Source organism: Pseudomonas sp. 18175 (assembly GCF_050432925.1).
Lineage (GTDB): Bacteria > Pseudomonadota > Gammaproteobacteria > Pseudomonadales > Pseudomonadaceae > Aquipseudomonas.
This window is the reverse complement of the sequence record NZ_JBKFTO010000017.1, coordinates 57,672-114,143: the sequence shown is the minus strand read 5'-3', so window position 1 is coordinate 114,143 and position 56,472 is coordinate 57,672. Positions and strand designations below refer to the sequence as shown.

General features: G+C 59.6%; 52 protein-coding genes (2 of these 52 running past the window's edge). 17 read left to right on the top strand and 35 right to left on the bottom strand.

Translation table 11 applies throughout. The features are described from left to right. Window positions 1-542, top strand: the end of a protein-coding gene (zwf, locus tag ACLD1Y_RS22040) for a glucose-6-phosphate dehydrogenase (protein WP_429479924.1). The gene continues 982 nt to the left of window position 1, outside the view; the window shows 542 of its 1,524 coding nt (coding positions 983-1,524); its start codon lies beyond the left edge, outside the window; its stop codon occupies window positions 540-542. Further along, window positions 539-1,363: an HAD family hydrolase gene (locus tag ACLD1Y_RS22035; protein ID WP_429479923.1), complete on the top strand. Its 825-nt coding sequence runs from the start codon at window positions 539-541 to the stop codon at window positions 1,361-1,363. Before zwf ends, ACLD1Y_RS22035 begins: the two co-directional genes overlap by 4 nt. Before the next feature lie 66 nt (window positions 1,364-1,429). Here the strand turns inward: ACLD1Y_RS22035 and ACLD1Y_RS22030 are convergent, their stop codons facing one another. Further along, window positions 1,430-1,690, bottom strand: coding sequence for a hypothetical protein (locus ACLD1Y_RS22030; RefSeq protein ID WP_429479922.1), 261 nt, complete (start codon window positions 1,688-1,690; stop codon window positions 1,430-1,432). 343 nt (window positions 1,691-2,033) lie between these two features. Between ACLD1Y_RS22030 and ACLD1Y_RS22025 the strand changes: the two genes are divergently transcribed. Then, window positions 2,034-3,359: a sigma 54-interacting transcriptional regulator gene (locus ACLD1Y_RS22025; protein ID WP_429479921.1), complete on the top strand. Its 1,326-nt coding sequence runs from the start codon at window positions 2,034-2,036 to the stop codon at window positions 3,357-3,359. Window positions 3,360-3,591: 232 nt separating this feature from the next. Here ACLD1Y_RS22025 and ACLD1Y_RS22020 read toward each other — a convergent pair whose 3' ends face one another. From ACLD1Y_RS22020 to ACLD1Y_RS21990, 7 genes are all read right to left on the bottom strand, one after another. Then, on the bottom strand, window positions 3,592-4,896 hold the full coding sequence (locus ACLD1Y_RS22020; RefSeq protein ID WP_429479920.1) for a hypothetical protein: 1,305 nt from the start codon (window positions 4,894-4,896) through the stop codon (window positions 3,592-3,594). Between the two features lie 50 nt (window positions 4,897-4,946). After that, on the bottom strand, window positions 4,947-5,693 hold the full coding sequence (locus tag ACLD1Y_RS22015; RefSeq protein ID WP_429479919.1) for a hypothetical protein: 747 nt from the start codon (window positions 5,691-5,693) through the stop codon (window positions 4,947-4,949). A 41-nt stretch (window positions 5,694-5,734) separates the two neighbouring features. Further along, window positions 5,735-6,412 carry a C39 family peptidase gene (locus ACLD1Y_RS22010; RefSeq protein ID WP_429479918.1) on the bottom strand — a complete coding sequence of 226 codons (678 nt, stop codon included), beginning with the start codon at window positions 6,410-6,412 and terminating at the stop codon, window positions 5,735-5,737. Between the two features lie 63 nt (window positions 6,413-6,475). Further along, the gene (locus tag ACLD1Y_RS22005) at window positions 6,476-7,192 is read right to left on the bottom strand and encodes a heme utilization protein (protein WP_429479917.1); all 717 of its coding nucleotides are present in this window, start codon (window positions 7,190-7,192) and stop codon (window positions 6,476-6,478) included. A 68-nt stretch (window positions 7,193-7,260) separates the two neighbouring features. Continuing rightward, complete coding sequence (locus ACLD1Y_RS22000) at window positions 7,261-7,827, bottom strand: adhesin (protein WP_429479916.1); 567 nt, start codon at window positions 7,825-7,827, stop codon at window positions 7,261-7,263. Between the two features lies 1 nt (window position 7,828). Further along, complete coding sequence (locus ACLD1Y_RS21995; RefSeq protein WP_429479915.1) at window positions 7,829-8,278, bottom strand: hypothetical protein; 450 nt, start codon at window positions 8,276-8,278, stop codon at window positions 7,829-7,831. Window positions 8,279-8,606: 328 nt separating this feature from the next. Beyond that, entirely contained in the window at window positions 8,607-9,602 is a 996-nt protein-coding gene (locus tag ACLD1Y_RS21990; RefSeq protein ID WP_429479914.1) for a FecR family protein, read from the bottom strand. A gap of 142 nt (window positions 9,603-9,744) precedes the next feature. Here ACLD1Y_RS21990 and ACLD1Y_RS21985 point away from each other — a divergent pair, with 142 nt between their 5' ends. Next, the gene (locus ACLD1Y_RS21985) at window positions 9,745-10,014 is read left to right on the top strand and encodes a PepSY domain-containing protein (RefSeq protein WP_429479913.1); all 270 of its coding nucleotides are present in this window, start codon (window positions 9,745-9,747) and stop codon (window positions 10,012-10,014) included. 20 nt (window positions 10,015-10,034) lie between these two features. Here the strand turns inward: ACLD1Y_RS21985 and ACLD1Y_RS21980 are convergent, their stop codons facing one another. Then, window positions 10,035-15,161 (bottom strand): dermonecrotic toxin domain-containing protein, encoded by a 5,127-nt coding sequence (locus ACLD1Y_RS21980; protein ID WP_429479912.1) that lies wholly within the window; start codon window positions 15,159-15,161, stop codon window positions 10,035-10,037. Between the two features lie 196 nt (window positions 15,162-15,357). Between ACLD1Y_RS21980 and ACLD1Y_RS21975 the strand changes: the two genes are divergently transcribed. After that, window positions 15,358-16,395, top strand: coding sequence for an Ldh family oxidoreductase (locus ACLD1Y_RS21975; RefSeq protein ID WP_429479911.1), 1,038 nt, complete (start codon window positions 15,358-15,360; stop codon window positions 16,393-16,395). A 33-nt stretch (window positions 16,396-16,428) separates the two neighbouring features. Here the strand turns inward: ACLD1Y_RS21975 and ACLD1Y_RS21970 are convergent, their stop codons facing one another. Then, a complete protein-coding gene (locus tag ACLD1Y_RS21970; protein ID WP_010172915.1) occupies window positions 16,429-16,749 on the bottom strand; it encodes a DUF883 family protein in 321 nt (106 codons plus the stop codon). A gap of 163 nt (window positions 16,750-16,912) precedes the next feature. Here ACLD1Y_RS21970 and ACLD1Y_RS21965 point away from each other — a divergent pair, with 163 nt between their 5' ends. Continuing rightward, window positions 16,913-17,167, top strand: coding sequence for a hypothetical protein (locus ACLD1Y_RS21965; RefSeq protein ID WP_003190904.1), 255 nt, complete (start codon window positions 16,913-16,915; stop codon window positions 17,165-17,167). On the opposite strand, the gene ACLD1Y_RS21960 is transcribed toward ACLD1Y_RS21965, so the two are convergent. After that, window positions 17,160-18,053: a LysR substrate-binding domain-containing protein gene (locus ACLD1Y_RS21960; protein WP_429479910.1), complete on the bottom strand. Its 894-nt coding sequence runs from the start codon at window positions 18,051-18,053 to the stop codon at window positions 17,160-17,162. The genes ACLD1Y_RS21965 and ACLD1Y_RS21960 overlap by 8 nt on opposite strands. 82 nt (window positions 18,054-18,135) lie before the next feature. On the opposite strand from ACLD1Y_RS21960, the gene ACLD1Y_RS21955 reads away from it, so the two are divergent. Beyond that, window positions 18,136-19,062 carry a carbon-nitrogen hydrolase family protein gene (locus tag ACLD1Y_RS21955; protein WP_429479909.1) on the top strand — a complete coding sequence of 309 codons (927 nt, stop codon included), beginning with the start codon at window positions 18,136-18,138 and terminating at the stop codon, window positions 19,060-19,062. A gap of 110 nt (window positions 19,063-19,172) precedes the next feature. On the opposite strand, the gene ACLD1Y_RS21950 is transcribed toward ACLD1Y_RS21955, so the two are convergent. From ACLD1Y_RS21950 to ACLD1Y_RS21940, 3 genes are read right to left on the bottom strand one after another with little or no spacing between them, the layout of a single operon-like run. Then, the gene (locus ACLD1Y_RS21950; protein WP_429479908.1) at window positions 19,173-19,724 is read right to left on the bottom strand and encodes a GNAT family N-acetyltransferase; all 552 of its coding nucleotides are present in this window, start codon (window positions 19,722-19,724) and stop codon (window positions 19,173-19,175) included. Between the two features lie 5 nt (window positions 19,725-19,729). After that, window positions 19,730-20,191, bottom strand: a complete 462-nt coding sequence (locus tag ACLD1Y_RS21945) for an LEA type 2 family protein (protein WP_429479907.1) — start codon at window positions 20,189-20,191, stop codon at window positions 19,730-19,732. A 13-nt stretch (window positions 20,192-20,204) separates the two neighbouring features. Beyond that, window positions 20,205-21,632: a nucleobase:cation symporter-2 family protein gene (locus ACLD1Y_RS21940; RefSeq protein WP_429479906.1), complete on the bottom strand. Its 1,428-nt coding sequence runs from the start codon at window positions 21,630-21,632 to the stop codon at window positions 20,205-20,207. A 234-nt stretch (window positions 21,633-21,866) separates the two neighbouring features. On the opposite strand from ACLD1Y_RS21940, the gene ACLD1Y_RS21935 reads away from it, so the two are divergent. Beyond that, complete coding sequence (locus ACLD1Y_RS21935; RefSeq protein ID WP_429479905.1) at window positions 21,867-23,492, top strand: methyl-accepting chemotaxis protein; 1,626 nt, start codon at window positions 21,867-21,869, stop codon at window positions 23,490-23,492. 7 nt (window positions 23,493-23,499) lie between these two features. Here ACLD1Y_RS21935 and ACLD1Y_RS21930 read toward each other — a convergent pair whose 3' ends face one another. The 6 genes from ACLD1Y_RS21930 to ACLD1Y_RS21905 form a co-directional block, all read right to left on the bottom strand. After that, window positions 23,500-23,871 (bottom strand): hypothetical protein, encoded by a 372-nt coding sequence (locus tag ACLD1Y_RS21930; RefSeq protein WP_429479904.1) that lies wholly within the window; start codon window positions 23,869-23,871, stop codon window positions 23,500-23,502. A 114-nt stretch (window positions 23,872-23,985) separates the two neighbouring features. Then, window positions 23,986-24,963: a 2-hydroxyacid dehydrogenase gene (locus ACLD1Y_RS21925; protein WP_429479902.1), complete on the bottom strand. Its 978-nt coding sequence runs from the start codon at window positions 24,961-24,963 to the stop codon at window positions 23,986-23,988. Beyond that, entirely contained in the window at window positions 24,960-26,252 is a 1,293-nt protein-coding gene (locus ACLD1Y_RS21920) for an MFS transporter (RefSeq protein WP_429479901.1), read from the bottom strand. The genes ACLD1Y_RS21925 and ACLD1Y_RS21920 overlap by 4 nt, the downstream gene beginning before the upstream one ends. Window positions 26,253-26,297: 45 nt before the next feature. Next, window positions 26,298-27,239, bottom strand: coding sequence for a sugar kinase (locus ACLD1Y_RS21915; RefSeq protein WP_429479900.1), 942 nt, complete (start codon window positions 27,237-27,239; stop codon window positions 26,298-26,300). Continuing rightward, on the bottom strand, window positions 27,232-28,014 hold the full coding sequence (locus tag ACLD1Y_RS21910; protein ID WP_429479899.1) for a sugar phosphate isomerase/epimerase family protein: 783 nt from the start codon (window positions 28,012-28,014) through the stop codon (window positions 27,232-27,234). Before ACLD1Y_RS21910 ends, ACLD1Y_RS21915 begins: the two co-directional genes overlap by 8 nt. A 113-nt stretch (window positions 28,015-28,127) precedes the next feature. Continuing rightward, window positions 28,128-29,174 (bottom strand): LacI family DNA-binding transcriptional regulator, encoded by a 1,047-nt coding sequence (locus ACLD1Y_RS21905; RefSeq protein WP_429479898.1) that lies wholly within the window; start codon window positions 29,172-29,174, stop codon window positions 28,128-28,130. Window positions 29,175-29,469: 295 nt separating this feature from the next. On the opposite strand from ACLD1Y_RS21905, the gene ACLD1Y_RS21900 reads away from it, so the two are divergent. From ACLD1Y_RS21900 to ACLD1Y_RS21890, 3 genes are all read left to right on the top strand, one after another. Beyond that, a complete protein-coding gene (locus ACLD1Y_RS21900) occupies window positions 29,470-31,353 on the top strand; it encodes a hypothetical protein (protein ID WP_429479897.1) in 1,884 nt (627 codons plus the stop codon). Between the two features lie 142 nt (window positions 31,354-31,495). Next, on the top strand, window positions 31,496-33,478 hold the full coding sequence (locus tag ACLD1Y_RS21895) for a hypothetical protein (protein WP_429479896.1): 1,983 nt from the start codon (window positions 31,496-31,498) through the stop codon (window positions 33,476-33,478). Between the two features lie 252 nt (window positions 33,479-33,730). Continuing rightward, window positions 33,731-35,998, top strand: coding sequence for an autotransporter outer membrane beta-barrel domain-containing protein (locus tag ACLD1Y_RS21890; RefSeq protein ID WP_429479895.1), 2,268 nt, complete (start codon window positions 33,731-33,733; stop codon window positions 35,996-35,998). A gap of 77 nt (window positions 35,999-36,075) precedes the next feature. Here ACLD1Y_RS21890 and ACLD1Y_RS21885 read toward each other — a convergent pair whose 3' ends face one another. From ACLD1Y_RS21885 to ACLD1Y_RS21865, 5 genes are all read right to left on the bottom strand, one after another. Continuing rightward, window positions 36,076-36,591: a hypothetical protein gene (locus ACLD1Y_RS21885; protein ID WP_429479894.1), complete on the bottom strand. Its 516-nt coding sequence runs from the start codon at window positions 36,589-36,591 to the stop codon at window positions 36,076-36,078. Between the two features lie 93 nt (window positions 36,592-36,684). Further along, entirely contained in the window at window positions 36,685-37,482 is a 798-nt protein-coding gene (locus ACLD1Y_RS21880) for a hypothetical protein (protein ID WP_429479893.1), read from the bottom strand. A gap of 153 nt (window positions 37,483-37,635) precedes the next feature. Next, on the bottom strand, window positions 37,636-38,277 hold the full coding sequence (locus tag ACLD1Y_RS21875) for a DUF1345 domain-containing protein (protein WP_429479892.1): 642 nt from the start codon (window positions 38,275-38,277) through the stop codon (window positions 37,636-37,638). A 167-nt stretch (window positions 38,278-38,444) separates the two neighbouring features. Then, complete coding sequence (locus ACLD1Y_RS21870) at window positions 38,445-41,537, bottom strand: multidrug efflux RND transporter permease subunit (RefSeq protein ID WP_429479891.1); 3,093 nt, start codon at window positions 41,535-41,537, stop codon at window positions 38,445-38,447. A gap of 6 nt (window positions 41,538-41,543) precedes the next feature. Further along, window positions 41,544-42,668, bottom strand: a complete 1,125-nt coding sequence (locus tag ACLD1Y_RS21865) for an efflux RND transporter periplasmic adaptor subunit (RefSeq protein ID WP_429479890.1) — start codon at window positions 42,666-42,668, stop codon at window positions 41,544-41,546. A gap of 339 nt (window positions 42,669-43,007) precedes the next feature. Between ACLD1Y_RS21865 and ACLD1Y_RS21860 the strand changes: the two genes are divergently transcribed. Then, window positions 43,008-43,709: a response regulator gene (locus tag ACLD1Y_RS21860; protein ID WP_429479889.1), complete on the top strand. Its 702-nt coding sequence runs from the start codon at window positions 43,008-43,010 to the stop codon at window positions 43,707-43,709. A 3-nt stretch (window positions 43,710-43,712) separates the two neighbouring features. Next, a complete protein-coding gene (locus ACLD1Y_RS21855) occupies window positions 43,713-45,014 on the top strand; it encodes an ATP-binding protein (protein WP_429479888.1) in 1,302 nt (433 codons plus the stop codon). On the opposite strand, the gene ACLD1Y_RS21850 is transcribed toward ACLD1Y_RS21855, so the two are convergent. The 3 genes from ACLD1Y_RS21850 to ACLD1Y_RS21840 are packed head-to-tail and all read right to left on the bottom strand — an operon-like array spanning window position 45,015 to window position 46,755. Continuing rightward, window positions 45,015-45,683, bottom strand: coding sequence for an anti-sigma factor (locus ACLD1Y_RS21850; RefSeq protein ID WP_429479887.1), 669 nt, complete (start codon window positions 45,681-45,683; stop codon window positions 45,015-45,017). It abuts the gene before it with no gap. Further along, complete coding sequence (locus ACLD1Y_RS21845) at window positions 45,680-46,198, bottom strand: sigma-70 family RNA polymerase sigma factor (RefSeq protein WP_429479886.1); 519 nt, start codon at window positions 46,196-46,198, stop codon at window positions 45,680-45,682. Before ACLD1Y_RS21845 ends, ACLD1Y_RS21850 begins: the two co-directional genes overlap by 4 nt. 41 nt (window positions 46,199-46,239) lie before the next feature. Beyond that, the gene (locus ACLD1Y_RS21840) at window positions 46,240-46,755 is read right to left on the bottom strand and encodes a DUF3455 domain-containing protein (RefSeq protein WP_429479885.1); all 516 of its coding nucleotides are present in this window, start codon (window positions 46,753-46,755) and stop codon (window positions 46,240-46,242) included. Window positions 46,756-46,948: 193 nt separating this feature from the next. On the opposite strand from ACLD1Y_RS21840, the gene ACLD1Y_RS21835 reads away from it, so the two are divergent. Beyond that, window positions 46,949-47,734, top strand: coding sequence for a sulfite exporter TauE/SafE family protein (locus tag ACLD1Y_RS21835; RefSeq protein WP_429479884.1), 786 nt, complete (start codon window positions 46,949-46,951; stop codon window positions 47,732-47,734). A gap of 126 nt (window positions 47,735-47,860) precedes the next feature. On the opposite strand, the gene ACLD1Y_RS21830 is transcribed toward ACLD1Y_RS21835, so the two are convergent. After that, window positions 47,861-49,099 (bottom strand): acyl-CoA dehydrogenase family protein, encoded by a 1,239-nt coding sequence (locus tag ACLD1Y_RS21830; RefSeq protein ID WP_429479883.1) that lies wholly within the window; start codon window positions 49,097-49,099, stop codon window positions 47,861-47,863. Between the two features lie 255 nt (window positions 49,100-49,354). On the opposite strand from ACLD1Y_RS21830, the gene sfnG reads away from it, so the two are divergent. Then, window positions 49,355-50,440, top strand: a complete 1,086-nt coding sequence (gene sfnG, locus ACLD1Y_RS21825) for a dimethylsulfone monooxygenase SfnG (RefSeq protein ID WP_429479882.1) — start codon at window positions 49,355-49,357, stop codon at window positions 50,438-50,440. Window positions 50,441-50,607: 167 nt separating this feature from the next. Here sfnG and map read toward each other — a convergent pair whose 3' ends face one another. Both map and ACLD1Y_RS21815 read right to left on the bottom strand, forming a co-directional pair. Then, a complete protein-coding gene (map, locus tag ACLD1Y_RS21820; protein ID WP_429479881.1) occupies window positions 50,608-51,363 on the bottom strand; it encodes a type I methionyl aminopeptidase in 756 nt (251 codons plus the stop codon). Continuing rightward, a complete protein-coding gene (locus ACLD1Y_RS21815; protein WP_017135045.1) occupies window positions 51,363-51,563 on the bottom strand; it encodes a ParD-like family protein in 201 nt (66 codons plus the stop codon). The genes map and ACLD1Y_RS21815 overlap by 1 nt, the downstream gene beginning before the upstream one ends. 252 nt (window positions 51,564-51,815) lie before the next feature. Between ACLD1Y_RS21815 and ilvA the strand changes: the two genes are divergently transcribed. Both ilvA and ACLD1Y_RS21805 read left to right on the top strand, forming a co-directional pair. Then, window positions 51,816-52,826: a threonine ammonia-lyase, biosynthetic gene (ilvA, locus tag ACLD1Y_RS21810; protein ID WP_429479880.1), complete on the top strand. Its 1,011-nt coding sequence runs from the start codon at window positions 51,816-51,818 to the stop codon at window positions 52,824-52,826. A 218-nt stretch (window positions 52,827-53,044) separates the two neighbouring features. Next, window positions 53,045-53,314 carry a DUF1652 domain-containing protein gene (locus tag ACLD1Y_RS21805; protein ID WP_429479879.1) on the top strand — a complete coding sequence of 90 codons (270 nt, stop codon included), beginning with the start codon at window positions 53,045-53,047 and terminating at the stop codon, window positions 53,312-53,314. On the opposite strand, the gene ACLD1Y_RS21800 is transcribed toward ACLD1Y_RS21805, so the two are convergent. From ACLD1Y_RS21800 to xylB, 4 genes are all read right to left on the bottom strand, one after another. Continuing rightward, window positions 53,311-53,709, bottom strand: a complete 399-nt coding sequence (locus ACLD1Y_RS21800; RefSeq protein WP_429479878.1) for a hypothetical protein — start codon at window positions 53,707-53,709, stop codon at window positions 53,311-53,313. The genes ACLD1Y_RS21805 and ACLD1Y_RS21800 overlap by 4 nt on opposite strands. 81 nt (window positions 53,710-53,790) lie before the next feature. After that, window positions 53,791-54,045 (bottom strand): DUF2790 domain-containing protein, encoded by a 255-nt coding sequence (locus ACLD1Y_RS21795; RefSeq protein ID WP_429479877.1) that lies wholly within the window; start codon window positions 54,043-54,045, stop codon window positions 53,791-53,793. A gap of 170 nt (window positions 54,046-54,215) precedes the next feature. Then, entirely contained in the window at window positions 54,216-55,154 is a 939-nt protein-coding gene (locus tag ACLD1Y_RS21790) for a carbohydrate kinase family protein (RefSeq protein ID WP_429479876.1), read from the bottom strand. Window positions 55,155-55,166: 12 nt separating this feature from the next. Beyond that, a protein-coding gene (gene xylB, locus ACLD1Y_RS21785) for a xylulokinase (RefSeq protein ID WP_429479875.1) crosses the window boundary here: on the bottom strand, window positions 55,167-56,472 show its 3' portion. The gene runs 176 nt beyond the window's last position; the window shows 1,306 of its 1,482 coding nt (coding positions 177-1,482); its start codon lies off the right edge, out of view — the gene reads right to left on this strand; its stop codon occupies window positions 55,167-55,169.

The following is a 56,472-nucleotide window of genomic DNA, read 5'->3' as shown; positions in this document are numbered from 1 at the left end:
CCGACAGCAGCACCGAGACTTTTGTTGCCCTCAAGGTGATGATCGACAACTGGCGTTGGGTCGGCGTGCCGTTCTACCTGCGCACCGGCAAGCGCATGAGCGTGCGCGACACTGAGATCGTCATCTGTTTCAAACCGGCTCCTTACGCGCAGTTCCGTGACACCGAGGTCGATGAGCTCAAGCCCACCTACCTGAAGATCCAGATCCAGCCCAATGAAGGCATGTGGTTCGACCTGCTGGCGAAAAAGCCTGGGCCGACCCTGGACATGGCCAACATTCAGCTGGGTTTTGCCTACAAGGACTTCTTCGAAATGCAGCCATCGACTGGGTACGAAACCCTGATCTATGACTGCATGACCGGAGACCAGACCCTGTTCCAGCGCGCCGACAACATCGAGAACGGCTGGCGTGCGGTGCAGCCGTTCCTGGATGCGTGGAAAGAAGATGACGGTATCCAGGCCTACAAGGCCGGTGAAGATGGCCCGGCGGCTGCCGATGCCTTGCTGGCCCGTGATGGCCGCACGTGGCACTCCCTCGGATGAGTGACGCAGCGATCCATCCCATCCGTTTTATCCTCAGTGACGTGGACGGCACCTTGCTGCATCCGGATCACCGCCTGAGCCAACGCACCGCCGATGCCGTGCGCGCCTTGCGTGACAGCGGGGTGTTTTTCAGCCTGGCCAGCGGGCGTCCACCCAAGGCCATGCTGCACCTGATCGAAACCTTTGGTATCGATGTGCCGGTGGCTGGCTTCAATGGCGGCACGCTGATCAATCCGGATGGCAGCATCCTGGTTGCCCATCATTTGCCAGCAGAGGCGGCGTTGGTGACCCTAGCGCTGTTCTCGGCCGAACCGGATGTGGAAGTCTGGGTGTTTGCCGACGGTGATTGGCTGCGCCGTGACCCGCCGGGGCCGATGGTGCAGCGTGAGGCCGATGGCCTGGGTTATGGGCCGATTGTGGTGGAGAGTTTTGAACCGTACCTGGATCGGGTCGACAAAATCGTCGCCGCCAGTAACAACACCCAATTGCTGGTGGAGCTGGAGGCGCAGTTGCAGCCCAAGGTCCAGGGCCTGGCCCAGGTCTCACGCTCGCAGCCGGTGTACCTGGACGTCACCGCCATGCTGGCCAACAAGGGTGAAGCCCTGAAGACGCTGGCGGCGCACCTTGGCGTGCCGCTGGAGCAAACCGCTGCGATAGGGGACGGCGGCAATGACCCGGCAATGTTTCAAGTGGCGGGGTTGTCCATTGCGATGGGGCAGGCGGAAGAAACCGTCAAGCGCCAGGCCAGTGTGGTCACTGGCAGCAATGTCGAAGAGGGTGCCGCCGAAGCTATTGAGCGGTTTATTCTCACGAAGCGATAAGCAATATTTGCTCTAACACTGAACTTGCGCCCCTTTAATACAATGGGCGCAAGTTACTGTGTTGGCTTACTTTGGCATTGCCCAGGATTGTAATTGGTAGCCGCCTTTATCGAGCTCGGCGCGGGCTTGCAACAACAAGTCTTCCAATTGTGCCGGGTCGGTATAGGCACTCGACGACAGCTGTTTGCTGCCGATGCGGGTATTGGTGCGGTCGATGACGCTCAGGCTGAGGGCGCCATTGCCGTCATGCCAGGCCACGCACTGAAAGGGCTGGAAGGCACGGTCTGCGATCAAAAGAGCTTCGTTGATGCGGAGCGGGGCGTTCATGTCGGGTTCTCTCTCATTGCCCATTCAAGTGAGTGCCGGCGGTTGGGCTGACCGTGCGGCGGGTTACTTGTACTGATGCACGATGACTGGGTACGGGTCACATGTTAGAGCAACATTTTTTAACTTGGCTTGATTAACGTCATGTAAGCGGCTGTTTTGAAAGCCGAATGAACGTTTCGCGCACGGGCAACTTATTTGCCGCAAACGCTGGAAAGTGGCTTTTTGCCCACACTTATAGCGAAACGGTACAAGCGCGGCGTCAAGATGTTGCTAGTGTTAGCGCCAGGCGTCACAAACCGTTGTTTCTAAATAACTTTAACAATTTTGACGCCAAGGAATAGTCATGATTGTTACACCTGTCCAGCGCCGCTTGCTTGTGGTCGACCCTTGTGACGACTGCCATAGGCTATTGCCCGGTTTGCGCACCGCCGGATGGGAGGTAGACAGCTGTGCCCTCGAATCGGTGGGTGACCGCTCCTGTGACGTTGGCCTGCTGCGGTTGCAGCCCTTTCACCTGGAGCGCCCCGAAGCAGTCAAGGAGCTGATCGGCCGCAGCGGCACCGAGTGGATCGCCGTGCTCAGCCCGGACGTACTGCGCTTGCAGAACGTGGGTGACTTCGTCTGCGAGTGGTTTTTCGACTTCCACACCTTGCCCTTCGACGTGGCCCGCGTGCAGGTCACCCTGGGCCGTGCCTTTGGCATGGCGCGGTTGCGGGGTAAAGGCAGTACGCCGGTGGATGAACCGGAGCACGAACTGCTGGGAGACAGCCGGCCGATCCGCGAACTGCGCAAATTATTGTCCAAGCTGGCTCCGACCGAATCCCCGGTGTTGATCCGTGGCGACAGCGGCACCGGTAAAGAACTGGTGGCCCAGACCCTGCACCGCAAGTCCCAGCGCCATGCCAAGCCTTTTGTGGCGATCAACTGCGGGGCGATCCCGGAACATTTGATCCAGTCCGAACTGTTTGGCCATGAAAAGGGCGCGTTTACCGGCGCCCATCAGCGCAAGGTCGGGCGCATCGAGGCCGCCAACGGCGGCACGCTGTTCCTCGACGAAATCGGTGACCTGCCGATGGAGCTGCAAGCCAACCTGCTGCGCTTCCTGCAAGAAAAACAGATCGAACGTGTTGGTGGCAGCCAGCCAATCCCGGTGGATGTGCGGGTACTGGCCGCCACCCACGTTGACCTGGAAGCGGCGGTGGCGAAGGGCACCTTCCGTGAAGATTTGTACTACCGGCTCAATGTCCTGCAAGTGGTGACCGCACCATTACGCGACCGCCATGGTGACGTGGCGCTGCTGGCCAACCACTTTTCGCGCTTTTACAGCCAGGAAACCGGCCGCCGTCCGCGCAGTTTCAGCGAGGACGCCCTGGTTGCCATGGGACAACACCCGTGGCCGGGCAACGTGCGCGAACTGGCCAACCGGGTGCGACGGGGATTGGTGCTGGCCGAAGGGCGCCAGATTGAAGCCGTTGATCTGGGACTTGTAGGCGCACAGGCAATTTCGCCGCCGATGGCTACACTGGAAGACTACAAGCACCGTGCCGAACGCCAGGCACTGTGTGATGTGCTCAACCGGCACAGCGACAACCTGAGTGTCGCGGCCCGCGTGCTGGGGGTTTCCCGGCCGACGTTCTACCGGTTGCTGCACAAACACCAGATCCGCTAGGGCGGGTAAACCGAAAAGCCCCGCAACGACCCTTATCGTTGCGGGGCTTTTCCTTTGTAGCTGTGGTTGTAGTGAGCGGGCTTGCCCCGCGCTGGGTGGCGAAGCCGCCCCAATAAGGCCGCCGTGGTGTTTCAGGAAGACCGAGGTGCCTGGATTTAGGGCGGCTTCGCCACCCAGCGCGGGGCAAGCCCGCTCACTACAGTAATCCCATTCACCATAAAACCGGCTCTGATCAGAAGTAATACGGGAATTTCAGGCTGAACGTGAAGTCCGGCGCATCATCCGTCATACCAATGGCCAGGTTCGGCACGATCGTCAGGTTCGGCGTGGCCGCAATGGTCATGCCGACGTTGAAGTAACCGGCGTTGGCGTCGCTGGACACCACCGATTGCCAATCCCCACCGTCAGGCTTGAGCTTGCTCTTGCGTTGCACCAGGTCGGATACCGAGAACGACATACTCATTTTCTCGTTGAGCGCAAAGGCTACGCCCACGCCAATCTGGAAGCTGTCGCCCAGGCTGACCTTGCCGCCGACCTTCTGATTGGCGTTGGAGCTGATGTCGTCAAACGAGTCTTCGAAGTTGTGGGTGTAGGACAGCGAGCCGAACAGCACCGCCGGGTCGAAGGTTTTGACCAGGGAAATTCCCGGGGTAACCGACCACACGCCGTTGCCCGTCGGCAGGCTTTCCGGTACGAACAAGCTGTCGTTGTTCGGCGACTCGATCAGCTTGATGCCGTAGGGTTCCTTGCCCGTTGGGGCCTTCACGCGCACAGAAACCACCGCGTCGGGCAGGGTGTCGGTTTCGTCGAGGAACTTGTAGGCAATACCGAAGTTGACGTCGCCAATGGTCGGGTCGCGGGTCACCGAGGCTTCCGACGTTGTCGTGCCGCTGTTGCCAGCGCCGCCCGATTGATAGGTCGATTCGCGGTAGACCACCGGCACGTTGATGTCGAACTGCCAACGATTATCGAGGTTGTAGCGTCCGGTGAGGTCCAGGGTCCAGTTATCCGCCTTGATTCGGTCCAGGTTGATATTGCCCAGGAAGATCGAGTCCAGTGCAAGGAACCCATTGAGCGTCAGCTGGCGCGCGTCATAGCGTGAATAGGTAATACCAGTTTCAAAGCTGAACTTGCCATCGCCGAAAAAGCCGCTGGCCTCGTTGTACAGGTTGCTGACGCTTTGTGCTGGCGCCGAGTCGTCTTTAAGGCTTTGCCCATACGAGCTGCCACCACCGGCACCGCCTGATGCGGCGGCAGCGCCCACACCTGGCGCGCCGGCCACGGTGGTGCCTTTGTTGAAGTCGGCGGGGGACTTCGCCAAGCGTTTTGGCGCGGGTGTTGCTGGCTGATCTTCCACTTGCCTGACTCTTTGTTCCAATACCGCCAGTGCTTTTTGTTGCACTTCGTAGCGTTGCTTGAGCTCCAAAAGTTCCTGTTTCAGCGTCTCAATGTCGGCGTCCGGCGCGGCATACAGCATGGTTGCCGGCAGGAGCGTACTCAAACAAACCACGGCACGTAACGATAAAGATCGATGCATGAAGTAAGCCGTCCCTTTTTTAATGCGTAAGTGTCGAGGCTCAGCGTAGTTCAATAACCGGCGGTGCGTAGGCCCTTGAGTTGATCCAGGTTGAGACTGCGGGTGATGTTGTTCAGGTTGTTATTGCCCATCACCACATTGATCTGGGTGAGGTTGGTAATTGCATTCAGATCGCCAGTGATCAGCGTGCTCTGGTTGACGTTGCCGCCGCCGATTTGCTGGAGCACGCTGCCTTGGTTGTTTGCAGCGAGGACGGCCATTTGCAACCCGCCATTCTTGGCCGAGACGCTGACCTGGCCAGCACCGCTATCGCCGGTGATTGTCTCGCCTGCCACCAGTGCCTTGCCTGACTGCACAATGTTCGCGGCCGCCAAGCCATTGCGGGTCACATTGATATCGACGCCATTGTTGGCGGTATTGCCGTCGCCCGCTGCGCGCACGCTCTGGGTCACGCCCTGGCCACTGCCTAGGCCACTACCGCCGACTACGGTGCCGGTGCCAGTGTTCGGTGTGCTGCCAGTACCAGTCGTGCTAGTGGTGGTGACATAGAATTGCGGGGTAACAGTGGAGGAGTTGATTTGCATGTTGGCACTGCCGGTGATGCTGTCACCTGCGGAGTTAGTCCAGGTGGTACTCATGACAATGCCAAAACTGATAATCCGCCCAGGCATCACATATCGCCCGCGCAGATCCGCCATTTCCGAATCCTTGAGTTCGATAGGCTTGAACGCCGATGACGCGTAAGCGGGCATTGAGGCTGCCAGGCACATGACCGTCAGCCAACGGTAAGTGTTCATCATCTGCTCCTGGAGCGTCCTGCCCCTTATTGCGCTTCTTGCTAGAAGAAGTCGCTTTGAATGAAACCGAAGTCCATCAGTTCGCTGTCGCGCACCGGGGTGAACTCGTTCAACTGGTTCTTGGCGGTCAGCGGTGTAGGCGGAGAGAGCAGGGCGTTGGTCTTGTCGTAGCCCTCACCCAATACGGCGAATACGATGCCATTCCAGCCCTTGACGAAGTCGTCCTTCGAGTAGCGCTTGTGGCCGAGTACGGGATCGCCGATGTACACCCAGTCCTTGTCCGCACGCTGCAGGACAACGAAGTGCTTGTAGCCGCGGATTTCCAGTAGCACCACAACGGGTACTTTCACGGTAACCAGCACGTCTTGCGTGATCCGGTAGCCCCTGGCTCGCATGCCAATGCTTTCCAGATAGCGCTTCATGTCGAGCATCGAGAAGCCTTGGGTTCTCACCAGGTCTTGGTCTGCATTGACCAGCATGCCCTTGATGACGTGGTCTTCGTCCACGTCCATCCAGTAAGCCTGACGCAGGATGGTCGCCAGTGCGGCGGCGCCGCAGCTGAAATCGGTTTTTTGTTCCACCAGGTTGGCAAACTTGCGCTCGCGGATGCTCTCGACATTTTTGTAGATCAACCCACCACCAGGCATGACCACGGCCATTTGCCCTGCCCAGGTCGGGCCGGTGAGTGCTAACAGAAGAAGGGAGGCAACGAGGCGCATGATCGTATGACCTGTTGGACACTGGAATGAAAAAAGGACCTTGTTGCCAAGGCCCTTTCTGGATCAGAAGCGAGTGATTGCTGTGTTGTTCTGACCTTGGTTGTTGCCGCCTGCGGAAACGTTGGAAGCCCCGATACCCGAGAAGTTGGTGAACGAGTTGTTGGTGCTGGCGTTGTTGGTAACCGGAGTGGTTTTCCAGCCGTGGCCGCTGCTGAGGTTGAGGGTCAGGTTGCCGGTGACTTCTTGCACGGCGTTGATGGTGGCTGCGCCGCCTTTGCCTTCGCCAGCGTTGATTGCCACGCTGTTGCTGCCTTGGTTAGAGGTGCCAGCAGCTACGTTCGACTGGCCGATACCCGAGAAGTCTTTGAAGCTGTCGTTGACCGACGCGTTGTTTTTGGTGCCACTGTTGATCACCAGGTTGCCGTAGTTGGCTTGAGCCGAGCTAACAGTGGCGAAGACGAAGTCTGCATCGCCAGCGGTGATGGCTACGTCGTTTTTGCCTTGGTTGTTGTCACCGGCTGCGGTGTTGCTGCCCGCAATCCCGGAGTAGTTTTTGAACGAATCGTTGACCGACCCGTTGTTTTTGGTTTTGTCGTTGAGCACCACGTTGCCGTGGTTGCTTTGGCCGTCGTTAACAGTTGCAGCAGAGGAGGTTGGAGCGGCAGGAGGGTTGTTAGGCTGTTGTGGGCCTTGACCTCCACCTTGACCAGCATGTGCAGCAACAGCCATGAGCGCAGCGAGAGCGAAAGCCAGTGGTTTGAGGGCCATTGTAGTTTTCATGGTGTATCTCCTTGCTTCTATTTAGTTGGTTAAGTGTTGGTACGGTCTAGCTATCCGACTCAGCTCCATCAGTTGAGTCGTAAGTTCAGGGTGTTAGCCACTCGGTTCCCCACCCCGGCGCTCTGGGTGACCTGTACCACTCCACGGCTGCCGGTGAAGGCCTGGTCGCTGGTAACGACCTGGCGGCTGCCAGTGGTAGGGGTCACCCCTGAGTCTGTTGCAAGCACAACGTTTTGTTGCGACATGACGCTGTCATCGATGCTTTGCGGGCCTGTGTTGATGTTGATGCGCACGGCATTGATTGATTGGTTCTGGGCCCCGGCCGACTGATTGACGCTCAGTACGCCGTTGCCGTTGCTGAAGGAGTTGCCCTGGATTGACGCCTTGGCGTTAAGGGAGCGGTCGGCGGGAGCGCCACTGATTTGCTGGTTTACCGAGATGTTCGCCTGGGCGTTGTGGCCAACGGCGATGGCGACGTTGTTGCTCAATTGTTGCTGGTCGCCGGAGGCCTGGTTGATCGTGACCACGCCGTTGTATTGCTTGCCGGAGTTCGTAATGGTTGCGTCGTTGGTGCTGCTGTCGGCCATCGCCGCCCCGCAACCGAGCAGTGCAAGAAGCATCCAGGAATGGTTCATCTCAACGCCCCCCTACCATGCTGCCGATATTGTTCAGAGGCGCCAGACCGCTTGAGACCGCGCCGTTAATCGTGCCGGAAAGACTGCTGCCACCGCTGTGACCGGCTGCGCTGCCTGTACCCAAGCCGATGCCGCTGCCGTTGTTATCGAAACCTGGAAGGCTGCCGCCTGGAAGAACGGTACGGGTGATGCTGGCGCCACTACTGATCCCGGCAATATCGTGGTCGTTGAGCTCAATGCTCGTTGCACGGTAGATCTGCCCGGCTGGGTTGGCGTTCGCGGTAGTGGGATTTGGATCAGAGCCAGCTGTGCGGCCATACATGTGCCCACGAACAGCGCGGTCAATCACAATCACACCGTCACCTGCCGCAAGCACTGGAAGGCTCACGCTGGTACTCAGTACGCAGCTGATCAGGAGGAGGCTCAATGAACCTTGAGTGTGAGTGACCACGGCAATATTCCTTATTCGTAACGCTGACCCTAAACAGCGTTGAAGGGGATAGAGCAGAAGCCGTGCCGCTTTTGATTAGTCGTTGCTATTCAAAGGGTTAGCGAAATTTCGGGGCAAAGTGATGGCCGCCCTGTATCAGCCATGAGACAACGCCCAGCGAACGCCTGCCTGCCCAGCCACTGCGCAACCGCTTCACCTGGCTGTATCAGCGCTGTAACACCTGTCATGACAAAACGATGAACGCGCTCACCATGGGCCGTGCAGGGCAGGGGGCTGTAAAAAAAATGGACACTGCAGGCGTAAAAAAGCCCGCAATCGCGGGCTTGGCTCAGCCTTTAGGCGTTTTACGCGGGATGGCGTTGAGTACCGGGTTGCCGTCCTGGTTCTGGGTCAGGTAGACCGGCAGTACCTTGGGCAGGGAAGGGACAAGGTTGGAGACCTCGTTGATGTTGTAGATCCCGCCAATGCGAATCGCCCCGGTACTGGCGTCTGCCAGCATCACCGGTTTGTTCAGGTAGCGGTTGATCAGTGGCAGCGCATCCGCCAGAGCCAGGTTGTCGAGGATCAGCTTGCCCTGGCGCCAGGCCAGGGCGGTGTCGTTGGGGTTGATGGTGCGCACCCGGGGCGTGGCATCGCCCTGTTGATAGCTGGCCTGCATGCCCGGGGTCAGCGGCACGCTGCCGTGGACCTTGTCGCTGGAGATCTGCACTGAGCCTTCCAGCAGCATCACCCGCACCTGGTCTTCATACTTCCACACATTGAACTGCGTGCCGGTGACCCGTACCTGGCCTTCTCCGGCCCGTACGATAAACGGGTGGGTGCTGTCGTGGGTGACTTTGAAGAAGGCTTCGCCCTTTTTCAGCGTGACGCGGCGCTGGTCCTTGTAGTTGCTGTAGACCAGTTCGGTGCCCAGGTTCAGTTCCACCTGGCTGCCATCACCCAAGGTGACCTGACGCAAGCCACTGCTGGCGTCATAGCGCTCATAGCTGTTTGGCAACCAGCCGGCTTCCCAGCCGGTAAAAGCGGCCAGTGGCAACGCAACCAGGCTGATGGCCGCCGCTACGGCGTACGTGCGCAAGCGGCTGCGCGGTGTAAACGGTACAACGACAGCGACGGGTTCGGGGCGTGGCAGGTGGTCGGCAACGTCCCAGATTTCGAGCATCGCCGCGTATTCAAAGGCGTGCAGCGGATGGGCGTCGTGCCATTGTTCAAAAGCCTGGCGCTCGGCAGCGGTGCAGTCGTGCGCGTGCAAACGCATGCACCAATGCGCAGCGGCGTCGGTGATGGCGTCATATTCGGCTTCTGAAAGAGACTTTTCTGTCATTTAAACGTCCTGATTTCCCGCATTCTAACCTCCCGAGGCAGGTGGCGAGAACAGCCATCATGGCGATTGCACATCAATTGGAACTTATTCTCGTTTGGGCGCCTCCTAATCATTCAGGACATTCCCAAAATGGAGAACGAACATGCTGAAGAAAACCTTAGTCGCCCTGTGTGCAACCTCCGCTCTGCTCAGCGCCGGCGCCGCACTGGCCGACAGGCCGGGCGCCGGTTGGATCACCATCGAGAAGGCGATTGAAGTCGCCAAGACCAAGGCCGGTTACGTCGAGGTGTACGCCGCCGAGGCCGATGACAAAGGATACTGGGAAGTCAAGGGCCGCAAGGCCGATGGCACGGTATACGAAGCGCGCATCGACGGCGCCTCGGGCAACGTGCTGCGTGACCAGAAGGACTGATACGCCCACCGGGGGCTTGCTCAAGCCCCCGGATCCAGCACCCTTCCCACATGGGTGATCAAATACGTCACCGAGTCTGCGTTAGCCAGAATGACGTCAAGCCTGCGATCCGGGTTTGTCAGAAACGTGTTGCGGGCGTCGTTCAGCGTGTTGGTGCCGGTAAGGCGCAGCACCAGGTTATGCGCAGCGGTCGTTCCCGGAGCACCGAGGCTGACCCAGTTGCGTGATTGGGAATCCCAGGTGGTGAACAGCTCGGTGTAGGTTGTTACGGCCGACAGTGCCGTCGACTGCAAGTCCGACAGCAGCGTGTAATCACTGGTCGCCACATTTATCAGGTCGACAAACGGGCGCATGCTGTCCAGGTAGGCGATGTCCTCAGTAGCGCAAACCATGTGGCTGACTTCATGGATCAACGTTGCCGCACGTGCATGGTCGTCAATGTCAAACGGCGCATTGAGCACAATCCCGTGTGGGTACAGGCGCGGGTTAAAGAAGTTTTCCACCAGGAAGATGGTCTGTTCGATGTCGTTAGGCAGCGTGAAGGCAAAGCCGTTGTCGGGTACGTGGTTGGTGCCGAATACAAATCGCGTTGAGTTGGGGGAGGTGAGCGTTGGGTCTGTCAGCCCCCGCATGACTTCGTCGACGCGGGCGGTGATTTTGTGCAGTTGCGCCGGGGTAAAGGTCACGATGGAAAATATCTCGGTGAGCAGGGTATGGGTCCTCGGGTTGAGGGCGGCGTCCCGTGTGAACAGCGCCAGGTTTCGTGCGCATTGGTTGGTGTAATACATCGCGATGTAGAGTGCGGAGTCGATGAACTCGTCCCACTGTGGGTTCAGCGCCCGAATGGCGGGCCTGCCCTGGGCTTCGATGTTGATCGTCGCCCGTACAACACTCGTGACGCGCGGACGGCTCCTGTAATTGGAAAAGCCTTGGCCGAACCTCGGTTCACGCACGCTAAGGTCCAACACCCATTGCCCTTGCGCATTGCGTTCCACGTAGGGGCCAAGCTCACGGGCCAACGTGACGCGCCAGTGGTTTCCGGATTTTTCCACCGGGTAAACCCTGCCCGCCATTGGCACGTAGGTCAGGCGGCTGACCGAGTGCTTGTAAACGTGAGTGTTTGGATCTTGCTGCAAGTCTGCCAACGCCACCGTAAAGTCTTCAAAGCGGCGCATCCGCGTGCGCAGCGGGTCTGTGATGTCGTGGGTTTCAATCGTGGTCGCAGCAACCGACACATCCGGCTGCGTTGGCTCAGGCAGGGTTTGGGGGGCCAGCAGCTCATCGAGTTGCTTGCGCACCGATGCCAGCGTCGCCAGGCCCTGAATAAACTTACGTAAACCCTGGCTAAAGCGCTGTTGCTGCAAGTCCTCGGCAGACGCCTGGAACAGCTTGAAGCTACGCCACACCACCAACGGGTACTTGAGCTTGCCCGCGATAAACTGCAACGCCATGGGAATGCCATTGCGTAACAGGCTGGTGATGCCATCCCACTGGTCCTTGCCTTCTCGCTCGAACTGGCAGGCGAGCATTTTCAGCAGCAGCAGGGTGTTGTCGTGGAACAGCGGCGGCAGGATGTTGCCGCGGATCGGGTTTGACGCCAGGCGCATATCGGAGTCTTTGGGCTGCGGGGGGCGCAACAGGTTGCGGTAGGTCGCCTGCTCGGGCTCGCCCAGTTGGCGGATGATCCAATCCTGTAACGGCCCAGGGCGGTTGATCTCGCTGCACAGGTCCTGTTCGCTGGCATATTCCGTGAGCACACGCAGCGGGCTGTAGGGCGCATACAGCACCAAAGGCCCGGTTGCCTTGGCCTGGGGGCCAATCAGGTACACACCGAGCACTTTGGCGGCTTTCGCGCCTTGGGTTGCTATCAATTCCAATGGGCGAATCATCGCGCTGGCCCCGCTGACCTGTTCCCGTGCGATGGCGTCGGGCATATCGAAGATTTGCTGGATAAACCCCCACGCGGCTTCGCTCAGGCGTTCTTCGAGCTTTTCCTCATGGGCATGACGCAGTAGTTGCCAGGGCAGTTGCTGGCAAAACAGCTTGCGGCGCTGGCGTGCATCATCGGTGTCGGCAGTCAGGTGCGTGTTGAGCAGGGAGCGGTAGGTTGCGGCGATGTCCAGCTGGCGCACGAGTTGCACCACTGCGGCACCGTCGAATGTATCGGGCAGGGGCGTTTCGGTGCGTGAGCTGGGTTTAAGGCTGTCGGCATTCAGGTCGGGCAAGTGGCGCAGGGCAAAATCCGTGAGGCTCTGGGTATGCCCGTTGAGCACAATGCGCGCGGGTATCAGCACATCGTCGGGGTCCAGGTCCAGCCCTGGGTAGCGCGCCTCAAGCAAAGTGCGCAGGCGCTTGGCCACGTGCGCGCGCAGCGGCGGCAGGCTGTGCAGGTAATCGCGCTCATCCGACACGCTCAGGCGGTACTGTTCCAGCAGCTCGGCGTGCAGCAATTGTTCGTGGGGCGACGCCATCCCCAGCCATACCGGCAATGCTTGCTGATGAATCATGGCTTGGGCGATGGTGGCCGCCCGGTCGAGGTTGGACGGCGATTCCCGCTGCATTTCGTGGTCCAGGCAATCCTGCAACTGCTTGGGGCCCAGCGGCGTGTTCAGCCAGAATTCAAGGTTGTCCACCAGGTGTTCGACGTAGCTGTGTTGGCGGTTGTCGAGCATATGCCCATCGATCCGTTGCAAGGGCCCCAAACCCAACGTCGTGTGGGGTATTCGTTGACGCAGAGGCAGGTTTTGCAGGAGCGCCAGGCGCCGGTCAGGCTGTGCCAGGCGCAGCTCCAGTTGCTTGCGCAAGGCATCGACGGATTCAAAAGGCTCATGGCCACGTTGGGGCGTCCACAGCAGCGCCTGGCCCGAGTGGTTGGGATCGATACCACCACGCTCGGTGAGCACCCAGCAGTTGGCCAGGTGCAGCAGTTGATCGCCTTGAGTCAGGCTGAGGCTGTAGGCATCCGGCAGAAACCCATTGAGCCCGTGGCGCTTGAGGCGGGTCATGCTGTCGGGCCGCAGCACGGTATCGAGGATGGCGTGCTGGGACGGGGTCAGGGTTTTGTTCAGCAGGCGCAGCTCTGCTTCACTGCGCAGGCCCAGCAGCAGGGCGCTGCCCAGTGTTTCGCGGTGATCTTCCAGGAATTGGCGCGGCAGTTCGCGAACGTTGTGGTTGGCCACTTCCACCATCACCAGCGCAACGATGGCGTTGACGGTCGAGCTGGTCAGGTTGTTCCAACGCAACGCCGCACCTTCCCGGCGGCTGGCGTAGAACCCCATGTGCGGCGTATTGCCCAACGGGCCAGCGACCCGTGCCAGACGTTCCATGAAATGGTCCACCAGTGCCACCGATTGCACCGGTAGGCGTTCCTCACGTTGCTGCGCCTCGGTGGCGTAGGTGTTGATGTGGATATCACTGGCATCCACATCCAGCTGGTATTTGCGCAACTGGGCATTGAGTGCACGCAGCACTACGCCGCGCAAGGTCGGATGTTGACGGCGCTGCTCGGCGGCTGCCGCTTGCGCCGCTTGCAGGGTTTGCAGCTGTTGCTTGGCGCGTTCGGCCTGCACGGTCGACGGCCGGCCGTTGCCGCTGCTGACCGGGTGCAGGCTCCAGCGTCCGCCCGTGTCGAGTGACAACAGGCGGCTGTCGAGCATGTGGCGAATGTCCAGGGCGCAGTCGAGCAGGGCCGCCAGGTCGACCAGGCCGTCACTGCGTCGAAACAGCCCGAGGGCATGCTCCATATTGTTCAATTGCTTGGCGGCGATGTCCTCGACCATCCCGCCGAAGACGCTGCCGGCCACCGGCAGGCCGCTGACCTGCACGGCCTCCATGGCGATATAAGTGCTGCGTTCTTCAAGCGACAGGAAGTTCAGCAGCTCGTCCTGATGCCCGGCGGCCTTGAGCATGCTCAGCAAGGTGTCATTCAGGTCGGCAAGGTCTTCGAGCACCTGCAAACCACGCGACTGGGTATAGAGGTAGGCATGTTTGTCGCTGATCAACAGGGTTGCGGCCAGCTCCACATAGTGCTGGTAGGGCGCGTGAATGCTGACTTTCTCGATACGCAATGACGGGTGCCATGCGCTGCGCGCCTGCGGGTCAGGCAGGAAGAGGGCGAGCAGGTGCTGGTTTTCTTGCGCCGACACAATGCCGTACTGGTGCTTGAACAGCAGGTCGGCGCGCAACGTATCGCTCATCATCTGGGTAAACAGGTCCAGGCGCGAGCGGCCGTCGCCGATGTCTTCGTTCCACCAGGTTTGTAGCAGGCTGCCCAGCAGTTTGGAGAGGATGCCCGCGGTGTGTTGCACCAGGCTTTCCCATTTTTGCAGGTCTTTGGCGCGTTTGGCGTCGCTGAGGTGCCCGGTGATGTAGCGCGGGTGGGTGAAGGTGCGTGTCTGGCCGGCTGGCCATTGCTGTTTGATGTAGTACTGCAACAACACGTCCCCCAGCGGCGCGGAACTGATCCAGTGAGGCGGGTGGCCGCCAGGGCCGTTGTCGGCGGCCATGAAACTGTTGACCCGTGTGTCGCGTTGATCGAGGTTGGGGAAATAAGCGCGCCCCATGATGCTCAGCACCTTATCGAGCAACGCGGACAAGGTGGGCGTCTGGCGCAATTGGGTCAGCATAAGCTGCCGGTTGAGCATCAGGCTGGCTTCGATGGTGGCTTCCTGATCTTCGAATACCGCGCCGAGTACGGCGGTGGTCTGGACATTGAACGCGGTGCTCTCGGTAAACGCTTTGCGTTGATCTATGGATAAAAAACGAACTAAATCAATTGATTGAGTTTTATTGTTCAAGCGATTTGTAATGGTTTTAATTGCCTCCGCACGGTCTTCGAACACCTCGATGCCGCCGTACGGGGTGTAGAGCAACGCTTTGTTTTCATCCGGGCTTGAGCTCATCAGGAAAGTACCGGCCAACGGTAAAGTGCGTTGGGGGGCAAGCTCCAGGATGAATTTCTCGACCACCATGGGGTGATTGCGCAAGGTTTTATCCTGACGTGCCTGGTCGGTGGCGTAATACACGGCGTTTAACCAATCCAGGTCCTTGACGGTCAGGCCCAGGGTTCGTTCGCGCTCAGTGGGGGTTTTTCTGCGTGCCGGGCGCACGAACTCCTGGAAAAAATACGGGGGGTCTACGTGTGCCATCCATTGCGCTCCTTCAAGGCCGTTGTGTGGTGGACAGCGTAGGCAGGGAGGGGGCGTTGCCAGCGGTAGATAACTGCTGCAAAAAAAGCGACGTGCTGGCACGCGACGATTGACAGCAGGCGCCGGGCGCGTTGTTTAATCACAGGCTTGAGTCACCCGTCTTGTTGCCCCTTCCAATCATAATTCGGAGCTTCAGATGTCTACGCCGTCCAAGGTCGTTGAAGGTTCCAGTGTCTGCATACGCTTCAGTGCGCTAATGGCGTTGCTGCAGCAGGTGTTTGTACGCCATGGCACGTCGCCGGAAGTGGCGGCGATCCTCGCCCACAACTGCACCAGCGCCGAGCGCGATGGCGCCCATAGCCATGGCATTTTCCGTATTCCCGGTTACATCAGCACCCTGGCCAGCGGCTGGGTGAATGGGCGCGCGGTGCCGCACGTGAGCGATGTGGCCTCCGGGTTCGTGCGGGTAGATGCCGGCAACGGTTTCGCCCAGCCGGCCCTGGAAGCTGCACGCCCGCTGTTGGTGGAAAAAGCCCGCAGCGCCGGTATCGCGTTGCTGGCGATCCATAACTCCCATCACTTTGCGGCGCTGTGGCCGGATGTCGAGCCATTTGCCGAGCAAGGCCTGGTGGCGTTGAGCGTGGTCAACAGCATGACGTGCGTGGTACCCCACGGCGCCGACCGCCCATTGTTCGGCACCAACCCCATCGCCTTTGCCGCGCCGCGCGCCGATGGCTTGCCGATTGTGTTTGACCTGGCCACCAGCGCCATCGCCCATGGCGACGTGCAGATCGCGGCGCGCAAGGGCGAGCGCCTGCCGCCGGGCATGGGCGTCGATAGCCTGGGCCAGCCCACGCAAGACCCCAAAGCCATCCTGGAGGGCGGCGCGTTGCTGCCGTTTGGCGGGCACAAGGGTTCGGCGCTGTCGATGATGGTTGAGTTGCTCGCAGCGGCGTTGACCGGTGGCAATTTTTCATTCGAATTCGACTGGTCTGACCATCCCGGTGCGCGTACGCCCTGGACCGGGCAACTGCTGATCCTCATCGACCCGAGCAAAACCAGCGGCCAGGCGTTCGCCGAGCGCAGCCAGGAGTTGGTGCGGCAGATGCATGCGGCGGGGTTGCGGCGGTTACCGGGAGACCGGCGACATCGCGCACGGGCGAAGGCCGAACAGGAAGGGATAGTGGTGGATGCTGACGAGTTGCAGCACTTGCGCGACCTGGCAAACGCCTGAAAAAGGCTGCGCACGGGGCGCAGCCATGTGTACTCAGTTGCGACGGCCCAGCAGCAGGCCGACCACCAGGCCAAAGCCTGCGGAAATCGCTACGGTCTGCCACGGGTGGCCACCGATATAGGTTTCGGTGGCATCCACCACCGGCTTGCTGCGTTCGCGCACGTTGGACACCGAGTCCAGGGCCTGCTTGAGCTTGATGGCGACCTGTTCGCGCAGGGTCTCGCCTTCTTCGCCCACCAGGGAGGCGCTGCTTTTAAGCAGTTTGTCCGACTCTTCAATCAACGCCGTCAGTTCACTGAAGGCTTGATCCTTGATTTGTTCTTCGACGGCTTGGGCGGCAGATTTGCGGGCCATTGGGTAACTCCTTGCAGGTGAATGTGACAGTGAACAATGGAGTGGCGGGCGTCGGCAAAAGTTGCAGTTTTTTTGCTGGTGACTGGTTTTGAGCGAAATCCGAAACAGGAAAATTCGACCTACAGTGTAAGATGTCGCCTATTTGTGCAGCAGGTAATTCAACATGAGCTTCAATCTGGCCAACAAGACCCTCGCCGAACGCGCCGAGCTGGAAGATGAAAAGTCCCGGCTCTACGACCTGTGGCAAACCAACTTGGGCAAGGCCAAGGGCGAAGCCGCCCGTTTGTTCGGCGAGCGCGCCAAGCGCAAAGGCAAGTGGGCCGAGTGGGTGCGTGCAGAACTCGACGGCATGTCGCCGCCGGAGTTCTCCAACATGGTGCGCAGTGAGGTCAACAAGTTGATGGCCGCCGCTAAGTAAAGCTCGCCACAATCGCTTCACGCACTTTGAGCAGCAGCGGGTCGAGTTGCGCTTGGGTGCGCCAGCCCAACTCCACCGGGTAGCGTGGCAGCGCCAGGGGGCAGGGCAACACCTGCAGGCCGGTCAGCGCAGCAATGGCTTGCGCGGCATGGCCGGGAATGGTCGCCACCGCCTGGCTGCCCTTGAGCAAATAGGGCAGTGCGGCAAAGTGGCTGGTGGACGCGCACACCTGGCGGCTTAGCCCTTGCGCTGCCAAACCTTCATCGGTAATCCCGATAAACCCGCCGGATGACACCAGCACATGCTCGCGGGTGACGAATTCGTCCAGGCTGATGGTTGTCTGGTCCGAGTCCAAAAGGCAGCGGTAATCACCTTCTCCCAAGACTTGACGACTTAGCCTGCCTTGAGCGAAACCCCCGGCAGTAATCGCCAGGTCCAGGCTGCGGTCGAGCAGGGCGCCCGCGACAATCTGGCTGTGGGTCTGTCGGAAAATCACCCGCAGCTTCGGCGCACGCCGGGCGATTTCGTCCATCAGTCGCCGGCCATAGGCAATCTCGAAATCATCCGATAACCCCAGTACCACCGAGCGGCCCTGGTACTGCTGGTTGTCCGGATTGACCATCGCCAGGCTTTGTCGGCAGCGCTCCAACGCCTCGCTGATCACCGGTTTCAACTGGTTGGCGCGTAAGGTCGGCGCCAACCCACGGCCGGTGCGTACAAACAACTGATCGCCGTACACCTCACGCAGGCGCCGCAGCCCCGCGCTGATGGCCGATTGAGTCACTCCCAGGCGCAACGCTGCGCGGCTGGCGCTGGATTCATCGTGCAGCGCTTCAAAGGTTTTGAGCAGGTTGAGATCGACCTGGGCGATATTTGTTTGGCTCATATCATTCAGCAGTGAAGTGGGCTTTATTCATGATCGAGGCTGGCTGGAGAATGGGCAACCCCATTTTTTCGGAGTCATCGTGATGCCTGTTTCTACTGTGGCAGCCCTGCAAATCGGTTCCTTGCCAGGCGGCAAGGCTGAGACCCTGGCGCAAATCCTCGGCTATGAAGATGAAATAGCCCGCAGCGGCGCGCAATTGGTGGTGATGCCCGAGGCATTGCTCGGTGGCTATCCCAAAGGTGAAGGCTTCGGCACGCAATTGGGTTACCGCCTGCCGGAAGGTCGCGAGGCATTCGCCCGTTATTTTGCCAATGCCATCGATGTGCCCGGCGCCGAGACCGACGCATTGGCGGGTCTGTCAGCGCGCACCGGCGCGAGCTTGGTACTGGGTGTGATCGAGCGCAGTGGCAACACCTTGTACTGCACCGTGCTGTATTTCGAACCGGTAGGCGGCCTGGTCGCCAAACACCGCAAATTGATGCCCACCGGCACTGAGCGGCTGATCTGGGGCAAGGGCGATGGTTCGACCTTGCCGGTGATTAACGCCGCCGTAGGACGTATCGGTGGCGCAGTGTGTTGGGAAAACATGATGCCGCTGCTGCGTACCGCCATGTACGCCAAGGGTGTGGAAGTGTGGTGCGCGCCCACGGTGGATGAGCGCGAGATGTGGCAGGTGAGCATGCGTCATGTGGCCCATGAAGGCCGCTGCTTTGTGGTGAGCGCATGCCAGGTGCAGGCATCACCGGCAGAGCTGGGGCAGGAGATTGCCAATTGGCCGGCAGAGCGGCCGTTGATCGCCGGGGGCAGTGTGATTGTCGGACCGATGGGCGACATTCTGGCGGGGCCCTTGGTGGGAGAGGCGGGGTTGTTGACCGCGCAGATCAATACCGATGACCTGGTGCGGGCACGGTATGACTATGACGTGGTGGGGCACTATGCCCGGCCGGATGTGTTTGAGTTGGTGGTGGATGAGCGGGAAAAGCCGGGCGTGCGCTATATCACTGATTAAGCAAGGTCAAAAATGTGGGAGCGGGCTTGCTCGCGAATGCGGTGGTTCAGTTATAGATGTGTTGACTGACACACCGCATTCGCGAGCAAGCCCGCTCCCACATTAGATTTTCATTGGGTGGGGGATTTGGTTTTCAGCCACTCTGCGCGGGTCATCTCCCAAATATCCCGTGGGAAGGTGCCTTCAACGAACTGGCCTTCATCGGTCCTGATCAGGCGCATCCCCTCACGCTCGGAAATCCGCCGCGATCCCAGGTTGGGGGCCGCTTTTGGCACCCGCAGTAACGGGCGCTCCAGCACGCCAAACCAATAGTCGGTCACCGCTGCACTGGCCTCGCCCATCAAGCCTTGCCCTTGCCACTGCGGTCCGAGCCAAAAGCCACGGTTGTTGTCCCGTTCATTCATCAAGCTGACATTGCCGATCAACTGCTGCGGCGCGCTTTTCAAGCGGATCGACCAGTGCCATTCCTCGCCACGGGCCATGGCGGGCAGGGCAACGTGTTGCAGATAGTCGAGGGCACCGTCGGCCGGGTAGGGCCAGGGCACGAGGGCGTTAAGGTAACGCACCACTTCCCAATGCGGGAACTGCTGCTGGATACCCTCGGCATCGTCCAGGGTCAGTGGGCGCAGGATCAGTCGCTCGGTGTATAGCGTCGGTTGCATGGCGTTCACCAAGTTGCCGTGTTCGGTAGGTCCAGGGTGCCACGGTCGACAAAGCGCATCGTGCCAAATAGGCCACCCGCCAGTTTGCCCCGCAGCACGTAGGGCAGGTTGTTCAGGCTTTGGGTCTGGCTCAGGCCCAAGGTCTGACGCAACACAGAGAACGCCGAAACACTCACCGGCACCATCAGCACCGTCTCGGAAAAGCGTGGGATGCTTCCGGACTGATCACTCACCCCCGACGCCAACGGCCGGCCATTCACCTCCAGGTCCAGGGCCACGCCGTTATAGTCGATCGCCGTTTCATTGGGGTTCTGCACCCGCAACTTCACGGCGAAGCGCACTTCAAGGTCCTGGCTTTGCAGTGGCTCAATGCCCACCACATTGATAGTCACCGGGTCACGGTTGGGGAACAGCGCGCAGGCGCTCAAGGTCAGCAGCAGAAACGATAGAACCATGAGCTTGCGCATATAAAAGGTGCTCCTATTTCGTGATGTCCGGGTCCTGCATCACTTTGAGGGTAGAGGACTCCGGATCAAATTCATCTTCTTCCAGCTCTATGAACTCTTCGGGCAGGAAAATGTTCAGCAAGATCGCACAGAACGCGCCCACGGTGATCGGCGATTCGAAGATGTTGTGCAGGGCCTTGGGCAAATCGCGCAGTACTTCCGGCACGGCCGCGACGCCCAGGCCCATGCCGAGGGAGATCGCCACGATCAGCACATTGCGTCGGTGCAGCCCGGCTTCGGCGAGGATCTTGATGCCCGCCACGGCCACGGTGCCGAACATGATCAAGGTGGCGCCGCCCAGTACTGGCTTAGGCATCAGTTGCAGCACCGCGCCGATCATCGGGAACAGCCCCAGCAGCACCAGCAGGCCGGCGATGAAGTACGCCACGTAACGGCTGGCCACGCCGGTGAGTTGGATCACGCCGTTGTTCTGCGCGAAGGTCACCATCGGCAAGCTGTTGAACGTCGCAGCCATCGCCGAGTTGAGGCCGTCGGCCAACAGGCCCGACTTGATGCGCTTGATATACAGCGGGCCCTTGACCGGCTGTTGGGAAATCATCGAATTGGCCGTCAAGTCACCGGCCGCCTCCAACGGTGAAATCAGGAAGATCACCGCCACCGGGATAAACGCCACCCAGTCGAACGAAAACCCGTACTTGAACGGCACCGGCACGCTGACCAGCGGCACCTGGGGCAACGCCGCCAGGTCCACACGGCCCATCATCCAGGCCACGATAAAGCCCAAGGTCAGGCCGATCACAATCGAACCCAGGCGCAGGAACGGGTTGCTGAAGCGGTTGAGCACCACAATGGTCAGCAGCACCAGCGCCGCCAGGCCCATGTTGCCAGCTGCGCCGAGGTCTTTGGCGCCAAAGCCACCGGCCATGTCGGTGACTGCCACCTTGATCAGCGACAAGCCCATCAGGGTGATGATTGTGCCGGTGACCACGGGGGTGATCAGCTTACGCAGCTTGCCGATGAACTGGCTGAGCACCACTTCGATAAACGCCGCGAAAAAGCAGATGCCGAAGATCGTCGAGAGGATCTCATCGGTGCCGCCGCCCCGGGCCTTGACCATGAACCCCGCGCTGAGAATCACGCTGATAAACGAAAAGCTGGTGCCCTGCAGGCACAACAGCCCCGAACCGATAGGGCCGAACTTGCGCGCCTGCACAAAGGTGCCCAGGCCCGACACGAACAGCGCCATGCTCACCAGGTACGGCACTTCGCTTTCCAGGCCGAGCACACCGCCGACGATCAACGTTGGGGTGATGATCCCGACAAAACTGGCCAGCACGTGTTGCAACGCAGCAAAAATGGCGGCGGTGAAGTGCGGGCGATCTTCCAGGCCGTAGATAAGGTCGGATTTATAGCGGGGGCGGGGGGCTTGAGCGTCAGACAAAATGCGGGCTCGATAGGGAAAAGGGGCGCGCAGGATGCCAGAAAGTGCCGGCTGTCAGAAGTGTGTAAAAATATTTCGAAACATCCTGCATTAAAACCACAGGCCTGCCGATAGCCTGGAAAGGCCCACACACCAATCACAACAGTGGTGCCCCAAGGTCAGAGCGGTGCGTTACCGCCGCCTGATCGTGTCGCGGCAGGGACGCTCGCCAACACTACTTCTCGAGAGCCGTCTATGTCCCTTCGTAATCTGAATATTGCCCCTCGCGCTTTTCTCGGTTTTGCGTTCATTGCGTTGCTTGTGGTTTTCCTGGGGGTGTTTGCGGTCAACCGCATGACGACGATCCGCCAGGCCTCGTTGGACATGGGCTCAAATCAGTTACCCAGTGTGAAGTACCTTGGCAACATGACTGAGAACGTGTTGCGCCTGCGCATTCTCTCGTTCCGTATCTTGATCAACCGCGAGCCCGCGTCCCTGGAAGAAGCCAAGACCCGCGTTGCCTTCCTGATCGACAAGGTCAAGCAGGCACAGAGTGCTTACGCGGTGATGCCAGCCGGTGCCGAAGAGAAGGCCTTGTACAAGACCTTTGCCGCGACCCTCGACAGCTACTTCACCGCTCAATCAGAAATGATGGCCTTGTCCCAACAAAACAAAGTCGAGGAGATGCGCAGCCTTATCAATACCCGCATCAAGGATGGCACCGACCTGATGGGGGAGCAGTTGAACAAGCTGATCGCCATCAACAGCGCCGATGCCGAGCAGGCCGGGCGAGACGCCGAGGGCAGCTACCAGCAGGCAGTTACCGGGATCATTGTGGTAGCCGTGGTCGCGGCCCTGATGACCGTACTCCTGGCCTGGCTGCTCACCCGTAGCATTGTCACGCCACTGCGCAAAGCTGTGGAAGTGGCCGAGACCATTGCCGCTGGCAACCTGAGCAAAGTCATTGAGGACGATGGCAAGGATGAGCCAGCGCGCCTTCTGAGCGCCCTGGCCGCCATGCAAGCCAACCTGCGCCAGACCATCCAGCACATCGCCGGTTCCGCCACACAGTTGGCCTCCGCCGCCGAGGAACTGAGCGCAGTTACCGAGGAGGCCTCCAAAGGCCTGCAGCAACAGAACAATGAAATTGACCAGGCGGCCACGGCGGTCAACGAGATGACCGCAGCGGTGGAAGAAGTGGCGCGCAATGCGGTGTCCACCTCTGAGGCATCCAGCCAGTCCAACCAGGCGGCGCGCGAAGGCCGCGACCGTGTGGTGGAAACCGTCGGCGCCATCCAGACCATGACTCAGGACGTGCAGAACACGGCGGTGCTGATCGAAGGCCTGGCCACTCAGGGGCGTGACATTGGCAAGGTGTTGGACGTGATCCGTGCGATTGCCGAACAGACCAATCTGTTGGCGCTCAACGCCGCCATCGAAGCCGCCCGTGCCGGTGAAGCCGGGCGTGGTTTTGCCGTGGTGGCCGACGAAGTACGGGCGCTTGCCCACCGCACTGCGCAGTCGACCCAGGAGATCGAAAAAATGGTCGCCGGCATCCAGAACGGCACCGGTGAAGCGGTGCAATCGATGCAGCAAAGCAATCAGCGCACACAAAACACCCTGGAAATGGCCCGAGCCGCCGGTGTGGCGCTGGAGCAGATCACCCAGTCCATCAGCCTGATCAACGAACGCAACCTGGTGATCGCCAGCGCGTCAGAAGAACAGGCCCAGGTCTCCCGCGAAGTGGACCGCAACCTGGTGAATATCCGCGACCTGGCCACCCAGTCGGCGGCGGGTGCCAACCAGACCAGCGCGGCCAGCCATGAGCTGTCGCGTTTGGCGGTGGATTTGAACGGGATGGTGGCCAGGTTTGTAATCTGAACCTCATTCAGACCAACAGCAGTCTGAAAAGCGTGGCATAAGAACTCGGCCCATCTGGGATGTTTTTTTTGAGGATGAGGTAAGACGCCGCATGCACACCATTTGAGAGCCTGTGCAGTTTGGCTCCGGCGACCGGGACCTTCGTGTCCCCGGTCGCTCGGGTGACCTTTTGGGATTCTGCAGGGGATGCCCCGGGGCCTCCGAGCATAAGCAGGATTACATCACCTTCCTCTTGTCCAGCGTACTGCTCAACGGTGAAGGTTAGTTTGTTTTTATGCGCGTCCAAATACTCCTGGGTGACTCCCTCTGGGCCTATGTCTTCAGGAAGCAATGGCCTGGCATGCAATTTCGCGTCTTCTTCAGAATGAGATTTCTGCATTTTAATTGACTCCCGGATACATCGGTGCGTTGCGGCCTCCGGTTGCTCAGAGACCTGAGAGTTCATTTAAACGCGGTGCTTGCGGTGTGAATACTGTCAGAGTTAACAGGTGTTTCAGCGCTGCCAGGCTTGCTGGTTAACCAGGTTCTGCGGCTTTTTCCCCTTCAAAGCCTGTAGCAGGTTGTCCACCGCACACCTGGCCATCGCCTCTCGCGTTTCATGGGTGGCCGAGCCGATATGAGGGGTTGCCACCACGTTGTTCAAACGCAGCAACGGCGAGTCGTGACCCAGCGGCTCACGCTCAAACACGTCCAACCCCGCCGCACGTATCGTGCGTTGCTGCAACGCCTGCACCAGCGCCGCCTCATCCACCACCTTGCCCCGCGAGATGTTGATGAAGATCGTCTCCGGGCCCATCAGCGCAAACTCTTCGGCGCCGATCAGCTTTTCGGTTTCAGCGGTGAGCGGCAGCGTCAGGCAGACAAAATCGGCCTGTTGCAGCAATTCATTGAGGCTGCGGTACTGTGCGCCAAAGCGTTTTTCCACCAGAGGCTTGGGCGAATGGCTGTGGTAGATCACCGGCATGCCAAAGCCGAAGTGCCCGCGCTGGGCCAACGCTTCGCCGATGCGGCCCATGCCGATGATGCCTAGGGTTTTGCCATGCACATCGCTGCCAAAATGCGCGGGGCCGATGTTTTTGTTCCATTGGCCGGCACGCACCATGTCGGCCAGTTCCACCACACGGCGGGCAGTGGCCAGGATCAGCGCAAAGCCGGTGTCGGCGGTGGTTTCGGTCAGCACATCGGGGGTGTTGCTGAGCAGGATGCCGCGCCCGCTCAAGTAGTCGATATCGTAGTTGTCGACGCCCACGGACACGCTGGCCACCGCCTCCAACTGCGGCGCCAGGTCCAATAATTTTGCGTCCAGGCGCAGGCTGGCGCCCAACAGGCCATGGGCGGTTGGCAGGGCATCGCGCAGTTTGGCCAGGCCGGTTTCGTCCAGTGCCTCGATGAGCGTGACGTCCGCCTGTTCATGCAGGCGGGCCATCAGCGGCGCGGAGAGTTTCTTGTACAACACGACAGACTTTTTCATGCGGTCTTGACCTTCAATTCGAGGGTGGGCGCCGGTGAGCGGTCGCTGGCGCCGGGCTTGAGGAAAATCGTCAGCACCACCGACAGCAGCAACGCGCCGCTCATCAGCAGGTAGGACGCACCGGGCGAACCGGTGCTGCTATTGAGGTAACCCACCAGATACGAGCCGCCGAACGAACCGAGGGCACCCATGCTGTTGATCAGTGCCATGGCGCCTCCGGCGACGTTGGCTGGCAGGATTTCTGGAACGATGGCGAAAAACGGACCGTAGGGCGCATACATGCAGGCCCCCGCGATCACCAGCAGGGTGTAGGACCACCAAAAGTGTTCGGCCCCAAGCGCGTAGGAACCGTAGAACGCAATCGACGCGATCAGTAGCGGCGGCCACACGAAGCGCTTGCGCTTTTGCAGCTTGTCCGAGCCCCAGGACACCACCAGCATGCCGATCACCGCTGCCAGGTACGGCAGCGCCGACAACCAGCCAGCCTCGACCATGTCCATCTTCAACCCGGCTTTGAGGATCGACGGCAGCCATAACACAAAGCCATATACACCGATGCTCCAGCAAAAGAACTGCAGCGCCAGCACGATCACCTTGGGTGAGCGGAATGCCTCGGCGTAGTTTTTAACCGCCTTGATGCCCACCTGTTCGGCGGCCAATGCGCTTTCCAGCGCGGATTTTTCGCTGTCGCTGAGCCACTTGGCGTCCTTGGGACGTTCATCGGCCAGTTTCCACCAGATAAACGCCCACAACACCGCAGGCAAACCTTCGATGATAAACATCCAGCGCCAGCTGAAATGCTGTACCAGGTAACCCGACACCACCGACATCCACAGCATGGTCACCGGGTTGCCGAGGATCAGGAACGTATTGGCGCGGGAGCGTTCGGCACGGGTGAACCAGTGGCACAGGTACACCAGCATCGCCGGCATCACCGCCGCTTCGACCACGCCGAGCATGAAGCGGATCAGGATCAGCATGTAGGCGTTGGACACCACGCCGGTGAGGGTCGCCAAGCCGCCCCAAAGGATCAGGCTGACAAAAATCAGCTTCTTGACGCTGCGCTTCTGCGCGTAAATCGCCCCCGGCACCTGGAAGAAAAAGTAGCCAAGGAAAAACAGCGCCCCCAGCAGCGACGACATGCCAGGGGTGATCATCAGGTCTTCGGCCATCCCGGAGGCGGCGGCAAAGCCATAGTTGGCGCGGTCCAGGTACGCCAGGCTGTAGGTGATAAAGACGATGGGCATGATGTACCACCAACGGCGGGTGGCGAGTTTCACGGTTTCCATGGGGTTGCTCCTGAGCTTGTTGTAGTTGTGGCAACAGGTAGTGGGTTATGCAACGGATCGAACGGGTAACTCCAAACGGGTGGGCAAACCTTCCATGTCGCCGCGACTTTGCACGGCGCGGCTGCCGATCCAGTTGCCGCGTTGTACCGCCTCGGGGAAGCTGAGGTTTTCCAGCAGGGCGCTGATCATGCCCACCGCAAAACCGTCGCCGGCGCCCACGGTGTCCACCACTTTTTCCACCGGTACGGCGGCGATAAAGCCCTGGTCCAGTTGGGTGCGGTAGTAGGCACCGTCGGCGCCAAGCTTGATGGCCACGGCTTCGGCGCCCTGGTCGAGGTAGAACGCGGCGATATCGGCCGGGTCATCGAAACCGGTGAGCAGGCGACCTTCGCCCAGGCCCGGCAAGACCCAATCGGCCAGGGCGGCGAGGGCGTTGATTTCGCGGATCATCTGCGCTTGGTTGGCCCACAGCGATGGGCGCAGGTTCGGGTCGAACGACACGCTGCGCCCGGCCTTGCGCATCTGCGTCATCAGCTCGGTGGACAGCTCGCGGGTAGCCTCGGACAACGCAGGCGGAATACCGGTGGCATGCAGGTGACGCGCCTGCAACAGCGTCGGGCTGATCGCGGCGATGGACAAATGACTGGCCGCCGAGCCCTTGCGGAAGTATTCCACCTGGGGATCGGCGCCTGCCTCTTCACGGGACTTGAATTGGAAACCGGTGGGGTGCAACGGATCAACCGCCACATGCCGGCAATCCAGGCCTTCCTTTTGCAGCGTGTCCACCACAAAGCGCCCCAGGGAATCATTGCCCACCCGGCTCAGCCAGGCGACGTTAAAACCCAACCGCGACAAGCCAATGGCGACGTTGCTGTCGGCGCCCGCAATACGTTTATGAAACTGCGCCACCTGGGCCAAATCGCCGGTTTGCTCGGCGACAAACATCGCCATGGTTTCACCAAACGAGAGGATATCGATCTCAGACATGGGCGCTCTCCACGCGAGGTTGGCCAAGGACGGCGAGGGCGCTGACCTGTTGCGCAGTGACGCTGATCAGGTCATCACCTTGCAGCGGGAATTCCACCGCCCGCGTAATCCCTTGAGTCATGTGCTTGACCAGTTGTTCCCACAGATGCAGGTCGGTGGCGCCAGGCGGTATTGCAATGAGCTTGCCGTCTGCACGCCGGGCCACGGCCTTGCAGTGCAGGTAATCCACATGCCGGCCCAGTAGACGCGCGGCGGTGAGCGCGGATTGGTCTTGCCACTGCCAGTTGCCGATGTCGAAGGTCATCTTCACCGGCAGGCCCAAGCGTTCCACTTCGGTGAAAAAGCGCTGCATCGGTTCGATGCGCCCGCCGTGCAGGGTCTGGTCATTTTCCACCAGCAACTGCACCGGGTGGCAGGCGAGCAGGGCGTGCAAGCTTTCCAGGTCGTTGGTGTCGGTGAAGTAGCCGAGGGAGACTTTGAGCCACTGCGCACCAAAGGCTTGGGCGCGGTCCAGGGTGGCGGCGAGTTCGGCATTGGGCTGGGCGCGGCCAGCGACCCACAGCTCCAAGGGCGATGAGAACACCGATTGCAGTCGGTGTTGAGCGGCGGCCTGGGCCAATTCTGCCGGGTGCTCTGTGGTGAGCAACTCTTCACGCCACTCGATGCGCTGGGCACCAGCGGCCTTGAGCAGCTCGACAAAACTCAGCTGGCCTTGTTGGCGAACCAGGTCGGCGCCGTAGCTGGAAAGGCTGATGGAGACGGGGTATTTGTGCATTGTTATTTACCTCTGAAACCGGTTTCATTTTTGTGCAAAAAAATACGCTCTTTGTAGGAGCGAGCTTGCTCGCGAAAACCCTGAGCACGACGCGTACATTCAGGATGCCCGCGTTACCGTTCGCGATTTTCGCGAGCAAGCTCGCTCCTACAAGGGGTGGTGGAGCCGCGGATGATCAGTTGGGGCAGGAAATCCAGGGTGCGTGTCGGCTCGGTATCGCCGCGTAGGCGCTTGAGCAAGCAGTCGAACGCAGTGGCACCGATGGCCTCGGTCGGTTGGGCGAGGGCGGTGATACCTGTGCCTACCAGCGGATACCAATCCAGATCATCCAGGGCGATCAGGCCGATATCTTCAAACAAGTTGCAGCCCAGGGTTTTGAGCGCTCGGGTGCAGGCCAGCGCGGCAACACCGTTGGCGCAGAACACGGCCTTGGGGCCGGGTTTGGTCAGGAAGACTTGCAGGTGGTGATCCAGTTCGGCGTTCAACTCCAACACCGCGCCGGTCAACTGCGGGCGGCTGGCAATTTCATGCTTGAAGCTTTCCACACGCTCCAACCGCGAACTGGTGCCGTCGGTGGCTTCGCTCACCAGCAACACCTCGCGATAACCCTGCTGTTGCAAATGCTCCAGCGCCATGCGCACCGCCGCCGGGTTATCCAGCCCCACCAGGTCGCTGTGCAGTGGTTCGACCTTGCGGTCCACCAGTACCAAGGGCATTTCCCGTTGCAGTTCCAGCAATTGGTCCAGGTGATGGCCGAGGGTGTTCACGATCAACCCTTCGATGTTGTACGAGCGCAACGCCGCCAGGTGCTGGCGCTCTTGTTCGTCATCGCGGTCGGTGTTGCACACCACCAGGCTGTAGCCGTGCTGGCGGCAGGCGGTTTCGACGCCGTGCATTACGGCAATGGAATAGGGGTTGCGAATGTCTGCGACGAGCATGCCGATCAGGCGCGTGCGCCCACGTTTAAGGCCACGGGCCATTTGGTTGGGGCGATAGCCGAGGTGTTCGATGGCTTGCTCGATGCGCTGGGCGATGGCATCGGAGAGTAGGGCGCGGTCGTCGCCGATAAAACGCGAGACGCTGGCCTTGGATACGCCGGCGTGCTGGGCGACGTCGAGCATGGTGACGCGGGTGCGCTGGGCGGCGGAAAAAGAAGTCACGGTAGCGGGCCTTTCTTATTGGATGTTGAATTCGGCTGCTTTGAAACCGGTTTCATAAGACTCCATTTCATAGGGCCGGTCAAGAAGTGGACCTGCGTAATTCCGATGAATGGATAGATCTACCTGTGAGTTCTGACAGTATTCAGGTGGCGGGTTCAAGCGTTTAATTTGTCCCAGAAGGCTTTAAAGGCTGTCAGTCAACGTCCCTATCGTGACCTTGCATGTGGAGTGAACCATGGCAAATTTCAGAATACGCGATGAAGCTCGTTCCCGCAGACGCGCCCCTGGAGACCCCTTGCCCGCTGCCGAGGTTAAACACGCTTTCCCAGACGATCCTATGGGGCTTATTCCAACCAAGTATTTGTACGACCCTATTGAGGTGCGGCTCAAGAAAATCTGGGCCGCGCCTGCTGGCGAGCATTTTACGGATATAGTTCATTACACCATCGACCCTCACGGGCCCGAGACGCCCTATCCCCTGGACCCTATTACTCTGACTGGTCCAGTCACAGCTGATCAGTTCCCTTTGTCCACGTACATAACGGGTAACTGGCTTCGTATCAATGGCTCCTATGACCTGACCTATTACATTGAGGGGCCAGGGGGCATTGAACATTCCCCCTACAAAACCACATTCACGGTGGACTGGACGCCACCGGGTGGTACTAACCCGATGCTAGCCGCCGACCTGCCTGAAGAGGTTGAACTGCACGGCATCACCGAGGACTACTTGAGTGAGCACGAAACAGTAGACCTTAAAATAACCCTCTATGTTGACCGCCAAAAGTTTGATGAGGTTCGGGTCTTTTTATTGAGCAGCTCCAGTGCCAATCCTCATGAGCCTGTTTTTACTTATACGCTGACTTCAGACAGCGGTCCGATTATTATTCCAGTGCCAGTAGAGGTGTTTCGTCAGTTGGAAAATGGCTTCCGTGGCATTCGTTACTCCTTGGGCGATCGCGCCGGTAACTGGCGACTTGATTACTCCCGATACACTGAAGTGCTCATAGATCTAAAAGCGCCGCCAGTAGGGTTGCAGCTTCCTTATGTAGCTGCTTATGCGTTTGATAACTTGATTGACCGCCAGGATGCGCGTGAAGGGGTGATGCTTCAAATAAACCCCTATTTTAACCATGAGGATACGGACGATGCGGTAGTCAGTTGGAATGGTATTTTGCTGGACAAAGTCCCGGTCGATGACTTGCCAAAACTGGTGCACATACATTGGCCGGAATTGATTGCTAAGGGGTACTTGCAAAATAACTTTCCGGTTACGTATTCGATTCATCGTGCGGGAAGTAATACCGGGCCATCGTCACCCACGCTTCGGGTGACCGCCGACTATTCAATTGCTGGTAAGGATCACGCCCAGGCGCCGGCGGAGTTTAACGCAACATTGGCACAGGTAGAAGTGCGGGGAGCCGGTTCCGACCAAGCCAACCATTTGGATTACAGAGATTCTGGTAAAGCGGTAACGGTCACACTTGTTTTAGACGCCGGGTACGCAGTCGGGCACTGGATAGGGCTGTATTGGGGCGCTCTGGAGGACCCGGTGGTTACCTATTGGATAAAGGCTGAAGATAAAGCCGGAGAACCCGTTACATTCCCGTTGGTGCCCTGGACTGTGGTAGAACAAACGCTGGTTGATCCGCAGTTTCCCGTGTATTACCGAACCCATAATGGCGTCAACGATCAACTGGCGCCCCATCAGAGTGTCAATATCAATATCGCAGCGCCGGAGTCTTTCGACCCTCCGGAAGCGCCGGATACGGATGACGGTTGGTTCAATTGCCAGAGTGACCCTCCCATTTGGGAAGGGGTACGGATACGTATCAATAAGCATCCTGCGATAAAACCTGGGGATGAACTGCGTTTGAAGTGGGTTGGCACTACAGAGTTTGCCGGTGGCAGCGTTATACCGGAAACGGTCGGTGTGTTCATAGAGAACTGGAGTGATACTGATCAACAAGTGGGCTTTCATATACTTACCATTCCTTATGAACCTAACACCCAGCCATTGAAAAACGAGGCAGGCGGTGCTGCTGAATTTAATGTTTGGAGGGGCGGGGTACTTGTCGGGGCTTCAAAACGGCCTCGTTATTTAAAGTTTGACCGTCGTTATGCAAGTAACCCGACCGTCTATTGCGGCCCAGGTGGTATTGGCCCAGAAAAGTCTTAAGTGGATCTGAAACGATACCGTAAACATGTGCGGCGCACGATCTGCGTTGAGTTGTGTAATGCCGGGTGCCTATAACGCCACGTAGTGGGTGTTGCTATAACGTCGTTCTTTAAGCCGCGTCAACCAGGCAAGGAGAAATGAAATGCCCATTAAAAAGAGCAAGGCCGCGGTGAAGGCAGATTGGCCCGCGAATCCGCAGCTAGATGCACCTGTGTATCTCGACGCGCTCAATGGTCGGGACGGGAAAATTTGGCGTCCGGCGTTGGACCAACATGGCGGTTTGAGGGTTCAAATCGATGTTTGGGATGCGCCTTTTTTCGGCGATAACCTCTATGTCTGGGTGAGTCCTGTCGGCATACCTGTTTGGACGTTACTGTGGCAGGAACATTTTGCGAACCCGGTTACGACACCCACCCTCGAAATTCTGATCCCAATGACGGTGCTCAGTCACGGACTATTTGGACTGAGGTACGCTGTAAGAAATGGAACGGTGGGAGACTACACCGACTTTTCGGAAGAGGCCGAGGCTGATATCGACCTTTACGGCCCCTACCAAGGACCAGGCAGTTCAATTAGACCTCCGATTGCCGGATTTCCTAGTGTTATCCCTACAACAGGAACCATTATCACCCAGACTATAATTGATATGACCCCAGAGTTTGAATTTGTTATACCCCCTGACCCTCTCTGGGAACCCGGTGCCATGATTAGTTATTGGTGGACACCCGAGAACCCTGCCGACAACGTAGCCCCCATTAACACCGTACCCTTTCTGCAACCGGGGATGTCGATTGATATTCCCAATACGTTTTTCGCAGACCCGAATGTGAAGGACGGTATTCTTTATTTTGTCTTTAAGTTGATTGATTCCGCTGGTAACCCCAGTCTGCTTTCGCGGACCGAGGGCCGGATACTCAAACGCAGCTCCGGCTTGACGCTCGACCCGTTAATCATTCGGGAGCTTACCCCGGACGGGCTGATTGACGTTCCTGAATTTCAAGCCCATGTCAAGGTGGCGATTCCATTTTATGCATTTCAGCCTAGTGATCAGTACAGGGTTCACTGGGGTAGCCAGATCCAAGGTCCCGAGACGCTCAGCGGCGTATTCCCTTTTGAAGTGACGTTGGATGACCAGAAGATTCTCGATGAGTTCGGCCCGAGTAGCGTGACGGTTACCACCCCGACTACCTACGAGATTATTCGCGGTGGTGGCTCCGATTTCCCGGCGACCGACACTCCTATCGATGTGAACTTGTGGGCGCCTGGCGATCCGCCAGTCATACCGGGCCAACCGAACAGCAAGCTCAATCTGTTGCAGGTACGGGGTCCCGTGTCGGCACCGACACTTGATTACTTGAACAAAGATGACTTCGATGATGCGGGCCCTATACAAGCACTTATCAAGTTGTGGCGGAACCCGTCCCCGCGTATGAATGACATCATGGAGGTGTGGCTGGGGAGCACATCCATATTGGTCGGGACCTTTACCCTTACGAGTGAAGCGCCTGAGGCTGACATAGTAGTCAATCTGAATAAAACTGAGCTAGCCAGGCTGGGCAATGGCGATCACAACCTCTTCTATACCATCAGGGAACCGGGGTCCAATAACCATAATATTTCGCTGCCGACCTCGGTAGAGTTCGACGATGCGATTGAATTTGTCATGGACAAAGCTGAATTTCTGAATACCACGAGCTTTCCCATCGCGCCTTTTACGCTGGTCAATTGTCTCTCCATCAGGGGCGGCCCACCTGCGCCATGGGCTGACAGATATCTAGAGGTAAGAATTCCTAAAAATGACAACTTTTTTGCACCTGACGTAGATGTGCTTATCGAGTTCTATGGCGCTAACGGGTTGGACGGCGCGCTACCTGCAATTACCGGCACTGCAGGATCCGAGACCATCACGCTGGATGCGACGACGGCGGCAAATGGCTTTGTATTCAAATACGGTCCGTATGTTCCGTTCTTGAAACCGCTTACGGGTCAACTTGCTCCGTATATGTCCTGTTGGCTACGGTACTCTGTCAATGTCGGGGGCACGTGGGCGCGCTCTATACCAGCAGTGGTTGCGGTCAGAATGTTCACCTCCAATAACGCCTGCGATAACTCGGGTGTGCCCTAGTGCCTGTAGATCGCTAGCCTTCAGCCCCATGTGCGGGTACACCATGCAGTGTATTGGAAGGATGTCGGAATGGTTTCCGGCATCCTTTTTCCTTGTCGGCAAGCCTATATTTCGATTGTGATCTTAGGATTTATCCTACTTACGCTTACCCCCTCCAACTATAACCTCGCGGCCTCTACAGGTCTGGCTCCACTCCTTGGGAACGAGCCATGCCATTGATTCAGGCATATTAGTCAAAGCGAGTGTTACAGCATGTCCATCAAGCATTTTTTTAAACTTTCACCATTAAGTGTCGCCATTAAAATTCCTTCGCTGGGCCTGCTGTTGGCGATGGCGGCACAAAGCCACGCTCTGCCGGAAGTTGTCGGACCTGGCGAGTCTAAAACCATTGAAGCCGGCGAGGCGGTAAAGGACTGGGCCCTCCTGCAAGACTCTGCGTTGACTGTCAATGGTGCAACCACCGGTGCTATTCGAAGCGCGGGTGCACAATTGAACGTCAATGACGGCAGTATGATCGGGGCGATCGCTGCTCAGGGAGGCTCCAAGGTGGCCGTAAGTAACGCCACAGTAAAAAGCGATAATGCCCACCAGGCAGCGTTCGAGCTGACGAACAGTGAGGCAGTCATTACCAGCAGTCATATTGAAAACACTCAATCTGTTGGCCTGGCACTCAACCGTTTCACGTCAAACCCGACAGGTTCGATTGCCCATGTTTTCAACAGTACGATCATTGGGGCCGAGGCCGGGGCCTCTGTAACACAGCTAGGTGAACTGTATTTAAATGACACTGAGGTACAGGGCACTGCTACTGGGAGTAACGGGGTTTACTTGCTCGGCGGGTCGGCCTTTGCCCTGCGTAGTACGCTGATTGGCGAGCAGAACGGTGTGCGCATCGCTCGTGCGGCGGGCAGTACCGGTGATGGGGTGCTGGCATTGGACCAGTCGAGGGTTGAAGGCAAGACGGGGGCAGCTATTTTGGTTGCCGGGGCGCCGGGTCGTATTCCAACTGCAACCATCGAAGTTAACAACGGTTCGCAGTTGATTGGCGGCAACGGAAACCTGCTTGAAGTCACGGGCGGTGCGACAGCGAACATGAGCGTCAACAACAGCCACCTCAATGGCAATGTGTTCGTCGAAGCGGGTAGCAGTGCCAACCTGAGTTTGCAGAACAGTGCCTCGCTCACAGGCACTCTGCTGAACGTCGACAGCCTCAGCATTGGTGATCACTCGTTCTGGAACCTGACCGGTAACAGCCTGGTCGGCGCGCTGGATCTGGCGGGCGGTACAGTGAAGTTTGGTGAGGCCGACGCGTTCTACCAGTTGAACCTGGACACCTTGAGTGGCAATGGCACGTTTGCGATGGGCGCGGATTTTGCCGCTGGCCTGAATGATTTCTTGAGCATAGCGGGCGACGCCACGGGGCAACACAGCTTGTTGGTGGCCAGCAGTGGCTTGGAGCCGGTGTCCCCAGGTGATGTGCACATTGTGCATACCGGTGGTGGTGACGCAGAGTTTTCCCTGGTCGGCGGCGCCGTGGACATTGGCGCGTGGTCCTATGGGCTCAAGCAGGATGGCAACGATTGGTTCCTGGACCCGAGTGCTCGCACCATTAGCCCAGGTACGCGTTCGGTGCTGGCATTGTTCAACACTGCGCCGACCGTGTGGTACGGCGAGATGACCTCGTTGCGCAGCCGTATGGGGGAATTGCGTCACAATGGTGCCCAAGCCGGTGGTTGGGTTCGCAGTTACGGCAACAAATACTCGGTGTCTGACGCCAATGGCGTGGGGTTCAAACAGACCCAGCGCGGTTTCTCCCTGGGGGCGGACGCGCCGCTGAGTGAAGACAGCCAATGGCTGGTGGGCGTCCTGGCGGGGCATAGCAACTCGGACCTGGACGTGAGCCGTGGCACTTCCGGCACGGTCAAGAGCTACTACGCAGGCCTTTATGCCACCTGGATGGATGACGCCAGTGGTTACTACTTTGACGGTGTAGTGAAAGCCAACCGCTTTGAGAACGACTCCAAGGTCGGCTTGAGTGATGGTGCACAGGCCAAAGGTAACTACGGTACTAACGGCATCGGCGCATCTGTGGAAGTCGGCCGCAATATCAAGTTGGACAATGAGTTCTTTGTCGAGCCGTTTGCCCAAGCCTCTACGGTCGTCGTCAAGGGCAAGGACTACAAGCTGGACAATGGCCTGCAAGCCAAGGGTCAGAACACACAGTCGGTGCTGGGCAAGTTGGGCGTGACGGTGGGGCGTGATTTCGTTATGGACGATGGCAGCATCGTTCAGCCTTACTTGCGCACGGCAGTGGCCCATGAATTTGCCAAGGACAACAAAGCCAAGGTCAATGGCCATGTGTTTAACAACGATCTGTCAGGTTCGCGTGTCGAATTGGGCGCGGGGGTGGCAGTGTCGCTGTCACAAAACCTGCAATTACATGCCGATTTCGAGCACAGCAAAGGTAAGCATGTGGATCAGCCTTGGGGCATGAACGTTGGGGTGCGTTATTCCTGGTAACACGTTCTTGAGGTAAACAAAAAGGAAGCTTGTGCTTCCTTTTTGTTTTTTGGGCCATGGCCTTACATCACTCGCATTCATCCAAAGCTGAACAAAGCGTGAATTAATAGCACCCTTCCATCACCGTCTTCCAGCGTGATTCCATCCTTGATCGCACCCTGTATATGACCATTGGCAGGATCAACCACAACCAAATCGAGCAGGCCCCCTCCAATATATTTAAGAAGGGGATCTTCCAGGTGAGTGGTGGAGTAACTGATGTGAATGTCCGGATGGTCTTCCAGTTTGTACACGCCTTTCAGGTATTTTTCGGGTATATCGAGTTGAATCTTGTAAGTGACTACCTGAGTGAAAATGCCCGTATGGTCTTGCACTTCGCACTCGCATTTTTTATTGCTTTTGGGTCTGTCGCGTTGAACCTTGTCAGTGGTTTCCAGAGTTTCAATGTAGCTCCCGGCCAACCGCCATTTGCCGTTTTTCAGCTCGCTTGAAAATACCTTGGCCGTAAAATCTACCGAACTCACTTCGCCCTTTAGATACTGAACGGCGACACGTGGCTTTGTTTTTTTGGGGCGTTGCAGAACTAATGTCATTGGAGTGTCTCCTTGGGCTAGGTGTTGCAGGTCCCGTGCAAGGCATTGGTGCTTGGCCTGGACAACCACGAGGAGGGGCTTGGTTGTGTTGGATCAAACTTTCAATTTCATTGAGACATCGTCGAAATGGATCTCTCCGCTGTCACCGATGAGCGTCACGCGGCATCCCGTGGTTCCATTTGGCATAGCCAAGTCACGCGATTCGAGCGCCCAGTCTGGATTTGTCACAGTAATCGTGGGTAGCGTACCGCTTGGCAGCAGTTGAAACTCAATGCGACCGACCGCCCCGATGTATATGCATCGTGATCGCACGGAGAACACGTAGGTCTGGTTGGCGTTGACGCTAACGTTTTGGGCCGCCCGACCGCCTAAGGTGGCTGTAAACGTTAGGCCGTCGAAGTGAACTCCAGAGCCAGCAGGTGAACCGGTGCTGTCCCAGTTGGCGTTGAACGACGAAAAATCTCCATTATTTATCAGCTCCGGTTGACCCGGTGTTGATCCTTCCTGCGATAGATGCATTTCATCGGTAAACACCTCGCCCTCAGTGCCGATCACCGCAATGGTGATTATCACCGTGCTTACTGGTGGTATGTACCGGATGTCTTGCGGGGTCCACACATGAAAACTATCCAACGGGATACGTACATCTGTGGAAGGAGGGTTTGGTCGGATAAGCAGTTCGCCGCGGCCCTTGAACAGCACCTGAGTCCAAAGACGCAGGTTGTAAGGAACCAGCGGTGTGACGTTGACACGTTGAGAGGCTTGCCCTGTGATAACCCGGCAGGATTGTCTGGTGTAGTCCACATTGCCTAGCGTATCCCAGTATTTTCCACCGTCATTGAAACTCCCGTTCTGTAGGAGGTTTTTTGTCAGGGCAGTTTTAGCGGACATGGTCTATCTCCGGCGACGCAACTTTTGGGTACGTCCATTGCGCGCCAGATACGGCTTAATGACAACTGTCAGAACTAACAGGTTGCTCGTTCCATTCGTCGGAATCGTTCGTGACTCATGCCCACGGACTCAGTCAGGTCGACCCCGACAACCCTAGCCAAACAGGCCCGCCGCAATATTGATCGAGAAGCCCAAGATCGCGGTATTAAACAAAAAACCGATCAACGACTGCCCCAGTACCACCTTGCGCATGCCCCGTGTTGCAACACCCACATCCGAGGTTTGCACGGCCACGCCGATGGTGAACGAGAAGTACAGGAAGTCCCAATAGTTGGGCGTCAACAACCCTTCGGCAAAGCGCAGCGCAGGCTCTTTGCCGTCCCAGGTGTAATACAGGCGGGCGTAGTGCACGCTGAAAATTACCCCGATCAGCAACCATGAGCCGATCACCGTCAGGCCGGTGAAGCCGTAGTGCATCAGGCGCTCGGGGGTGGCCAGGTCTTTGCTGCCTACCAGTTCGAAGGTGATGGTGGCCAGGCTCGCGATAGCGGCGATGCACACGGTGAACAGCACCAGCCCGGCGTTTTCGTCTTCGATCTCGGCGATGCGCTTGACGTCCTCGGCCTTGGCGCGACGGGTGAGCCATAACATCAAGATTAGGTAGGTCCACACGCCTGCGTTCCAGCCGATGAGGATTTTGCTCACGACGGTGTCGGCCGGTGCCAGCAGGCCTATGGCAATGCCGAGCACGGCAGCGGCTGAGAGGCGAGGGTGGGTGCGGGCTAGGAACGGCATGGTGGCTCACGGCTGGCTAGGTGTCAGCAGACTGTACCTGATCCCGAGTACAACCAATAACCCCTGTGGGAGCGGGCTTGCTCGCGAAAGCGGTGCATCATTCAACCTCTCTAGTGACTGACACACTGCATTCGCGAGCAAGCCCGCTCCCACATGTTGAACCGAGTTTACCGTGGGCTCTTTTTGACCAACTTCATCACCACCACAAAGAACACTGGCACAAACACCACCGCCAGCGTCGCGGTGATCATCCCGCCAATCACGCCCGTACCAATTGCCTGCTGGCTCGCCGAACTGGCCCCGGTGGCAATCGCCAGCGGCACCACACCGAGAATGAACGCCAGCGAGGTCATGATGATCGGCCGCAAGCGCAGCCGCGCGGCCTTTAAGGTGGCGCTGATCAGGTCTTCGCCCTGGTCATACAGGTCCTTGGCGAACTCGATGATCAGAATCGCGTTCTTCGCTGACAGGCCAATGATGGTGATCAAGCCGACCTTGAAGAACACATCATTGGGCATGCCGCGCAAGGTCACGGCCAATACCGCGCCGAGCACACCCAACGGCACCACCAGCAGCACCGAGGTCGGGATCGACCAGCTTTCATACAGCGCCGCCAGGCACAGGAACACGATCAGCAGCGACAGGCCCAGCAGCATCGGCGCCTGGGCGCCGGACAAGCGCTCCTGCAACGATAAACCGGTCCATTCCTGGCCCAGCCCGGCCGGGAGTTCGTTGACCAGGCGCTGGATCTCGTTCATCGCTTCGCCCGTGCTGTGGCCTGGCGCGGCCTCGCCACTGATGGCAATGGCCGGGTAGCCGTTATAACGCGTCAACTGCGCCGGGCCTTGGGTCCACTTGGCTTCGACGAAGGCCGACAGCGGTACCATTTTGCCGGCGTTGTTGCGCACGTTGATCTTCATCAAGTCCGCTACCTGGCTGCGTTGGTCGCCTTCGGCCTGCACCACCACCCGCTGCATGCGGCCCTGGTTGGGGAAGTCGTTGATATACGCCGAGCCAATCGCCGAAGACAGCACGTTGCCCACATCCGTGAAGGACACGCCCAGTGCGTTGGCCTGCTTGCGGTCCACCTCCAACTGCACTTGGGGTGCTTCGGCCAAGGCACTTTCGCGCACGTTGGCCAGGATCGGGCTTTTTTCGGCGGCAGACAGCAGTTGGGTACGCGCCGCCATCAGTGCGGCGTGGCCGACGCCACCGCGGTCTTGCAGGCGGAATTCGAAACCACTGGAGGTGCCCAGGCCATCGACTGGCGGCGGCAGGATCGCATAGGCAATCGCATCCTTGAGCTCGCTGAAGGCCATGTTGGCGCGGTCGGCAATCGACGCCGCTGAATCATCGCTACCGCGTTCCGACCAGTCCTTGAGCGTGGTAAACGCCAGCGCCGCGTTCTGCCCCGAACCCGAGAAGCTGAACCCCATGATCATGGTGGTATCGCCCACCCCCGGTTCACCGGCGTTATGCGCCTCGATCTGCTCGGCCACCTGTACCGTGCGGTTCTTGCTCGCGCCGGGCGGCAGTTGGATATCGGTGATGGTGTAGCCCTGGTCTTCCACCGGCAGGAACGAGGAGGGCAGGCGCGTAAACATCAACCCCAGGCCCACTAGCAGCACGGCATAGATCAACAGGTAGCGGACGCTGCGCTTGAGGGCATAGGCCACCCAGCCTTCGTACCGGTCGGTGAGCTTTTCGAAGCGTTTGTTGAACCAGCCGAAGAACCCGCCTTTGGCGTGGTGATCATCCTTGGCGATGGGCTTGAGCAAGGTGGCGCACAGGGCTGGGGTCAAGGTCAGGGCCAGGAACGCCGAGAACAGAATCGAAGTCGCCATCGACAGCGAGAACTGCTGGTAGATCACCCCCACCGAGCCCGGCATGAACGCCATCGGCAGGAATACCGCCACCAGCACCAGGGTGATACCGACGATAGCGCCAGTGATCTGGCCCATGGCTTTTTTCGTCGCGTCCTTGGGTGACAGGCCTTCGGTGGCCATGATGCGCTCGACGTTCTCCACCACCACAATCGCATCGTCCACCAGGATGCCGATGGCCAGCACCATGCCGAACATGGTCAGCACGTTGATCGAGAAACCCAGCAGCAACATGGTGGCAAAGGTGCCCATCAACGCAATCGGCACCACCAGCGTAGGGATCAGCGTGTAGCGCACGTTCTGCAGGAACAGGAACATCACCGCAAACACCAGCGCCATGGCTTCGAGCAGGGTGTAGACCACTTTGGTGATCGAGACCTTCACGAACGGCGAGGTGTCGTAGGGGATCTTGTATTCCACATTGGCCGGGAAGTAGCGCGACAGCTCGTCCATCTTCGCCCGCACCAGGGTGGCGGTGTTCAAGGCGTTCGCGCCCGGCGCCAACTGCACGCTGACGGCGGTGGAGGGCTTGCCGTTCAGGCGCGTGGAGAACTGGTATTCCTGGCTGCCGATTTCTACCCGTGCCACATCGCCGATACGTACGGTAGAGCCGTCCGGGTTGGCTTTGAGCACGATATCGGCAAACTCCGCTGGAGTGGAGAGCTGGCCCTTGACCAGGATCGCCGCAGTGATTTCCTGGGTCTTGGTGCCCGGCAAATCACCGATGCTACCGGCCGACACCTGGGCATTCTGCGCGCTGATGGCAGCGTTCACGTCGGCGGGCGTGAGGTTGAAGCCGATCAGCTTCTGCGGGTCGATCCAGATGCGCATCGCCCGTTCGGCGCCATACAGCTGCGCCTTGCCCACGCCGTCCAGGCGCTTGAGCTCGTTCATTACGTTGCGCGCCAGGTAGTCACTGAGCGCTACGTCATCCAGCTTGCCGTCGCTGGAAGTGAGGGTGACCAGCAGCAGGAAACCGGCGGAGACTTTTTCCACCTGCAAGCCTTGCTGGGTCACCGCTTGGGGCAGGCGCGGCTCCACGGCCTTGAGGCGGTTTTGCACGTCTACCTGGGCCATTTCCGGGTCGGTGCCCGGTTGGAAGGTGGCGGTGATGGTGGCCGAACCCAGGCTGCTTTGGGACTCGAAATACAAGAGGTGATCGGCGCCGTTGAGCTCCTGCTCGATCAGGCTGACCACGCTTTCGTCCAGGGTTTGCGCCGAGGCACCGGGGTACACCGCGTAGATCTCGACTTTAGGCGGTGCGACGTTCGGGTACTGGGCCACCGGCAACTGCGGTATCGCTAGCGCGCCGGCCAGTAGGATGAACAGGGCCACCACCCAGGCGAAGATCGGGCGGTTGATAAAGAACTGCGGCATGGCGGGTTATTCCTCTACCTGGACTTTTTCACCGGGGCGCGCATGTTGCAGGCCTTCGACGACAATGCGGTCACCGGCCTTGAGGCCACTGCTGACCACCCAGCGGTCTTCGATCACCGCGCCCAGCTCTACGGGCTGCAGGCTCACGGTCTGTTCGGCGTCGAGCAGCAACACCATGGGGATGCCAGCGCTGTCACGGGTGATGGCGCGCTGCGGCACGCTGATGCCCTGCTTGTCGACGGCCTGTTCCAGGCGCACCCGCACGAAGCTGCCGGGCAGCAGGTCGAGGTCGGGGTTGGGGAATTCGCTGCGCAGGATGATCTGGCCGGTGCCGGGGTCAACGCTGATCTCGGCGAACAGCAGCTTGCCCGGCAGCGGGTACAGGCTGCCATCGTCCTGGATCAAGGTGGCCTTGGCCTGGTCCTGGCCCACCTGTTTCAAGCTGCCGGCACGGAAGGCGCGACGCAGGTCGTTGAGTTCACGGGTGGACTGGGTGAGGTCGGCATGGATGGGGTCCAGTTGCTGGATGATCGCCAGCGGCGTGGCTTCATTCAGGCCCACCAATGCGCCCTCGGTCACCAACGCCCGGCCGATGCGCCCGGAGATCGGCGCCGTAACGGTGGCGTAGCCCAGGCTCAGCTTGGCGCGTTCGACAGCGGCTTTGTTGGCGGCGACTTCGGCGTTGGTCTGGCGCACGGCGGCGCGGGCGTTGTCGTAGTCCTGGCCGCTGATGGCCTTGTCTTCCACCAATTGGCTGTAGCGCTGTGCTTGCAGGCGCGCCTGGAACGCATTGGCCTCGGCCTTGCTCAGGTTGGCCTGGGCACTGTCCAGGTCGGCCTTGAAAGGGGCCGGGTCGATACGGAACAGCACGTCGCCCTGTTTGACGTCGTGGCCTTCCTTGAATACCCGTTGCATCACCACGCCCGCCACCCGTGCGCGCACCTCGGCGATGCGCGGCGCGGCAATGCGCCCGCTCAACTCGCTGTTGATAGACAAAGGCTTGGCTTGCAGGGTTTCGACACGGACTTTGGCCAGGGGCGCATCCGGCGCCTGGGTGGCCGATCTGTCGCAGCCACTGAGGGCAAATGTCAGGGCCAGCAGGCAAAACGGCGCAAACAGATTCTTCGACATGCTCATATCCCAATAATGACTGACGCATCCTAGAGACACCTGCGTCGTGGTGCTGTGAAGCTGTGTTGGTGGTGTGTGAAGAAATGTAAGGTGCGGCGCATAGTGCGCCGAGGATGTATATCCTTACAAAAAACTCGCAAACACCAAAGATCCAAAAGATCCAATGTGGGAGCGGGCTTGCTGTGGCGAGGGAGCTTGCTCCCGTTCGACAGCGAAGCTGGAGCCGGCTTTTTTGGGGCGCTACGCACCCCAGCGGGAGCAAGCTCCCTCACCACAAAAGCCCGCTCCCACATGGGATTTGCGTATGACCCCTACCTGTATTTTTTTGGAAACACCTTCATGCCCAACATCCTCCTGGTGGAAGACGACGCCGCACTTTCCGAGCTGATTGCCAGCTACCTGGAGCGCAATGGCTACCACGTCAGCGTGCTCAGCCGTGGCGACCACGTGCGTGAACGGGCACGGGCCAACCCGCCCGACCTGGTGATCCTCGACCTGATGCTGCCGGGCCTCGACGGCCTGCAAGTGTGCCGCTTGTTGCGTGCCGATTCGGCTTGCCTGCCGATCCTGATGCTGACCGCCCGCGACGACAGCCACGACCAGGTGCTGGGCCTGGAAATGGGTGCCGACGACTATGTGACCAAACCCTGCGAACCCCGCGTATTGCTGGCCCGTGTGCGCACCTTGTTGCGCCGCAGCAGCTTGTCCGAACCCCAGGTGGCCAACGACCAGATTCTGATGGGCAACCTGTGCATCGATCTGTCGGAGCGCACCGTGACCTGGCGCGGCCAGGCCGTGGAGTTGTCCAGTGGTGAATACAACCTGCTGGTGGTGCTGGCGCGGCATGCGGGCGAAGTGCTCAGCCGCGACCAGATCTTGCAGCGTTTGCGCGGTATCGAGTTCAACGGCACCGACCGCTCGGTGGATGTGGCCATTTCCAAGCTGCGCCGCAAGTTCGATGACAACGCCGGTGAAGCGCGCAAGATCAAGACGGTGTGGGGCAAGGGCTACTTGTTCAGCCGTTCCGAGTGGGAATGCTGATCGATGTTTCGTGTACTGCTGCGCCTCTACCTGATCACCATCGTCACTTACAGTGCGGCGATTTTCCTGATCCCCAAGCTGGTGATCCAGCTGTTTGAACACCGCTATCTCGACTACAACGTCGAGCAATCACGGGGTATGCAAAAGCTGATCGTCAAGCAGTACCAGCGGGCGCCGGTGGAGCGCTGGTCACAGGTGACCGAGCAATTGAGCCAGGATTTTGCCCCGCTCAAAGTGCAATTGCTGCTGCGCCAGGACGCCAGCTACACGCCGCAAGAGGAACAACTGCTGGCCCAGGGCAAACCGGTGATTCGCCTGGGAGAGTGGGGCTGGGCAGAAGACATCAGCTCGCCGATCAATGACCAGTTCGTGGTCAAGTTGATCATCCCCCCAGACCCGTTGGACATGAACCTGCTGTACTGGTCGATGAACGTGCTGATCGGCGCCGCGCTGCTGGCTTGCCTGCTGATTTGGCTGCGGCCCCATTGGCGTGACCTCGAACGGCTTAAGAGTACCGCCGCGCAACTGGGCAAGGGCAACCTGAGCGAACGCACGCAGATTCCACCCAGCTCCAATATCGGCAGCCTGGCCTCGGTGTTCGACACCATGGCCAGCGATATCGAACACCTGCTCAACCAACAGCGCGACCTGCTCAACGCGGTGTCCCATGAGTTGCGCACACCCCTGACGCGCCTGGATTTCGGCCTGGCCCTGGCGCTCTCCGAAGACTTGCCGCCCGCCAGCCGCGAGCGCCTGCAAAGCCTGGTGGCGCATATCCGTGAGTTGGATGAACTGGTGCTGGAACTGTTGTCCTACAGCCGCCTGCAAAACCCGGCGCAACTGCCGGAGCGGGTGGAGGTGGTGCTCGATGAATTTATTGACAGCGTGCTGGGCAGCGTCGACGACGAACTGGAAAACCCCGAGATCGTCATCGATGTGGCGCTTGATTGCAGCGTCGAACGTTTCAGTCTCGACCCGCGCCTCACGGCCCGCGCCTTGCAAAACCTGCTGCGCAATGCCACGCGGTACTGCGACAAGCGCATTCAGGTGGGCGTCCAGGTCGGCGCGCACGGCTGCGAAATCTGGGTAGACGATGACGGCATCGGCATTCCGCTGGACCAGCGTGAACGTATTTTCGAGCCGTTCTACCGCCTCGACCGCAGCCGTGATCGCGCCACCGGCGGCTTCGGCCTGGGCCTGGCAATCAGCCGCCGCGCCCTGGCGGCCCAGGGCGGGACACTGACCGCTCTGGCGTCGCCGTTGGGCGGGGCGCGGTTCCGGGTGTGGCTGCCCAGCATCGGCTGATCAGAGCACCTTGACCGCACGGCCGATAGCCTGGATTGGCCCAGTGGGTCTGCCGGTGGGGGAGCCACTTGGGTCTTCCAGCGTGAGTTCGAACAGTTGGTTAGGCGTGAGTGGCGGCAACTGGTCCAGCGGCACCGACAGCGTCTGTCCCGGCTTGACCAGCCCCAAGGACACCGGCGCTTGCCAGCCATCGCCCTTGGTCCAGAATTGCAGGGCCTTGTCGGCCGGTACTTCCATCACCCCCAAGGGGATCAACTGGATTTTCTTGTGGTTGCTGGCCTGGATCACCCAACCCGGCGCTTGGCTTTGCGGCGCCACGAGCACTACCACAAAGGTCGGGGCTGTGGTGGGCGGGCGCGTCAACAACAGCGCAGCCAATGCCAATGACGCCACCAGCCCAGCGCTAGCCAGGCCTCGCCATAGCGCCAGCAGGTCCCACCAGGGCGTTGGGGTACTTGCAGTGTTACGTTCGATGCGCCGCCATAGCTGCGCGGAGGGCGGCACGGGTTCGGCCAGCGCTGTCAGCGGCAACAGGCGATGCTCCCAGGCGTCCACTGCGGCGCGCAACGGTGCATCGTGCGTGAGGCGTTGTTCCACCTCGGCGCGCTGCTCGGCGGGTAGGGTGCCCAGTACGTATTCGCTGGCGAGTTCGTCGAGTGGGTCGCTCATGCCATGCACTCCCGCAGCGCGGCGAGGCTGCGTTTGATCCAGGCTTTGACAGTGCCCAAAGGCGCGCCCAGTTTCAACGCGATTTCGCTGTGGGAATATCCGTCGACATAAGCATGCAGGATGCAGGTGCGACGGGCCGGGTCGAGTTGCTCCAGGCAGGTGTGGACCTTGCCGGTGCGTTTACTGAATTCAAACGAATCGGTGGTGACGTGCTCGTGTTGGTCGTCCAACGGCACTTCGCGGTACTGGTTACGCACCACGTTAAGCGCCAAGTGCCGGGTTACGCTGAACACCCAGCCACGGGCCGAGCCGCGACTGGGGTCAAAACTTGCGGCACCGCGCCAGATCTTCAAGAACGCGTCATGCACGATGTCTTCGGCCATGGCCTTGTCCCGGGTGATACGCATCGCCACGCCGAGCAGGTGGCTGCTTTCTTGCTCGTATAAACGGCGCAGCGCCCGTTGATCGCCACGGGCGCAGGCCAGTAGACAGGCTTCGTAGTCAAACACGCACATACCCCAAAGACAGCATCCTCAGGCAGCGTAGCCGACTTTGCTCAATTGGCCGCCCAGAAGATGTAGTCCGCCTGGTACTTCACCACTTCCTGCTTGCCCTTGTTGGCGGTCGTGCATTCGCTGCTCGGCGCAACGCCACCCTTGAGCGCGACCCGCTGGACATAGCTCACGCCGCTCATCGCGCCCTTGCCTTCGGCCGGGTTGGCCTTGACCAACTGATAGGGCAGGTTGCCCGGGCTCGACGGCGCCACGGCCAATTGCGTGCCGGTGATTTTCGAACCGTCCTGGGCCTGCCAAGTGGCGGGCGGGCCGAAGTAGGTGCCCACTTGCTTGCCGCTACGGTCCTTCAACACAGCCTTGGGGCCGACAAAGGTCCACTCGACCTGGCCGGCGGCGTTGGCCTTGTCACGGCATTCGTAGGTGATTTCACCGACGCCGGTGGTTTCCAGCGCCACCTTGTGGCCGTCCGGCACCTTGATGCTGTCGGGCACGGCTTGGGCGAACACAGCGGGAGCGGCGAGCAGCGTGGCCAGGCAGAGCAATGCTTTAGCGTTCATGGGTGTTTCTCCATTGGGTAGAACAGCAGGGGTGCTGCAGGTACTACCCATGGGCATTGGAAATGGATGCAGCGAAGGCAAATAAATTTTCTGAGAAACAAAAAGATCTAAAGTCAGATCATATTGATATAAGTCGTTATAAGAAAAATCGCTATCCTGCCGCCAGAAATTTATAAGGCCGCAGGTAGCAGTAATGGATGTGGGTAATGTTGGTTTCGTGGTGGCTGGCCTGATCGTTGGTTTTATCGTGGGCATGACCGGCGTGGGCGGGGGCTCGTTGATGACGCCGATCCTGTTGTGGTTCGGCATCAACCCGGCGACCGCCGTGGGCACTGACTTGTTGTACGCCGCCATCACCAAGTCGGGTGGTGTACTGGTGCACAGCAAGAACAAGAACATCGACTGGACGATCACCGGCTGGCTGACCCTGGGCAGCGTGCCCGCCGTGCTGCTGACCCTGTGGTTCCTCGCCAGCCTGCACACCGACCCCAGCGCCATGAACGCGGTGATCAAGCAAGCCCTTGGCGTGGTGCTGCTGCTGACGGCCCTGGCGATCCTGTTCAAGAAAAGCCTGTTGGCGTTTGCCCAACGCCATGCCGGTGACGACTACCACATGAGCCCGCGCAACCTCAACGCGCTGACGGTGGTCACCGGCGCGGTGCTGGGCACCATGGTCGCACTCACCTCCATCGGCGCTGGCGCCTTGGGCACCGTGGCGCTGTTTATCCTCTATCCATTCCTGGCCACCCGCCGCCTGGTGGGCACCGAAATCGCCCACGCCGTACCCCTGACCCTGGTAGCGGGCCTGGGCCACGCCAGCATGGGCAATATGGACTGGCACTTGTTGGGCTTTTTGCTGATGGGTTCGTTGCCGGGGATTTATATCGGCAGCCATATGACCGGCAAACTGCCGGATGGCGTATTGCGTCCGTGTTTGGCGATCATGCTGATGGCGATCGGTTACAAACTCGCGTTCTAAAGGTGTACACCGTTCAAATGTGGGAGCGGGCTTGCTCGCGAAGGCGCAGTGTCAGTCAATGAATCTGGCACTGATACACCGCCTTCGCGAGCAAGCCCGCTCCCACATTTTGAACCGCGACCGGCCTTACGTTTTCACCGGGCCATTGCCAATCTGCCACACAAACGGCGGTTCTGCCCCGTTGATCACCCAATCCCCAACAATCCGCGACTTGTAGATCGCCGGGTTATGGGAAGACACCGTCCGCGCATTACGCCAATGCCGATCCAGGGATTTGCCCTGGCGCACATCCGACGCCCCCAGCGCATTGAACAACTCGCTGGTCGCCCGCTGGATCAGTTCCGACACCACTACCTGCGCCGTGGCCGACTCGATCTCGGCGGCGACGTTGGCTTCGCGCTCCACCGCATCATCCCCGCCAAACCGAGCGATATAGGCCCGTTGCGCCGGTACGGTGGCCTTCAAGGCGCTGGCTTCGGCGGCATACACCAACGCGGCGACTTCGCCGACCACCTGCTGGATCTGCGCATCCTGGCTGACGTGAGGCGCATTGCCATGGCTGTAGATGCGCTTGCGGCTACGCACCTGATGGGCCACATCGCGCAGCGCGGCGCGGCCGATACCGGCGAGGCTGGCCAGTAGCACCAGCTGATAGAACGCGGTTTGGTATTTGAAGCGGGTGGCGAAGTCGATCACGTTGTCCGCTTCCACCACCGCATCGGTAAACCGCGAGGTGCCGCTGCCGGTGGTGCGCTGGCCAAAGCCGTCCCAGTCGTCGCTGTGCACCACCCCAGGCTGGCGGGCGCGGGTCGCCGCGATCACGTCGCCACCGGTGTCGCTGCGTTGGGCGTAGACGTCGATCCAGTCGGCGAAAATGCTGCCGGTGCTGTAGAACTTTTCACCGTTGAGCTTCCAGTTGTCGCCGTCCGGGCTGACCTGGGTGACCACATCACCGATGGCCACGTTGCCGATCTCGGTCCAGGCGCAGCCGACGATATCGCCTTCGACAAAGCGCTTGAACCACAGGTCGCGCCCGGCACTCGGCGGCGCATTCAAGCGGTCTTCGGCAAAAGCGAAATGTCCACGCAAGGCCTGGGGCACGTTGGAGTCGGCTTCGGCCAGTTCAATCAGCAATTCAAACAACTGGGGCAGAGACGCGCCGCCGCCGCCGTATTCCACCGGTACCCGCACCGCGCCAAAGCCCGCCTCCTTGAGCCACTGGATCGGTTCATGGGGCAGGGTGCGGGTTTGCTCGCGCTGCACCGCGCCCTCGGCGATGCGCTGGAAAATCGGTCGGAAGCGCGCGGCCAGGGTGGGGTAGTCGACGCCGGTGGACAATGGGTTGATGACGTGGTGTTCGGTCATGGGCAAGGCTCCTGGGCAGTGATCAATGCCTTGGGCTATTGCACACTCCATGCCGGGTACCGCAGCCCGTGTTTACTGGGCGATGGGTGCAGCCACTGTTGCCCTGGCAACAGCTGATTGACAAACCAGCGCAATCTGCGACATCTACACGAGCGCGCCCGGCGTGCCCAAACCTCCCTGGCGCGGGTGTTTGCCCCGGCTGGCACACTTGATGCTCAAGCCCTCAGTACATTCCTACGTGCGAGGTAACCTCCGATGAGTCAGCAGCCTGTGAAATTTGCCTATTGGGTGCCCAACGTCAGTGGTGGGCTGGTGGTCAGCAAGATCGAGCAGCGTACCGACTGGGGCATCGACTACAACCGCAAACTGGCGCAACTGGCAGAAGCCGCCGGCTTCGAATATGGCCTCACCCAGATCCGCTTCACTGCCGGCTACGGCGCCGAGAACCAGCATGAGTCCGTGGCGTTCAGCCACGCGTTGCTGGCGGCCACCACCACACTCAAAGTGATCGCCGCGATCCTCCCCGGCCCTTGGCAGCCGGCGCTGGCAGCCAAGCAACTGGCGACCATCGACCAGCTCACCAATGGCCGCATCGCGGTCAATATCGTCAGCGGCTGGTTCAAGGGCGAGTTCCAGGCCATCGGCGAGCACTGGCTGGAACACGACGAGCGCTATCGCCGCTCAGAAGAATTCATCCGCGCCCTCAAAGGTATCTGGACCCAGGACGATTTCACCTTCAAGGGCGACTTCTACCGCTTCAACAACTACACCCTCAAACCCAAGCCCATCGGCCAGCCCGAAGTATTCCAGGGCGGCAGCTCGCGGGCCGCACGGGACATGGCAGCGCGGGTCTCCGATTGGTACTTCACCAACGGCAACACCCCGGAAGGCATCAAGGCCCAGGTCGATGATATTCGCGCCAAGGCGGCGGCGAATAACCATTCGGTCAAGGTCGGCGTGAATGCCTTTGTGATCGCCCGTGATACCGAAGAAGAAGCCCGCGCTGTGCTCTCCGAAATCATCGACAAGGCCGACCCGGAAGCGGTAAACGCGTTTGGCGATGCGGCCAAGCAAGCGGGCAAGGCTTCACCCGAAGGTGAGGGCAACTGGGCCAAGTCCAGCTTTGAAGACCTTGTGCAGTACAACGATGGCTTCAAGACCAACCTGATCGGCACGCCACAGCAGATCGCCGAGCGCATTGTCGCGCTCAAGGCCGTGGGCGTGGATTTGGTGCTGGCGGGTTTCCTGCACTTTCAGGAAGAAGTGGAGTACTTCGGCAAGCGCGTGTTGCCGCTGGTACGTGAGCTGGAAGCCAAGGCTGGGATCAAGCAGGTGGCGTGATCGACGCTTTACGCGATTTGTAGTGAGCGGGCTTGCCCCGCGTTGGGTGGCGAAGCCGCCCCAACAAGGCCGCCGCGGTGTTTCAGTGATACCGAGGTGCCTGGGTTTAGGGCGGCTTCGCCCCCCAGCGCGGGGCAAGCCCGCTCACTACAAGTTGAGTGGGTGGTTCAGGGGGTGTGTTGCAAGGTCAACACTTCAAAGCCATCGGCCGTCACTGCCACGGTATGTTCCCACTGCGCCGACAGGCTGTTGTCTTTGGTCACCACCGTCCAGCCATCCTTCAAGCTGCGCACTTTGGAGCTTCCCTGATTGAGCATCGGCTCCACGGTAAACACCATGCCTTCACGCAGTTCAAGGCCGGTGCCAGGGCGGCCGAAGTGCAGGACCTGCGGTTCTTCATGCATCTGCTTGCCGATGCCATGGCCGCAGTATTCACGTACCACGCTGTAGCCATTGGCCTGCGCATGGCTTTGGATGGCATGGCCGATGTCCCCCAGGCGTGCGCCGGGCTTGACCTGGCGGATGCCGGCCCACATCGCTTCGAAGGTCTGCTCCACCAGGCGCCGCGCCTTGGGGGCGACGGTGCCGATCATGTACATCTTGCTGGAGTCGGCGATGTAGCCACCTTTTTCCAGGGTGATGTCGATGTTGATGATATCGCCGTCCTTCAAGACCTCTTTCGCGCTGGGCATGCCATGGCACACCACTTCGTTGATCGAAGTGTTGATGCAGAAAGGGTAGTCGTATTGGCCAAGGCTGGCGGGGCGGGCCTTGAGGTCGTTGCGGATGAAGGCTTCAACGGCGGCGTCCAGCTCCAGTGTGGAGCGGCCGGCAGCGACAAAGCCGTCGAGCATGGTAAACACCTGGGCCAGCAAGCGCCCGGATTCGCGCATCACGGCCAGTTGTGCGGCGGTCTTGATCATCAACCACGCCCTCGGATCAGGTCGGGCTTGTCCAACAACAGTTTGTTGATCAGCTCGTTGTAGGGCAGGTGGGGGTTCAGCTCGGCCAGCAGGCCGATCTTGATCCAGAACTCGGCCTGGGCGTTGATGGAACGGTCCATCGCGGCGCTGGCCAGGCGCAGTTGTTCGTGCAGTTGGTCGGTGATCTTGACGATGCCCATGGGGTTCACTGTGTTAAGTGGATATACGAAGCGTATATGTTTCGTATGTCGCAAGTAAACCTTTTGTTGACTCGCTGTGCTGCGCCCGGTTAATTTCGGGGCATGACATTTCAAGCCTTCCGCAGCCAGCCAAGCATTATTACCGCCATTCCTCATTTGGCGGGATAGCACACGGCTGCACCCAAACCCGCCCTAGAGGCGGGTTTTGTTTTTCCGTCTCCAGGGCCCTTTGCACACCGCCAGGAGATACCCATGAGCACCGCCGCCCCGGAACTGCTTGAGCACTATGTAAAAAAGATCCTCGCCGCGCCGGTCTATGACCTGGCGGTACGCACGCCCTTGCAAGCGGCGCCCGCATTGTCGGCGATGCTGGGCAATACGGTGTTGCTCAAGCGCGAAGACCTGCAGCCGACCTTTTCCTTCAAGATTCGTGGCGCCTACAACAAGCTGGTGCAGCTAAGCAATGCCGAAAAAGCCCGGGGGGTGGTCACGGCTTCGGCGGGCAATCATGCCCAGGGTGTGGCACTGGCGGCGCGAGAGTTGGGGATCCAGGCACGTATCGTCATGCCGTGCAGTACGCCGCAGTTGAAAGTGCTGGGCGTGCGCTCCCGGGGCGCCGATGCGGTGCTGCACGGAGAGAGCTTCCCGTTTGCGTTGGCCCATGCGCTGGAATTGGCCAAGACCTCGGGCTGCACTTTTGTGTCGCCCTTCGACGACCCGCAGGTGATCGCTGGCCAAGGCACCGTGGCCATGGAAATCCTGCGCCAGCAACAGGGCGCGCTGGACGCGATCTTCGTGCCAGTGGGCGGTGGTGGCCTGATCGCCGGGATCGCGGCGTACGTCAAATACTTGCGCCCCGAAGTGCGCATCATCGGCGTCGAGCCCGAGGGCTCCGCGTGCCTGCTGGCGGCGATGGGTGCCGGGGAGCGGGTGGTATTGCCCACGGTGGACGGGTTTGCCGATGGCACGGCCGTCGCGCAGATCGGGGCCTACGGCTTTGAAATCTGCCGGGACTGGGTAGATGAAGTCATCACCGTGAGCAATGACGAACTGTGCAGCGCCATCAAGCTGATCTACGACGATACCCGCTCCATCACCGAACCTTCCGGCGCGTTAGCGGTGGCGGGTATTCGCAAATACGTGGAACGGGAGGGTGCCTGCGGCCAGACGTTGGTGGCGATTAATTCCGGGGCCAATATCAACTTCGATAGTTTGCGACATGTTGCTGAGAGAGTCGCGGCAAGTGCAGGGTTAAACGTTTAATCTCGGTTATTCGGCGAAGATTAAGTGACTGAATGTTTAAAACATCTTTGGATATATAACAACCGCCGGGACTTATGAGGAAAGGTTACAACGCCAGCAGATTTTGCCGGGTAGGCTGTTGGATACAAGCGTCTTCCAGGGTTGGCAAGACGTGGTAGGCAAGTGTTCGCAAGACCTATAACAATCGATTGGCAGTCTCATGAAAGGAGAGGTTAGCCATGCTTTCGGAACTGGAACTTCGCAGCATTATTGAAACAAGTTTCCTGCCCAAACGGTGCGAATGCACCAAAGCCGAAGATGCTTCGCTGACGATCAAGGTCTATGACGACCGTGACCGTGACCGGGTGGATTTGGAAGTCAAAGGTATAAACGCTGACAAGCTCGACAGCAGCCGAGCCATTTGCAACCTGATCACCGGGTTGCGTGAAGACCTCAAGCACACCCATGCACCCGCCCTGCAAAGAGCGGGGGGCCGCGCCTATTACTAGGTAGACGCTGGGGCTTGAACTGCCGAAGACCTGTGGGCCTGGATAAACGCCAGGCCCAGTACGGTTTCTGTTGCCACGGCCAGCAAGATGCCGGGGCCGGCATTGCCGTTGATCCACTCACTGAACCCCAATACCGCCAAGGCAAGGCAACCGGCAATAAACCCGGTGGTCATGGCGCGTCGTGTGTCAGAGGGGGGCGCATGGCGGGCGCGGTAGAACATGATGCCGACGGCCAGGAACAGCGCGGCGTTACGCCGGCATACCAGCCCGGTAGCGCTGGAGTATTCCACACTCCACAGCCATAGCAGCAGGTCGGGGCGCAACCCCCAGATCAACGCGAGGGCGAAACAGAGCAGGGCGGTGAAGAGGGCGAGCGTATGAAAGCGCAGTTGCATGGCGAGTCCTTTCGGCCGAATAAGAAGTGCCCAAGGATACGCTGTGAAGACACATTACGCCGCCCTTTGTCAGACCTGGGTTCAATTCTGGAACAGGCAGGCATCGGACAGTTTTTTATAGCTCACGTGTTGCTCCGCTCCGGCCTTGTCCAAGAACTTGATATCGGCCTTGATCACCTTGCACTCGTCGGTCTGGGGTTCGTTCATGGAGATGACTTTCTCCACATCCATAGGCATGCCATAGCGGTAAGGCACCGGTTTTGAGTCGGCGTGTGCCAGGCCCGATAGGCTGACTAATGCCAGGGTGCTTGCCAGGAGCAGGGTTTGCAGTTTCATGGTGGTTCTCCAACAGGGGTTCGCTGGCCCATCGCTGTGATGGGCGGACGAACTCACTGTTAGCTTTGGAGATTAACCATTGATTAATTTTCGGGTTGCTGACAAAAGCTTCATATTTGGCGGCATTTACCTACTCGATAGCCGAAATTCTCCTACAGGCTTGGTGCCGTTCAGCGCAGCTGATCACGGTACGGCAGGTCGGGACCGGTCTTGGTGCACGTCATGGCCGCCGCACGAATCGCAAGGCCCAGCATGGCGTCGATCTGCGCGTGGGAAAGTTGTTGCAGGCCTTCCACCGAGTCCAGCGCGTGTTCCGTCAACCAGGCAATCAAGGCCGCCTGGAAGGTGTCGCCAGCCCCTACGGTATCGGCCATCACCACCTTGACCGCCGGCGCCGACCAACTGCCGTGCTGGCGGCTGAATACCGTTGCGCCATCGCCGCCACGGGTCAGGAACACCAACTGGCAACGGTGTTGCAGCCAACCCTGTAGCACGCTCTCTGGCGATTGGTCGGGATACAGCAGGTGCAGGTCTTCGTCGCTGACCTTGATCAGGTCGGCGTGCTGCACCAGCTGAGCCACGCGGTCGCGCCACAGTTGGATATCCGGTTGGGGGTTCAGGCGCACGTTGGGATCGAGGCTGATCAGGCGTTTGCCGCTTTCACGCTGGACCAGGTTCAGCAAGGTGTCGCCAACCGGCTGCACCACCAGGGAGAACGAACCGATATGCAGGCCGCGTATCTCATCGCCGAGCGCTGGCAGATGAGTCACGTCCAGCAGTCGATCGGCACAGCCTTCTCCGCGAAAGTTGTACTGCGGCGAGCCGTCGGCGCCCACGGCGACCATCGACAGGGTGGTGGGCGCGGCAAACTCCACCAGGAACTCTTCGCTCACGCCTTCGTCCCTGAGCACCTGCAGCAAACGCCGCCCCAGGAAGTCTGTGGACAGGCCACCGAACAACCCGGCCTCGATGCCCAAACGGCGCAGGCCCACCGCCACATTGAACGGTGAACCGCCGGCAATTGCCTTGTAATTGACCTTGGAAGCCTGCCCGCTGGCATCCTCCTCGCTGAAAAAATCGAACAGCGCTTCACCACACACCAGATACATAGTCGTTCGCTCTTAAAGGGTTGCCACAAGCTGCTGATAGCGCTCGTAAGCCTGTTGATAGGCGCTGACGCTGGCCGCCACTGGCAGGGTGCGGCTGGCCGGGTCGACGCTTACGCATTTGTCGCACAGGCTGGCCAACGACTCGCCGGACTGGCACCACGCCGCCTGGATCGCTGCGCCCAAGGCAGCAGCCTCGCTTTGTTCGGTACAGATCACTTCGGTGTTCATGATATCGGCGACCATTTGCCGCCACACCGGGCTTTTTGAACCGCCGCCGATCAAGCGGATGCGCAGGCTTTGCAAGCCGGTCTGGCGCAACAGGTCCAGGCCGTAGCGCAGGCCAAAGGTGGTGCCCTCGACCACGGCGCGGCACAGGTTGGCACGGGTCAGGTTGGTCATGGTCAGGCCGTGCACGCTGCCGGTGGCGTGGGGCAGGGCGGGCACGCGTTCGCCGTTGAGGAACGGCAGCATGCTCACGCCCTCGGCGCCAATCGGTGCTTGATCGACCAAGGCGTTGAACGTGGCAAGGTCCAACTCGAACAGTTCGCGGATCACTCCGGTAGCGTTGGTCAGGTTCATGGTGCAGATCAACGGCAACCAGCCGCCGCTGGACGCGCAAAACGTGGCCACCGAGGCCTGGGGGCTTACGTTGGCTTGATCGGCAAACGCATAGACGGTTCCCGATGAACCCAGACTCATGGTGATCACCCCCGGGGCAATATTGCCGGTGCCGATGGCGCCCATCATGTTGTCGCCGCCGCCACTGGAGACGATGGCGTTGGGGTTGATGCCCAGGCGCTCGGCGATGGCGGGCAGGATTGTGCCCACGCTTTGATCGGCTTCGATCAGTTGGGGCAAGGCGCGCTCCAGGCGGCCGCTGGGGTCGATGTGCTTCAACAGCGCCACATCCCATTCACGGCTGCGCACGTTGAAATAGCCGGTGCCCGATGCATCGCCGTATTCGGCGACGGCGCGACCGGTGAGCCAGTAATTCAGGTAGTCGTGGGGCAGCAGGATATGGGCAATGCGCGCAAAAATGTCCGGGTGCTGTTCGCGGGTCCATAACAGCTTGGACACCGTGTAACCCGGTGCAATCGCCACCCCAAGTCGCTCCAGCGAGCCGCTTTCGCCGCCCAGGTGCTGCAATAGGCGGTCGTTCTCGGGCGCGGTTTCGGTGTCGCACCACAGCTTGGCCGGGCGCAATACCTGGCCGCTGTGATCGAGCAACACCAGGCCGTGTTGCTGGCCTGAAACGCCGATGCCGAGAATGGCCTGGCCGTCCACACCGGCCTGTTGCAGGGCGCGGTGGGTGGCTTCG

Bases quoted from the DNA above. Each gene is read 5' to 3' on its own strand.
- ACLD1Y_RS21830 (WP_429479883.1), bottom strand. From the start codon at position 49,099: ATGACCGAACACCACGTCATCAACCCATTGTCCACCGGCGTCGACTAC.
- ACLD1Y_RS21865 (WP_429479890.1), bottom strand. From the start codon at position 42,668: ATGTCGAAGAATCTGTTTGCGCCGTTTTGCCTGCTGGCCCTGACATTT.
- ACLD1Y_RS21790 (WP_429479876.1), bottom strand. From the start codon at position 55,154: ATGTATCTGGTGTGTGGTGAAGCGCTGTTCGATTTTTTCAGCGAGGAG.
- ACLD1Y_RS21990 (WP_429479914.1), bottom strand. From the start codon at position 9,602: ATGACAGAAAAGTCTCTTTCAGAAGCCGAATATGACGCCATCACCGAC.
- ACLD1Y_RS21965 (WP_003190904.1), top strand. From the start codon at position 16,913: ATGAGCTTCAATCTGGCCAACAAGACCCTCGCCGAACGCGCCGAGCTG.
- ACLD1Y_RS21840 (WP_429479885.1), bottom strand. From the start codon at position 46,755: ATGAACGCTAAAGCATTGCTCTGCCTGGCCACGCTGCTCGCCGCTCCC.
- ACLD1Y_RS21950 (WP_429479908.1), bottom strand. From the start codon at position 19,724: ATGCAACCGACGCTATACACCGAGCGACTGATCCTGCGCCCACTGACC.
- ACLD1Y_RS21805 (WP_429479879.1), top strand. From the start codon at position 53,045: ATGCTTTCGGAACTGGAACTTCGCAGCATTATTGAAACAAGTTTCCTG.
- ACLD1Y_RS21955 (WP_429479909.1), top strand. From the start codon at position 18,136: ATGCCTGTTTCTACTGTGGCAGCCCTGCAAATCGGTTCCTTGCCAGGC.
- ACLD1Y_RS21875 (WP_429479892.1), bottom strand. From the start codon at position 38,277: ATGCCGTTCCTAGCCCGCACCCACCCTCGCCTCTCAGCCGCTGCCGTG.
- ACLD1Y_RS21850 (WP_429479887.1), bottom strand. From the start codon at position 45,683: ATGAGCGACCCACTCGACGAACTCGCCAGCGAATACGTACTGGGCACC.
- ACLD1Y_RS21980 (WP_429479912.1), bottom strand. From the start codon at position 15,161: ATGGCACACGTAGACCCCCCGTATTTTTTCCAGGAGTTCGTGCGCCCG.
- ACLD1Y_RS22010 (WP_429479918.1), bottom strand. From the start codon at position 6,412: ATGCGCCTCGTTGCCTCCCTTCTTCTGTTAGCACTCACCGGCCCGACC.
- ACLD1Y_RS21880 (WP_429479893.1), bottom strand. From the start codon at position 37,482: ATGTCCGCTAAAACTGCCCTGACAAAAAACCTCCTACAGAACGGGAGT.
- ACLD1Y_RS21970 (WP_010172915.1), bottom strand. From the start codon at position 16,749: ATGGCCCGCAAATCTGCCGCCCAAGCCGTCGAAGAACAAATCAAGGAT.
- ACLD1Y_RS21890 (WP_429479895.1), top strand. From the start codon at position 33,731: ATGTCCATCAAGCATTTTTTTAAACTTTCACCATTAAGTGTCGCCATT.
- ACLD1Y_RS21935 (WP_429479905.1), top strand. From the start codon at position 21,867: ATGTCCCTTCGTAATCTGAATATTGCCCCTCGCGCTTTTCTCGGTTTT.
- sfnG (WP_429479882.1), top strand. From the start codon at position 49,355: ATGAGTCAGCAGCCTGTGAAATTTGCCTATTGGGTGCCCAACGTCAGT.
- ACLD1Y_RS21960 (WP_429479910.1), bottom strand. From the start codon at position 18,053: ATGAGCCAAACAAATATCGCCCAGGTCGATCTCAACCTGCTCAAAACC.
- ACLD1Y_RS21835 (WP_429479884.1), top strand. From the start codon at position 46,949: ATGGATGTGGGTAATGTTGGTTTCGTGGTGGCTGGCCTGATCGTTGGT.
- ACLD1Y_RS21930 (WP_429479904.1), bottom strand. From the start codon at position 23,871: ATGCAGAAATCTCATTCTGAAGAAGACGCGAAATTGCATGCCAGGCCA.
- ACLD1Y_RS21885 (WP_429479894.1), bottom strand. From the start codon at position 36,591: ATGACATTAGTTCTGCAACGCCCCAAAAAAACAAAGCCACGTGTCGCC.
- ACLD1Y_RS21920 (WP_429479901.1), bottom strand. From the start codon at position 26,252: ATGGAAACCGTGAAACTCGCCACCCGCCGTTGGTGGTACATCATGCCC.
- ilvA (WP_429479880.1), top strand. From the start codon at position 51,816: ATGAGCACCGCCGCCCCGGAACTGCTTGAGCACTATGTAAAAAAGATC.
- ACLD1Y_RS21910 (WP_429479899.1), bottom strand. From the start codon at position 28,014: ATGCACAAATACCCCGTCTCCATCAGCCTTTCCAGCTACGGCGCCGAC.
- ACLD1Y_RS21800 (WP_429479878.1), bottom strand. From the start codon at position 53,709: ATGCAACTGCGCTTTCATACGCTCGCCCTCTTCACCGCCCTGCTCTGT.
- ACLD1Y_RS22005 (WP_429479917.1), bottom strand. From the start codon at position 7,192: ATGAAAACTACAATGGCCCTCAAACCACTGGCTTTCGCTCTCGCTGCG.
- ACLD1Y_RS21870 (WP_429479891.1), bottom strand. From the start codon at position 41,537: ATGCCGCAGTTCTTTATCAACCGCCCGATCTTCGCCTGGGTGGTGGCC.
- ACLD1Y_RS21945 (WP_429479907.1), bottom strand. From the start codon at position 20,191: ATGCGCAAGCTCATGGTTCTATCGTTTCTGCTGCTGACCTTGAGCGCC.
- ACLD1Y_RS22030 (WP_429479922.1), bottom strand. From the start codon at position 1,690: ATGAACGCCCCGCTCCGCATCAACGAAGCTCTTTTGATCGCAGACCGT.
- ACLD1Y_RS21855 (WP_429479888.1), top strand. From the start codon at position 43,713: ATGTTTCGTGTACTGCTGCGCCTCTACCTGATCACCATCGTCACTTAC.
- ACLD1Y_RS21985 (WP_429479913.1), top strand. From the start codon at position 9,745: ATGCTGAAGAAAACCTTAGTCGCCCTGTGTGCAACCTCCGCTCTGCTC.
- ACLD1Y_RS21925 (WP_429479902.1), bottom strand. From the start codon at position 24,963: ATGAAAAAGTCTGTCGTGTTGTACAAGAAACTCTCCGCGCCGCTGATG.
- ACLD1Y_RS21975 (WP_429479911.1), top strand. From the start codon at position 15,358: ATGTCTACGCCGTCCAAGGTCGTTGAAGGTTCCAGTGTCTGCATACGC.
- ACLD1Y_RS21915 (WP_429479900.1), bottom strand. From the start codon at position 27,239: ATGTCTGAGATCGATATCCTCTCGTTTGGTGAAACCATGGCGATGTTT.
- map (WP_429479881.1), bottom strand. From the start codon at position 51,363: ATGATCAAGACCGCCGCACAACTGGCCGTGATGCGCGAATCCGGGCGC.
- ACLD1Y_RS22025 (WP_429479921.1), top strand. From the start codon at position 2,034: ATGATTGTTACACCTGTCCAGCGCCGCTTGCTTGTGGTCGACCCTTGT.
- ACLD1Y_RS21895 (WP_429479896.1), top strand. From the start codon at position 31,496: ATGCCCATTAAAAAGAGCAAGGCCGCGGTGAAGGCAGATTGGCCCGCG.
- ACLD1Y_RS22035 (WP_429479923.1), top strand. From the start codon at position 539: ATGAGTGACGCAGCGATCCATCCCATCCGTTTTATCCTCAGTGACGTG.
- ACLD1Y_RS21860 (WP_429479889.1), top strand. From the start codon at position 43,008: ATGCCCAACATCCTCCTGGTGGAAGACGACGCCGCACTTTCCGAGCTG.
- ACLD1Y_RS21845 (WP_429479886.1), bottom strand. From the start codon at position 46,198: ATGTGCGTGTTTGACTACGAAGCCTGTCTACTGGCCTGCGCCCGTGGC.
- ACLD1Y_RS22015 (WP_429479919.1), bottom strand. From the start codon at position 5,693: ATGAACACTTACCGTTGGCTGACGGTCATGTGCCTGGCAGCCTCAATG.
- ACLD1Y_RS22020 (WP_429479920.1), bottom strand. From the start codon at position 4,896: ATGCATCGATCTTTATCGTTACGTGCCGTGGTTTGTTTGAGTACGCTC.
- ACLD1Y_RS21815 (WP_017135045.1), bottom strand. From the start codon at position 51,563: ATGGGCATCGTCAAGATCACCGACCAACTGCACGAACAACTGCGCCTG.
- ACLD1Y_RS21795 (WP_429479877.1), bottom strand. From the start codon at position 54,045: ATGAAACTGCAAACCCTGCTCCTGGCAAGCACCCTGGCATTAGTCAGC.
- ACLD1Y_RS22000 (WP_429479916.1), bottom strand. From the start codon at position 7,827: ATGAACCATTCCTGGATGCTTCTTGCACTGCTCGGTTGCGGGGCGGCG.